Annotated in this window: 40 protein-coding genes and 5 pseudogenes; 21 read left to right on the top strand and 24 right to left on the bottom strand. The window is 56.5% G+C overall.

Annotated features, from left to right (window positions below; translation table 11 throughout):
• Window positions 1-339 precede the first annotated feature (339 nt).
• Genes ABJO75_RS07930 through ABJO75_RS07915 form a run of 4 tightly spaced genes read right to left on the bottom strand, consistent with a single transcriptional unit; the run spans window position 340 to window position 3,804 of the window.
• The gene (locus ABJO75_RS07930) at window positions 340-1,275 is read right to left on the bottom strand and encodes a 3-keto-5-aminohexanoate cleavage protein (protein ID WP_348124519.1); all 936 of its coding nucleotides are present in this window, start codon (window positions 1,273-1,275) and stop codon (window positions 340-342) included.
• A 24-nt stretch (window positions 1,276-1,299) separates the two neighbouring features.
• Window positions 1,300-2,244, bottom strand: coding sequence for a 3-hydroxyacyl-CoA dehydrogenase (locus tag ABJO75_RS07925; protein WP_348124517.1), 945 nt, complete (start codon window positions 2,242-2,244; stop codon window positions 1,300-1,302).
• The gene (locus ABJO75_RS07920; protein WP_348124515.1) at window positions 2,244-3,023 is read right to left on the bottom strand and encodes an SDR family oxidoreductase; all 780 of its coding nucleotides are present in this window, start codon (window positions 3,021-3,023) and stop codon (window positions 2,244-2,246) included. Before ABJO75_RS07920 ends, ABJO75_RS07925 begins: the two co-directional genes overlap by 1 nt.
• Before the next feature lie 55 nt (window positions 3,024-3,078).
• The gene (locus tag ABJO75_RS07915; RefSeq protein ID WP_348124513.1) at window positions 3,079-3,804 is read right to left on the bottom strand and encodes a GntR family transcriptional regulator; all 726 of its coding nucleotides are present in this window, start codon (window positions 3,802-3,804) and stop codon (window positions 3,079-3,081) included.
• 169 nt (window positions 3,805-3,973) lie between these two features.
• Between ABJO75_RS07915 and ABJO75_RS07910 the strand changes: the two genes are divergently transcribed.
• The 5 genes from ABJO75_RS07910 (at window position 3,974) to ABJO75_RS07890 (ending at window position 8,257) form a co-directional block, all read left to right on the top strand.
• Entirely contained in the window at window positions 3,974-5,008 is a 1,035-nt protein-coding gene (locus tag ABJO75_RS07910) for a TRAP transporter substrate-binding protein (RefSeq protein ID WP_348124511.1), read from the top strand.
• A gap of 6 nt (window positions 5,009-5,014) precedes the next feature.
• A complete protein-coding gene (locus ABJO75_RS07905; protein ID WP_348124509.1) occupies window positions 5,015-5,617 on the top strand; it encodes a TRAP transporter small permease subunit in 603 nt (200 codons plus the stop codon).
• Window positions 5,610-6,953: a TRAP transporter large permease subunit gene (locus ABJO75_RS07900; RefSeq protein WP_348124507.1), complete on the top strand. Its 1,344-nt coding sequence runs from the start codon at window positions 5,610-5,612 to the stop codon at window positions 6,951-6,953. Before ABJO75_RS07905 ends, ABJO75_RS07900 begins: the two co-directional genes overlap by 8 nt.
• 7 nt (window positions 6,954-6,960) lie before the next feature.
• Complete coding sequence (locus ABJO75_RS07895; protein ID WP_348124505.1) at window positions 6,961-7,725, top strand: SDR family oxidoreductase; 765 nt, start codon at window positions 6,961-6,963, stop codon at window positions 7,723-7,725.
• Between the two features lie 184 nt (window positions 7,726-7,909).
• On the top strand, window positions 7,910-8,257 hold the full coding sequence (locus ABJO75_RS07890) for a transposase (RefSeq protein ID WP_348124503.1): 348 nt from the start codon (window positions 7,910-7,912) through the stop codon (window positions 8,255-8,257).
• Between the two features lie 124 nt (window positions 8,258-8,381).
• Here the strand turns inward: ABJO75_RS07890 and ABJO75_RS07885 are convergent.
• The 7 genes and pseudogenes from ABJO75_RS07885 to ABJO75_RS07855 all read right to left on the bottom strand — a co-directional run.
• Window positions 8,382-8,867 (bottom strand): annotated as a pseudogene (locus ABJO75_RS07885) (transposase); the annotation flags it as partial.
• A 99-nt stretch (window positions 8,868-8,966) separates the two neighbouring features.
• Window positions 8,967-10,211, bottom strand: a complete 1,245-nt coding sequence (locus ABJO75_RS07880) for a Zn-dependent hydrolase (protein WP_348124501.1) — start codon at window positions 10,209-10,211, stop codon at window positions 8,967-8,969.
• A complete protein-coding gene (locus tag ABJO75_RS07875) occupies window positions 10,208-11,170 on the bottom strand; it encodes an ABC transporter permease (RefSeq protein ID WP_348124499.1) in 963 nt (320 codons plus the stop codon). Before ABJO75_RS07875 ends, ABJO75_RS07880 begins: the two co-directional genes overlap by 4 nt.
• Window positions 11,157-12,710 (bottom strand): sugar ABC transporter ATP-binding protein, encoded by a 1,554-nt coding sequence (locus tag ABJO75_RS07870; protein ID WP_348124497.1) that lies wholly within the window; start codon window positions 12,708-12,710, stop codon window positions 11,157-11,159. Before ABJO75_RS07870 ends, ABJO75_RS07875 begins: the two co-directional genes overlap by 14 nt.
• A complete protein-coding gene (locus tag ABJO75_RS07865) occupies window positions 12,692-13,798 on the bottom strand; it encodes a sugar ABC transporter substrate-binding protein (protein ID WP_348124495.1) in 1,107 nt (368 codons plus the stop codon). The genes ABJO75_RS07870 and ABJO75_RS07865 overlap by 19 nt, the downstream gene beginning before the upstream one ends.
• 56 nt (window positions 13,799-13,854) lie before the next feature.
• Window positions 13,855-15,615, bottom strand: a complete 1,761-nt coding sequence (locus tag ABJO75_RS07860) for a hydantoinase B/oxoprolinase family protein (protein ID WP_348124493.1) — start codon at window positions 15,613-15,615, stop codon at window positions 13,855-13,857.
• A 1-nt stretch (window position 15,616) separates the two neighbouring features.
• Complete coding sequence (locus ABJO75_RS07855; protein WP_348124491.1) at window positions 15,617-17,686, bottom strand: hydantoinase/oxoprolinase family protein; 2,070 nt, start codon at window positions 17,684-17,686, stop codon at window positions 15,617-15,619.
• Between the two features lie 110 nt (window positions 17,687-17,796).
• On the opposite strand from ABJO75_RS07855, the gene ABJO75_RS07850 reads away from it, so the two are divergent.
• The 3 genes and pseudogenes from ABJO75_RS07850 to ABJO75_RS07840 all read left to right on the top strand — a co-directional run bounded on the left by ABJO75_RS07850 (window position 17,797) and on the right by ABJO75_RS07840 (window position 19,141).
• On the top strand, window positions 17,797-18,315 hold the full coding sequence (locus ABJO75_RS07850) for a MarR family winged helix-turn-helix transcriptional regulator (protein WP_348124489.1): 519 nt from the start codon (window positions 17,797-17,799) through the stop codon (window positions 18,313-18,315).
• Window positions 18,316-18,440: 125 nt separating this feature from the next.
• Window positions 18,441-18,623: pseudogene (locus tag ABJO75_RS07845) on the top strand (IS6 family transposase); the annotation flags it as partial.
• A 215-nt stretch (window positions 18,624-18,838) separates the two neighbouring features.
• Window positions 18,839-19,141, top strand: a complete 303-nt coding sequence (locus ABJO75_RS07840) for a metal-sensitive transcriptional regulator (protein WP_348124487.1) — start codon at window positions 18,839-18,841, stop codon at window positions 19,139-19,141.
• Between the two features lie 373 nt (window positions 19,142-19,514).
• Here ABJO75_RS07840 and ABJO75_RS07835 read toward each other — a convergent pair whose 3' ends face one another.
• A complete protein-coding gene (locus ABJO75_RS07835; protein WP_348124485.1) occupies window positions 19,515-19,826 on the bottom strand; it encodes a hypothetical protein in 312 nt (103 codons plus the stop codon).
• Window positions 19,827-19,894: 68 nt separating this feature from the next.
• On the bottom strand, window positions 19,895-20,482 hold the full coding sequence (locus ABJO75_RS07830) for a hypothetical protein (protein ID WP_348124483.1): 588 nt from the start codon (window positions 20,480-20,482) through the stop codon (window positions 19,895-19,897).
• Window positions 20,483-20,553: 71 nt separating this feature from the next.
• Between ABJO75_RS07830 and ABJO75_RS07825 the strand changes: the two genes are divergently transcribed.
• Window positions 20,554-20,904 carry a cyclic nucleotide-binding domain-containing protein gene (locus tag ABJO75_RS07825; RefSeq protein WP_348124522.1) on the top strand — a complete coding sequence of 117 codons (351 nt, stop codon included), beginning with the start codon at window positions 20,554-20,556 and terminating at the stop codon, window positions 20,902-20,904.
• Between the two features lie 210 nt (window positions 20,905-21,114).
• On the opposite strand, the gene ABJO75_RS07820 is transcribed toward ABJO75_RS07825, so the two are convergent.
• Entirely contained in the window at window positions 21,115-21,594 is a 480-nt protein-coding gene (locus ABJO75_RS07820; RefSeq protein WP_348124481.1) for a helix-turn-helix domain-containing protein, read from the bottom strand.
• Between the two features lie 75 nt (window positions 21,595-21,669).
• Here ABJO75_RS07820 and ABJO75_RS07815 point away from each other — a divergent pair, with 75 nt between their 5' ends.
• On the top strand, window positions 21,670-22,557 hold the full coding sequence (locus ABJO75_RS07815) for a cation diffusion facilitator family transporter (RefSeq protein WP_348124479.1): 888 nt from the start codon (window positions 21,670-21,672) through the stop codon (window positions 22,555-22,557).
• Window positions 22,558-23,297: 740 nt separating this feature from the next.
• On the opposite strand, the gene ABJO75_RS07810 is transcribed toward ABJO75_RS07815, so the two are convergent.
• From ABJO75_RS07810 to ABJO75_RS07775, 8 genes are all read right to left on the bottom strand, one after another.
• Window positions 23,298-24,206 (bottom strand): FAD:protein FMN transferase, encoded by a 909-nt coding sequence (locus tag ABJO75_RS07810; protein WP_348124477.1) that lies wholly within the window; start codon window positions 24,204-24,206, stop codon window positions 23,298-23,300.
• A gap of 4 nt (window positions 24,207-24,210) precedes the next feature.
• Entirely contained in the window at window positions 24,211-24,777 is a 567-nt protein-coding gene (locus ABJO75_RS07805; RefSeq protein WP_348124475.1) for a nitrous oxide reductase accessory protein NosL, read from the bottom strand.
• Window positions 24,774-25,598 (bottom strand): ABC transporter permease subunit, encoded by an 825-nt coding sequence (locus ABJO75_RS07800; RefSeq protein ID WP_348124473.1) that lies wholly within the window; start codon window positions 25,596-25,598, stop codon window positions 24,774-24,776. The genes ABJO75_RS07805 and ABJO75_RS07800 overlap by 4 nt, the downstream gene beginning before the upstream one ends.
• Entirely contained in the window at window positions 25,595-26,491 is an 897-nt protein-coding gene (locus ABJO75_RS07795) for an ABC transporter ATP-binding protein (protein ID WP_348124471.1), read from the bottom strand. The genes ABJO75_RS07800 and ABJO75_RS07795 overlap by 4 nt, the downstream gene beginning before the upstream one ends.
• Window positions 26,457-27,788, bottom strand: a complete 1,332-nt coding sequence (locus ABJO75_RS07790; protein WP_348124469.1) for a nitrous oxide reductase family maturation protein NosD — start codon at window positions 27,786-27,788, stop codon at window positions 26,457-26,459. The genes ABJO75_RS07795 and ABJO75_RS07790 overlap by 35 nt, the downstream gene beginning before the upstream one ends.
• 2 nt (window positions 27,789-27,790) lie before the next feature.
• Window positions 27,791-29,728, bottom strand: a complete 1,938-nt coding sequence (gene nosZ, locus ABJO75_RS07785) for a TAT-dependent nitrous-oxide reductase (protein ID WP_348124467.1) — start codon at window positions 29,726-29,728, stop codon at window positions 27,791-27,793.
• Between the two features lie 11 nt (window positions 29,729-29,739).
• Window positions 29,740-31,941 carry a 4Fe-4S binding protein gene (locus tag ABJO75_RS07780; RefSeq protein ID WP_348124465.1) on the bottom strand — a complete coding sequence of 734 codons (2,202 nt, stop codon included), beginning with the start codon at window positions 31,939-31,941 and terminating at the stop codon, window positions 29,740-29,742.
• A gap of 561 nt (window positions 31,942-32,502) precedes the next feature.
• A complete protein-coding gene (locus ABJO75_RS07775; RefSeq protein ID WP_348124463.1) occupies window positions 32,503-32,934 on the bottom strand; it encodes a pseudoazurin in 432 nt (143 codons plus the stop codon).
• Window positions 32,935-33,092: 158 nt separating this feature from the next.
• Between ABJO75_RS07775 and ABJO75_RS07770 the strand changes: the two genes are divergently transcribed.
• A complete protein-coding gene (locus ABJO75_RS07770) occupies window positions 33,093-33,809 on the top strand; it encodes a Crp/Fnr family transcriptional regulator (RefSeq protein WP_348124520.1) in 717 nt (238 codons plus the stop codon).
• A gap of 6 nt (window positions 33,810-33,815) precedes the next feature.
• On the opposite strand, the gene ABJO75_RS07765 is transcribed toward ABJO75_RS07770, so the two are convergent.
• The gene (locus ABJO75_RS07765) at window positions 33,816-34,025 is read right to left on the bottom strand and encodes a DUF1858 domain-containing protein (RefSeq protein ID WP_348124461.1); all 210 of its coding nucleotides are present in this window, start codon (window positions 34,023-34,025) and stop codon (window positions 33,816-33,818) included.
• A gap of 249 nt (window positions 34,026-34,274) precedes the next feature.
• On the opposite strand from ABJO75_RS07765, the pseudogene ABJO75_RS07760 reads away from it, so the two are divergent.
• The 3 genes and pseudogenes from ABJO75_RS07760 to ABJO75_RS07750 form a co-directional block, all read left to right on the top strand.
• A pseudogene (locus ABJO75_RS07760) lies at window positions 34,275-34,604 on the top strand (DDE-type integrase/transposase/recombinase); the annotation flags it as partial.
• Window positions 34,605-34,761: 157 nt separating this feature from the next.
• Window positions 34,762-35,922, top strand: a complete 1,161-nt coding sequence (locus ABJO75_RS07755; protein WP_348124459.1) for a TAXI family TRAP transporter solute-binding subunit — start codon at window positions 34,762-34,764, stop codon at window positions 35,920-35,922.
• Window positions 35,923-36,012: 90 nt separating this feature from the next.
• Window positions 36,013-38,004: a TRAP transporter fused permease subunit gene (locus ABJO75_RS07750; protein ID WP_348124457.1), complete on the top strand. Its 1,992-nt coding sequence runs from the start codon at window positions 36,013-36,015 to the stop codon at window positions 38,002-38,004.
• Between the two features lie 361 nt (window positions 38,005-38,365).
• Here the strand turns inward: ABJO75_RS07750 and ABJO75_RS07745 are convergent, their stop codons facing one another.
• A complete protein-coding gene (locus ABJO75_RS07745; protein ID WP_348124455.1) occupies window positions 38,366-41,023 on the bottom strand; it encodes a hypothetical protein in 2,658 nt (885 codons plus the stop codon).
• A gap of 795 nt (window positions 41,024-41,818) precedes the next feature.
• Between ABJO75_RS07745 and ABJO75_RS07740 the strand changes: the two genes are divergently transcribed.
• The 7 genes and pseudogenes from ABJO75_RS07740 to ABJO75_RS07710 form a co-directional block, all read left to right on the top strand.
• Window positions 41,819-42,829 (top strand): helix-turn-helix domain-containing protein, encoded by a 1,011-nt coding sequence (locus ABJO75_RS07740; RefSeq protein WP_348124453.1) that lies wholly within the window; start codon window positions 41,819-41,821, stop codon window positions 42,827-42,829.
• A 105-nt stretch (window positions 42,830-42,934) separates the two neighbouring features.
• A complete protein-coding gene (locus tag ABJO75_RS07735; RefSeq protein ID WP_348124451.1) occupies window positions 42,935-44,521 on the top strand; it encodes a hypothetical protein in 1,587 nt (528 codons plus the stop codon).
• 17 nt (window positions 44,522-44,538) lie between these two features.
• A complete protein-coding gene (locus ABJO75_RS07730) occupies window positions 44,539-45,123 on the top strand; it encodes a hypothetical protein (protein ID WP_348124449.1) in 585 nt (194 codons plus the stop codon).
• Between the two features lie 41 nt (window positions 45,124-45,164).
• Window positions 45,165-45,857: a hypothetical protein gene (locus ABJO75_RS07725; protein WP_348124447.1), complete on the top strand. Its 693-nt coding sequence runs from the start codon at window positions 45,165-45,167 to the stop codon at window positions 45,855-45,857.
• Window positions 45,854-47,176: a carbohydrate porin gene (locus ABJO75_RS07720; RefSeq protein ID WP_348124445.1), complete on the top strand. Its 1,323-nt coding sequence runs from the start codon at window positions 45,854-45,856 to the stop codon at window positions 47,174-47,176. The genes ABJO75_RS07725 and ABJO75_RS07720 overlap by 4 nt, the downstream gene beginning before the upstream one ends.
• A 96-nt stretch (window positions 47,177-47,272) precedes the next feature.
• Window positions 47,273-47,916 (top strand): annotated as a pseudogene (locus tag ABJO75_RS07715) (IS6 family transposase).
• Window positions 47,917-48,169: 253 nt separating this feature from the next.
• Window positions 48,170-49,570: pseudogene (locus ABJO75_RS07710) on the top strand (hypothetical protein); the annotation flags it as partial.

Here is a 49,570-nt window from a genome sequence, read left to right as displayed (position 1 = left end):
AAGCAAGCGGAAATCCATCGGGGCTCGCGGCTACGATATATCGGGCCGCCCTTAGAAGCCGGATATACATCAGCAATCGCGACCTCGAAACCAGAACCAAGCAGACCGTTGCAATTAGGCGGGGTCCATATATATCCACACAAGCAACAACGCCAGAGCCAACGATCATCGGTGCCGTGCAAACAGGCAGGACGCATGACCGCAACCCGCGACGATTACGGCGTCGAAAACCCACGCCAAACAGGGACCGTCCAACATGGCAATGCCTCCACACACGCGCACTTTTGCGAAGGTCGCGCCAAACCCCGGTTGCCGTCGGTGACAACAACCGGGAAAGCCCTAAAATGCGACGTTATTCGCACCTTTCAGGGCCAGCATCTGCCGCGCCTCGTCCGGCGAAGCGACCGATAGGCTCAATCCCTCCAGCAATTTGCGTACCTTGACCACCTGCGCGGCGTTGCTCTCTGCCAACTTACCCGGCGCAATCCATAGCGAATCCTCGAGCCCAACGCGGACGTTGCCACCCTGCGATGCTGCCTGTGCCGCGATGTTCATCTGGTTGCGTCCCGCCCCAAGTACTGACCAAATGTAGCTGTCGCCGAACAAGCGGTCTGCGGTGCGTTTCATGTGCGCCACGTCATCCGGGTGTCCGCCGATGCCGCCCAACAGGCCGAACACGGTCTGGACGAGGAACGGCGCCTTGACCAACCCGCGATCAACAAAATGTGCAAGGCTATAGAGGTGCGAAGTGTCATAGCATTCAAATTCAAATTTGGTGCCATTGGCGTTACCCACCTCTAGAATGTGCTGAATATCCGCAAAGGTGTTTTTGAACACCAGATCGCGGGAATTCTCGAGGTGCTCACGCTCCCAAGAATGCTTGAACTCCTTGAAGCGGTCCAGCATCGGATAGAGGCCGAAGTTCATTGAACCCATGTTGAGGCTGGCCACCTCGGGCTGCAATTCAGCCGCCGGGCGCATGCGCTCCGCCACTGTCATATGGGGAGAACCGCCGGTGGTCAGATTCAGCACCGCTCCAGTGGCCTGCTTCAGTTGCGGCAGGAACGCGCGGAACGCCTCGGGGTCCTGCGTGGGTTTTCCGGTCTCCGGGTCGCGCGCATGCAAGTGCAGTATTGTGGCACCGGCCTCGGCGGCCGCAAGGCTGTCTGAAATGATTTCCTGCGGTGTCACCGGCAGATGCGGCGACATAGAAGGTGTGTGAATGGCACCGGTGACGGCACAACTTATGATAACCTTGCGGCTGGACTTTGCCATGGGTTGGGTCTCCTAGATTGGGAATTATGCGCGGACTTTGCCGCGCAGAAATTGCATGAGCGCCATCAGGCGGCTGTCGCGCCGGGCCTGTGCGCGCGGGATTTCATCCAGCGGCAGGGCGGCGCGGCGTTCGGTTTCGATCTGCTCAAGCGCGGGTCCAGACCAATCGGCGATATCGCGCTGGCTGGGGGCCATGTTGACATACATTCCCTGGTACCTTGCCACATAATCGCGTACCCCACCCGGCGCGTTCAGGTCGATGGTTTCGAACGGACCCATCAACGCCCAACGCGGGGCCAGCCCGTCACGGATCCCGATATCCACGTCCTCAGGCGACGCGATACCCTGATCAACCAGTCGGAACGCCTCTTGCAGCAGCGCGCCTTGCAGACGGTTCATCAGGAAGCCGTCAATCTCGCGCTTCATGCGGATCGGAGTCTGGCCTATGCGCTCCATTAAATGTGCGGTGCGTTCTACAATTTCAGGATCGGTCCACGGGGCTGGTACTACTTCGACCGCCGGGATCAAGCTAGGCGGGTTGATCGGATGCGCAACCAAACAACGGTGCCGCCCCTTGAGCGATTCCGAAAAAGCTGAAGGCAGCAGTGCCGAGGTTGAAGACGCCAGGACCGCCCTCTCTGGGGCCAGCCGGTCCAGGTCCGCCCAAATCTCCTTTTTGATCTCAAGCTTTTCTGGGGCATTTTCCTGTACGTGATCCACACCCGTCAGGGCATCTTCGAGCCCTTTTGCAACCCTGATACGGGCAGCGATCTGGTCTGGCGTTTGTCCCATCAGCAGATCAACCGCCGCCATGTCCCGCGCCATTTCGTGAATGCGGGCGGGCGCGGCATTGGCCGCCAAAGCGGATTGGTCATACATGGCAACATCGCAGCCACCACGAGCAAAGCTGACCGCCCAGGCGCAACCGATCAAACCGCTGCCGATTATGGCAATCTTGGGGGCGCTCATCACAAGGTCTCCACGCCACCGCAAACACTGATCGCCTGACCCGATACGTTTGATCCGCCCGGGCTAGACAGGAACAGGCACATGGCCGCGATGTCCTCGGCCGTCACCATCCGGCGCAACGACACTTTGGACAGATATTCTTCGCGCATCTTTTCAAACGAGACGCCGACCTGATCGGCGCGGGCCTGGATTACCTTGTCAATGCGCGGGCCTTTGACGATACCCGGCAGGATAGCGTTTGATCGCACACCATCCGGGCCCAACTCGGCGGCCAAACTCTTGGCCAGCCCGACCACACCCCATTTCGACGCCGCATACGGCGTCCGAAAAGCATAGGGCAATCGTCCCGCAACCGAGGCCATAGCTATGAACAGACCCTTGTTCGCTTTCAGGTCACTTTCACCAAAGCGTGCGGCCAAATAGGCCCCACGCAGGTTGATTTCAAGACACTGATCCCACTCTGCCTGTGAAATGTCGCGAACGCTTCCGGTCGGGCCCGCGACACCAGCATTTGCGATGACGACATCCAACCCGCCCATACGGTCGCGCGCTTCATCGAACAGCGCCTTGGTTTCAATTTCGTCCGCGGCATTGGCCACGCTTCCCGTGATCGCACCACCGGTCACGGCCTGTACAGCCGCCTTATCGATGTCTGAGATATGCACACGCGCCCCGGTTTCGGCATAGCCACGGGCGATGGCCTGTCCAATCCCCCCTGCCCCAGCGGTAATCAGGATGCGCAGGCCCTTTTGCGGCGTCAATGACGCAAGAACAGTCATAGTTTCGGGTTCCTCCCCTAAGTGATTGTTTGTCTGCGACACGATCCGACCCGCCTCAGCGGGCTGGTCGATTTACCGTGTCGCCTTCCCCCGCCTCTTCCGATAATGCGGCACGAATTCCTATGGCGGCGGTGCGGATATCCTCGACGATGGCTAGGCGCAGGCGCTCTGGATCCCGATCGATCAGGGCTGCCAGGGCCTCATCGTGAAAGCCCATCGAGGTCGCCATATGCTGAGAGCTCGGCACACTGACCCGGATCGACGGTCCGACAGTAAGCCACAATCGCCTGATAATATTAAGCAAAAGCGGCCATTTGGCAGCGCGGTAGATGCCGCCATGAAACGCGGCGTTGGCGGCAAGGTAATGGTCGGTTTCTTCGGCCGTGGCTGCACGGGCCAAAGCCGTGTGTAACCCACGGACTCGCTCGATGCCTTCATCCGTGATCAGGCGTCCGGCGCGCTCGGCCGCCATACCTTCGTTCACGATCCGAATGGATGTGATCTCGTCAAAATCATCCGGGGTCAGCTTGCGCACCTGTAAGGTGCGGCTACTGGTAAGCTCCAACGCGCCTTCGGCGGTTAGCCGGGTCAATGCCTCGCGGACCGGCATGGCGCTGACATTCAATTGCTGCGCCAACCCGCGCGAAGAAATCATATCACCCGGAAGATATACACCGGTCACAAGACTGGTGAACAGCCGATCGTAAATCTGCTGTTGCAGGCTATCTCGCCTCAGTGGGGCAACGCCTGCGTCGAGGCCGGTGGCAGAATCGCCTTGCATTGTGACGCCTTTTAGTTATCGTTGATCTGCGATCGCAGTGTGCCAATGCGCCCTGATAAAGTCAAGCGACACAGGCAAGCAATGCATCGCATCACGCCCCATCCGGGGACGAATCATACCTTACCGCCCGGGAAAGGAGACCCGCGCGGACCGTCTGGGAGGACGAACATTGAAAACCGTCACCACTCTTTCCGCAGCATTTATGCTTGCGACCACCAGCCTCGTGCAGGCTGATACGCTGGACGTTGCCAGCACATTCCCGAAAAATATGCCGTTCCTTGGCGAAGGCGCCGAAGTGCTTGGCAGGAACATTGAAATCGCTACCGGTGGCGAAGTCAAACTACGCGTTCACGGTGCAGGTGACCTTGTTCCCGCTCTGGAAGTGCTGAACCAGGTTAGCACCGGCGCGATCCCGGCGGGCTGGGATTTCATAGGCTACTGGGGCGGCACGATCCCCGTTGCAGCCCTTGCTGGCGCTATGCCTTTTGGCCCCGGCCCAGACTTGTTCGCCGGCTGGATGTGGGAAGGTGGCGGGCTGGAAATCATCCAGAAAGCCTATGACCCGCTGAACGTTAAACTTCTGCCTTGCCATATCACCGCACCGGAACCCGGCGGTTGGTTCAACAAGGAAATCAACTCGGTAGAGGATCTGCAGGGGTTACGCATGCGGATTTCCGGCATGGGCGGTCAGGTGCTGAACAAGCTTGGCGCCTCTACGCAGTTGATCCCAGGTGGCGAACTTTATGTTGCACTGGAACGTGGCCGCATCGACGCGACCGAATTCTCGCTGCCCGTGGTGGATAAATCACTGGGTTTCGCTGAAATTGCTAAATACTACTACTTTCCCGGCTGGCATCAGCCTGCAAGCTGGAATTCTCTGATCGTCAACATGGACGTCTGGAACGACTTTGGCGAAGAGATTCAAGAACAGGTTCTCGTCGCGTGTAAGGCAACCGTGACTTGGTCGCTGGCGGCTGCGCCCGAACCCCAAGGTGCAATCATCGAGGAATTCCGTTCCATGGGCGTGGAAACCAAGCGCTTCCCTGATGAAGTTCTGGCCGCCCTGCGCGAAGCGTCTGTCGAGGTGCTGGCAGATGCCGCCGCCTCCGATCCAATCGTGGCCGAGGCCTACCAGTCGATTCAGCAGTATATGGCAAAGGCACAAATCTGGGACGATCTTCAGCAGCTCCCGGCAGCGAACTGATCTGACATGACATCTTCGCGGTCCTCCCTGGAGCGCGTCGGCCATGCGCTCGTGCAAACGGGTGCATGGCCAGGGCGCGCTGCGGCCTGGCTGTTGCTGCCGATGATTGCACTTGTGCTGGCAGCCGTCATTGGCTCACTCATGAAGGTCGGTCAGATTGCCACTTGGCAGACTGACGTTCCAATCTTTGGCACAGGCCTGACCCTGAATGGTTTGGCCGAGCTGCAATGGCATATGCTGACTATTCTGGTGATGCTGGGCATGTCCTACGCATTGGCCGTTGATCAACACGTCCGTGTTGATCTTGTGTACGGCCAACTCAGTCCGCGCAAACAGGCGCTGCTTGACCTCATTGGCGACGTTCTGTTTCTGCTGCCTTTCTGTTTCATCATTGGATGGCTCAGCCTGTCATTTGTCGAGTTTTCCTACAATACCGGCGAAAAATCGGATTATGGCGGCCTGTCCGACCGCTACCTGATCAAGGCTTTTCTACCCATCGGCTTTGTGTTTCTCGGGATCACCGGCATTGGCCGCGTCCTTGTCCATCTTGGGCGGATCTTTGGTCCGGACCCCTCGCCCTCTGTTGTGAACGAGGACCTCAATGGCTGAATATTTCCTTCCTCTTTCGATGATCGTGGTTCTGATCGCCGGCATCTTTTCCGGGTATCCAGTGGCTTTTGTGCTGGCTGGAGTCGGCATCTTGTTCACCTTCATCGGGGATGTGCCTCTCGTTTTCCTGAACACTGTCTCGTCGAAGATTTTCTCGGGTACGTTGACAAACTGGCTGATGCTGGCCGTGCCACTGTTTGTGTTCATGGGGTTGATGCTGGAAAAATCCAACATCGCCAAAAACCTGTTGCTATCTCTGGAAAAAATGTTCGCACAACGTCCCGGCGGTCTGGCCTTGTCGGTGACGATTGTGGGCGTGGTCATGGCTGCGTCCACCGGTATTGTTGGCGCATCCGTCGTGATGCTGGGTCTGATGGCGTTGCCGGTCATGATCAAGCAGAACTATTCGCTGCCTTTAGCGGCGGGTACGATCTGCTCGGCGGGAACGCTGGGCATCCTGATCCCGCCATCGATCATGCTGGTATTGGTTGGCGACATCCTGTCGATTTCGATCGGGGACCTTTTCATGGGCGCGATTATCCCCGGAGTCATGCTGGGTGGCTTATACGCTGCCTATATCCTGGTCACCACATGGCTGGATCCATCCAAAGCACCCCCTGCCCCAAAGTCAGAATCCGCAACGACCGGCGATGCGCTGATGCTGATGCTCAAACACCTGGTCGCGCCGGTTCTGCTGATACTCGGCGTTCTGGGGTCAATTGTGGCCGGCGTCGCCACCCCGACAGAGGCCGCCGCCATCGGCGCATTGGGTGCCACGATCCTTGCCGCCGTCATGGGCCAATTGACCCGCAAGAATCTGATCGACTGCGTGCGTGAAACTACCCTGACCACAGCGATGATCCTGAGCGTTGCCATCGGCGCAACTGTGTTCAGCGCGATCTTCAAACGGGTTGGCGGAGACTACATGATCGAGGATGCGGTGCTGTCCATCGCGTCTGGCCCCTACCAGACACTGTTCCTGATCATGGCGCTTATCTTTGTACTAGGCTTCTTTCTGGAATGGATCGAGATCAGCTATGTGATCCTTCCGCTATTCGCACCGATCATCGCCGGGCTGGATTTTGGCTTTGGCAACTCCGGCATTACCCTGACATGGTTCGCTGTGTTGGTTGCGGTCAACCTGCAGACGTCGTTCCTGACGCCGCCCTTTGGCTATGCTCTGTTCTACCTGCGCGGCATCGCGCCGCCGGAATTGGGCATCAGTCAGATCTATCGCGGCATTATCCCATTCGTACTGATCCAAATCGTTGGGCTGGGGCTATGCATCGCGTTTCCGGCATTGGTGCTGTGGTTGCCCACAATCGTGTCAAACTGAGGACAATATGGAGAATTTCTTTGATCTGACCGGCCGCCGCGTTGTCGTGACCGGGGGAACCAGCGGGATCGGTCTCGCCATTGCGCAAGCGTTTCTACAGGCAGGTGCGCGGGTTGTCGTCACGGGTCGCTCTGCTACTCGCGGGGCGGAGGCACTCACGCATCTTCAACCCCACGGCGAGGTACATTTCGTCCAAGGCGATGCCGGATCAGAGGCAGACGCCGCGGTAATGGAACAATTCATCAGGCAAGAACTTGGCGGATTGGACACGCTGGTTTGCGCCGCCGGTACCAACCGCCGGATGGCGCCACAAGACCTGACGCTCGACGACTGGGAGGCCGTCCTAGACGCAAACCTCAAAAGTGTCTTTCTGACCTCACGCGCCCTGTATCCGATGCTGAAAGATTCCGGCGACGGTCGCATAATCACTGTGGGGTCAATGATGTCAGTGCTGGCGAACGAGGCAAGCAGCGCTTATGCCGCGGCCAAGGGCGGCGTGGTACAATTCACCCGCAGTCTTGCGGTGTCGTGGGCGCCGGACGGCATCCGCGCCAATGCGATCCTGCCGGGCTGGATCGACACCCCCCTGACCCGTCAGGCACGGAAGGACATCCCCGACCTCGACGAACGCGTCACCAGCCGTACCCCACTGGGTCGATGGGGAAAGCCAGAGGAAATGGCCGGCACCGTGCTATTTCTCGCCTCACCCGCCGCGCGCTTTGTCACCGGGACAGCGATCCCCGTCGATGGCGGCTACGTGATACGGGGTTAGTCGTTTTCACCTAGGACGTCGATACTGCAGCCTTGTTGCTTGAGGCTTCGCTCAGCCGATATCGAGTGCGGTCTTCTCCGTTCAGGATGCTGTATATACCGCACAGGCTCAACGCTGATCGCCGTGACAAGATCGCCAAGCAGAAGCATCGAGTGACGGACTGAGCCGAATACAACGAAGGCTTATGGCGGCGAAGAGACCTGACGGGTTGGATTTGCGACGAGACACCGCTTTGTGGTCGGCACCGCGCAGGACGAAGCCGGGTGGACAGCCTGTCTATTCAGCTCTGGCGATTGAGACCTGCTTGACCCTGGGCATGGTGTTCCGGCAGCCGTTGCGCCAGACTCAAGGCTTGATATGTTCGATTGCCAAGCGACTGGGGGTCGAAATCGCGGTGTCCAGTTTCTCCATCTTGTCGCGCCATGGCAACGGCCTGACATCGTGCGTTCAGGCGCATGCCAACGGCCAAGCGGAAATCCAGTTGGCCTCACCCTCTCAGCGATGCCAGCATCGCTTGCCCGGTAACAAATAGCACCGGATTGAAGATCCACGGTGCGGGCGAAATGCTAGAGGAAAAACATGAGACCAAGCGCAAACGGCATTACTGGCGCAAGCTACACCGCAGTCTCGATCATGTCAGCGGCAAGTTCGCCTGCTCCGATGTGGATCTTGCGCCATTGACAGCGTTTGCGGCCACCATGCTTACGGTCGCCCCATTCACCTTCGCCGTCATCCTTGATGCCGATGCTGTCCACTGCCCGGCAGTGCTTTGCGAAGCAATGTCACGAGAGGGGATCAGCAGGTTTAGCGGTCCCTGCGAACCCATGTAGGGAATATTCGCGGCCAAGGTTTTCTGGCGCCGGTTCAGCGTGCTGAAATTCGGCACCGCCAAGCCGAGGCCGATCAGGCTCCCTACGAACACTATTGTCAGCCTGAGGGCCATGCCTAAGAGCCCCTTCATCTTGAGGCAAGTCTATCGCGGAATAACTATGCTGTGGTTGCCGCACTCGTTTGCAAGTCGATGGCGGCACTCAAGCCATTTCCGGATCGAACCAAATGTTCAGGGAGCCGCGTTGCTTCAGCGTCTCGTTGTAGGTCGGCCAATTGTTGTTCTTGTATCTTGGATGGATAGGGCTGCTCATGCAGAGCAGCTACCATGCTGGATTCACGAGATGAACCCCTCCTTAGCCCTTACGCAGAAAAGCCTACAGCCTGTACAAGTTGGCGAGGGCTCACTTGATCTACACCCGCCCGGCCCGAGCCAACATCGCGTGCAACAGCACATCGCATCCTGCCGCCAAATCCTCAGGCGCCGCATACTCCGTGACGTTGTGGCTAATCCCGTCGCGGCAGGGCACAAAAATCATAGTTGTTGGCACCCGAACCGCAATATTCGACGCATCATGCAACGCGCCACTGGCAATCTTCTGGTTGGAGTAACCCAGATCGTCAGCAGCACTCTGCACTGCCGCGATGCACTCTGCATCGAACTTGCGCGGCGGCAAAGCGAGCCGGCGCGTAACTTTGATCTTGCAGCTATAACGTTGAGCGATGTCGATACAGAGTTCAGCACAGCGATTTTCCAATCGAAGCAGTGTCGTCTCGTCCGGATGACGAATGTCGATCACGAAATCCAGCGCGCCAACGATCGTGCTTGGCCCATCCGTGGCAGGGATGAACCGACCGACGCTGACCCGCGCGTCCTCACCTTCGTCGCGTCCTGCTTCGTTGATCCTGACTAGCATCGCAGCCGCCGCCAGAAGTGCGTCCTGACGAGCATCCAGCGGTGTCGTACCCGCATGTCCATCCATGCCCGTCACCGTTACGTCCAGCCAGCACAGACCTTGCACGGATGTCACGACGCCAACTTGCACCTCCGCCGCTTCAAGGATCGGACCTTGTTCAATGTGTAGTTCGAAAAACGAGTCCAGCGGCAAATCTTCGGGTCGCGTTTCGCCACGCCAACCAATCCGTTCGACCTCGTCCGCAAAGCGTGCCCCGTCTGATGAGCGGATGCCGTCCAACGCAGCATCGTCAATGGCGCCCATGTACCAATTTGAGCCGAGCAAGCCCGGCGCAAAACGCACTCCCTCCTCGTTCGTCCAGTTCACCACGGCCAGAGAGGCCTCGGTTTCCACCCCAGCATCGTTAAGTGCCTCGACCACCTCAAGTGCGGCCAGCACGCCCGATATCCCGTCAAACCGTCCGCCATGTGGTTGTGTATCTAAATGACTGCCTGCCGCCACGATTGGGCGTGCCGAGTCGCGTCCCCGCCGAACTGCGAACATGTTACCCGCCCGGTCGCTATGCAGGGTCATTCCAGCGGCCCGGCACCATCCTGCAAACAGATCTCGCGCCTCTGCGTCCTCATCTGACAAGGACAGTCGACAATTGCCGGTTTCTTCGATGGCACCAATGCGTGCAAGTTCCATGTGCCGTGACCACAAGCGGTCGGCATCAATACCGATGGCGTTCTGACGGTTCATAGCCCGCGCTCCTTACGACCCGACACCAGTTGTGACACCATAACCGCAAGTACCAATGCACCCCCATAAAACAAATCCTGCACGAATGTGCGAAAGCCCAGCACTGACAGACCGTTGATGCCAGTTACCAAGAAATAAACGGCAATGACCGATCCCCATGGATTGAACCGACCAGGTTTGATGCAGGTCGCCCCAAGAAAAGCCGCCGCAAAAGCCGGAAGCAAAAGAGATGTGCCAGAGCTTGGGTTCGCCGATCCGGTTGTCCCGGTATAGAGAACGCCGGCAATCGCCCCCATGCCCCCCGACAGCACGAAGGCCGTCAGCCGCACACGCCCAACGGCGATACCAGTCAGCCGACCCACTTCACGGCCACGCCCTGTGAACAGCAAATGTTGGCCAAAGGCTGTGTAGCTAAGCATATACCAGATCAGAACCGCCAAAATCATGGCATAATAAAATGCGATGGGGATGCCCCATATCCTCTGGATAATGACCCATTCCATCAGCATCGGAGACACGCCAGATATTGTCTGAGAATTGCCAATCCAGAGCGTGATCCCATGCAAAAACGTTCCAACCCCCAGCGTGACAATCAGAGAATGCACGCGAAAGAATAATGTGATCGCTCCGTTGATCAATCCGATCAGCGCACCGAGAGCTACCGCGATGGGGATCACCAACAGTAGCGGCACATCCAGCCTTGCGTCCAGAATAGCGGTGGTCATCGATACCAGCGTCAGAACTTGCGCGATGGAAAGATCGAAATCGCCTGCTGTCAGCGGGATGATCAATCCCAGCGTCACGATCACCAGCACGGCCTCTGACCCGAAAATGGTTGAGAAGTTCGACCAGGTCAGAAAAGTGTCAGGCCTCAGGACGCCGAACAAGGCGATAAACGCCAGCCAAACAATCAGCAGTCCAAACCGTTCCAGCTGATATGTGAAATTACTCTGCCGCATAAGTCTGCGCTCCTTCATAGCAAGCCTGTGCGATCGATGCCTTTGTCACGTCGTCACCCTTTAATTCGGCCTTGATCCGGCCACGGTCAAACACCAGAACCCGGTGCGCGATGCTCTCCAATTGTTCAAATTCCGACGTGGCGCAAATCACAGCGCCACCACGTGAGCAGACTTCGGCGAGGCGATTATAAATTTCCTGCCGCGCACCTACATCGATGCCTTGTGTCGGCTCATCGAGCAGAACCAGCAACGGACCGAGTTGTAACCATTTGCCCAAGACCAGTTTTTGTTGGTTCCCTCCCGACAGCTCGGAAGCGGCTTGATCGGGTTTATCGGCCTTCACAGTGAACCGTTTCATGAGAGCAGCGGTGGTGCGGCGAAGCTCTGCGTGGTTCAACCACACGCCGTGCCCTAGCACTGGCAGCATGGCGTTTTCCGTAAGCGTAAGGTCGGGCGCGATACCTAACCGCTGTCGGTCGGCCGGAATGAAAACGACCCGCGCTGCGATTGCATCCACCGGACGCCAATCACTCGGATCAAGGGGGCGGCCATCCAGCATCAAATTACCCGACACTGCCTGCCCGGCGCCCGACAGCAGCGTCGGGACTTCGTCATGCCCTGAACCAATCAACCCCGTCAGGCCCAGTATTTCGCCGGGGCGCACTGAAAGCGCAACATCTTTGAGGATCTTGCCGGTCAGTCCCTTGATCGTCGCGATAGGCTGCGCGTCAGGTAATGCAGAGACCCTTCGATCACCCGACACGACCCTGCCAACGATGGCTTGCACAAGTGTTTCGCGATCCATACCTGCCGTGGCATAGGTACCGATCACCTTTCCATCGCGCAGAACGGTTGACCGATCGGTCACCTCCAGCACCTCGTCGATGTCGTGGCTGACAAAGATGATCGCCACGCCGCTGTCCCTTAGCTGCCGCATGATCGCAAACAGCTTGGCAACATCTTCTTGCGGCAGAAATGGGGTCGGCTCGTCCAACACCAGAATGCCCGGCGCCCCGTAATACCGATGCTCGCGTACCCGGTCGGCAGCGCGAACAATGGCAAGCAGCGCACGTTGAACCGGCGAAAGGTCCGCGACGATCTGGTCTGGCTTCAGATCAAGTTGATATTCGTCGAGCAGCACGCGGGCGCGCTCGGCTTCTGCACGCCAATTGATCCGCCAAGGGTTCAGTCGCTCGTGATCCCCCGCGATCAGGTTTTCAAGAACGCTCGCTTCATACAGCAGTCCAAGGTTCTGATGTACGAACGCAAGGCCATGTGCCTCACTCTGCCCTAATGGCATCGGCAAGGCGACGGGTCGCCCGTCAATTTCGAGCGATCCGGCATCGGGCGCGTGAAAGCCCGAGAGAACCTTTATTAGTGTAGATTTCCCGGACCCATTCGCACCGAGCAACCCGAGGACCTCACCCGGCTGGATCGAAAGGGCCACGTCATTTAGCGCGTGGACGCCTTCGAACGACTTGGTCACGCCCCGAAGTTCAAGGCGTGGGGCGTGCGCCAGCGTCACTTGTTCATCATCCACAGGTCACGATAGCCTTGGACATAGGCGTCACCGTACCCCATTGCAGAATCTGCCGGGTTGCCGACCTCATCAATGTTGTCCGCAGTAAAGACCCGCAGCGGCACCTTGCTGTCGGTGATCGGGTCTTGATCGCATAGAAGCCGCATTTCGGCGTCTAGCATCGCATGTGCTATCCAATCCAGATTTTCACCGATGTCCATTTCGACCATGCCATCACGGATCAGGTCCAGCACGAAAGGTGTACCGTTGAATGTGGCGACCTTGACGCTGTCGCGCTTGCCCGCAATGGCGATGGCGGGCGTTACAAAGGTAGACATGCTGTCGTAGATCGGAATCACATAGTTGAGATCTGCATTTGCCTGCAATTTCCCCTGCACCGTCGGCTGAATCTTGGTCGCCCAATCAACAATCGGGACGTTGACGATTTCGTACTGGCAATCCGGGCAATTCGCCTCAAACGCTTCGGTCAGACCATCGGTCAGGCTGTTGGTCGAAAGCGCCTCGTTCGACACAAGGATCAGCGCGTTCGTCTTGCCACCCGTCTGCGCGATGGTCCAGTCCGCCATGAGCTTGCCTGCCTGTTTGTAATCGATGGCGGTATTGGAATCCACGCCGGCAGGTGCGTCCAGTTCAAGTCCCGTCAGGTGCGATGTCACAACCTTGACACCCTTTTCCTGAGCCGCCTTGACCTGAGGTTCAAAGAACCGCGGGTCTGCTCCTGCCAAAAGCGAAATCACTTCGAACCCGTTGTTGGCGGCGTATTCCATGCCCTGGATCCACTGCGTGGGGTTACCCTGGTTTTCCCACTGCGCATGTTTGAACCCCAATTCCTCGGCCAGCTTGTCCTTGTGATCGGCGATGACTTTGATGAAAGGAATGGCGCTAGACGCCGGGATCGTCAGAATCGATTTGTCCGCCATGCACGCCTGGGCATCAAACGGCACGCCCGGAGCCACAAATTCAGGGATACCAGAATAGGCTGCTATATTGGCTTCTGCATTGGCGACGCCATCCTGCGCCAAGGCTGGCAAGCTCGACGCCAGTAGCAGCGCCGGAATCACGGCGGCATTCTTGAATGTCAGTGTCATTCTCTTGTTTCCCTCTCGTTGGTTTAGTTTTTTGTGTTTCGGCTTAACGCCCGCTCTTATCCGGCGGTGCGCAGTTTTTCGGTCGCGGAAACATCCACCTCGTCGCCATTGCGGATCACAACGCCATATTTCTCCCTTGCGGCCTGATCGTCGATCAGCTCGTCCAGCACATCCTCCAGAACATCCTGGGGTTCCCGTTTCATCGGGTTGCCATAACCGCCACCGCAGGGGCCGTAGGCGGTAATGCGATCGCCCTTGTTCAGTTGGCGATAGGGTATCTTTGATGGCAGCGCCTCGATCTGCCCGGTGGCACGGATCAGGTCGACGTTGGCGGGTGAGCCGTCCGCTCCCCCGGCAAATCCCCACGGGCTAAAACGCTGGCCATCACCTTCGACGGACACCGCCCCATCTTCCAATAACTCAAATGAACGAATAGACCCGATCCCGCCACGCCATTGGCCCGGCCCCGCAACGTCTTCACGCAACTCGTAGTTCAGTACGCGAAGCGGCAAATGACTTTCGATATCCTCAACGGGGTTGTTGCGCGTATTTGCGTAAAGCGTATCCACCGCATCCATCCCGTCCTTGCCATACCGACCGCCATAGGCGCCTTCCATGATCTCCATATGCACCCATGGACCCGCATCATTCGCTCCGGAAAACGCCATGACACGAAGGTTTCCGATACCTGCACTGATCTGTTGCGGCACAGCGGGCGCGATGGCTTTCATCACCGTATCTGCAACGGCGTTACCCGGACAGAACCGTGCGATTACCGGGGCCGGAAAGATCGGATTAGCGAGGCACCCTTTGGGTGCAAAGATCGTGATGGGCCGTGTCAGCCCGGAATTTTGCGGGATCGCCCCGAATTTGTCACTGTCCAACAAGATCGACCGAAGCGTCAGCCAAACAGCACAATCCACCGTCCCGACCAACGGCATGTTGATGGGTTTGTTCGGCGTCTGCGGCGCGGTGCCAGTTAGGTCGACGTGAATATCTGACCCCGTGATCGTGAGCTTGACCGCGATCGGCAATTCCTTAAGCGCAGGATCGTCACTATCGAGATAACCGTCGATGTGAGTGAGCGCCTGATACTCCCCGTCAGGGATCGCCGCGATTGCATCGCGCATCATCTTTTCGGAATAATCCAAGAGGTCTTCGTAGGCGCCCGTCACTGTGTCCAGTCCGTACTGGTCCAACAACACAGCAAACCGGTCGGCTCCGATCCGCGCGGCCGCGACCTGCGCTTCCATGTCGCCAACGACCAGATCCGCGATGCGGATATTGCTGCGCAGGATTTGCCAGACCGGCTCGACCTTCTTGCCTTCGTCATAGACGCGCACTGCCTTAAATTGCAGGCCTTCGGCATAGGCATCAACGGCATCAACGATCCCACAACTGCCGGGCGTCAACGCCCCAATGTCGAGATGGTGTGCTGTTGTCACCGAAAAGCCCGCCAGCACGTCCTGATGAAAGATCGGGACAACAAAGCCAACATCTGGCCCGTGCGACGCACCCGCATAGGCATCATTGTGCATGAACACATCGCCCGGCTTGATGGTGTCTCCGCGCCGTTCCAACTCGTGCAGGATACCGTCGATGTAGCCGGGGATCGGCCCCGATTGCAGCGGCGTGGACATGGTGCATTCACACAATTGTCGTCCCATGGCGTCGGTCAGCGCCGCGCCAAAATCCTCACTTTCGCGGATGATGCTCGAATAGCTCATGCGCATTAATTTGTGGCCCATTTCGATGGCGATATTTTCAAGCGCACCGTGGATCACGGCAGCGAGAAACGGATCAACTCTGGTCTGCATCTCAAACCTCCTCGCGGGTCATCAGAACGTTTGCAAACTTGTCCACCACATAGCTCCATCCCGGTGGAACCACGGTGGTGCTGTCAGTCTGAAGCAAGATTGCCGGACCGGTCATCGTCTGACCTGTTGGTAGGGATGCGCGGTCGAAATAGGGGGTCTCGTAGGTCTCAAGCGTATCGTCTACGCGGAACACGCAACTGCCCTCCCCGACAGGCTCCGCCCTGCCCGTACCCGATGCCAGCGGGGGTGCGCCGAGTTTGTCCACTTCGCCCAACCCACGGACCTTGACGGTCACGATCTCGATTGGGGACGCCTCGAATGCATGGCCATACTCTGCACGGTGGCGATCATGAAAGTCTTGCCAGACCTTTTCCAGCGCTGACTCGTCCAACCGACCATCAGGGAAGTCGATCTTCAATTCATAGCCTTGCCCGACATAGCGCAGATCCCCCTCGCGCAGCATCCGCCGTTTGGGCGTGGGTACCCCATCGCGCTCAAAAATATCGTTCAACTCGGCTTCCATTCCATCAAACAGCCCCGTCAGACGGGCGTGGTCCACGCTTCCCTTCACAGAGAAGGCCGTGCGGAGCGCATGATACTCAAGGTCCGCCGTCAGCAACCCGAGCGCAGAGGTGATGCCGGGATGTGGCGGGATCAGCACGCGGCGTACGCCAAGCATCCCGGCCACTTCAGCCGCATGCAGTGGTCCCGCCCCGCCAAAACCGCTCAGCGTGAATTCGCGTGGGTCGATGCCCTTTTGCACAGTCCGCGAGCGGATCGCGTTCGCCATGTTTGAATTCAGCACGGTTAGCGCCCCTTCGGCGGTCTCTTCCGGTGTGCGGCCCAATTCATCAGCCAGTCCCGTGATGACCTGGCGCGCGGCGTCGGCATCAAGCGTCATGTCGCCGCCAAGAAAATTCTGTGGTGCAAGACGGCCGAGGACGAGGTTCGCATCCGTCACCGTTGGGCGGTCACCGCCTCGACCATATGCGGCCGGGCCCGGATCGGCACCGGCGCTTTCGGGACCCACGTGGAACGCACCGCCACGGTCGATATAGGCGATCGAACCGCCACCTGCCCCGATCGTGTGAATATCAATCATCGGCAGCATAACTGGGAAACCCGCAATCGATGCAGAGCGCGCATCTGCTTCCGTCAGTCGACCATCAAGCACGATACCTATATCCGCACTCGTGCCGCCGATATCGAGAGTGATCAGGCGATCGGCACCGATATGGCTGCCTATCCAGGCACCGCCCCGTACGCCCGCTACCAAACCTGACAAAAGCGTGGATGCCGGTTTTTCTGCAATCATCTTAGGGGTCGCGACGCCGCCTGATGATGTCATGACATGTAGCTCACCCTTTAGCCCCTGAACGCTCAATTCGTCCTGAAGTTGGGTGATATAGCGGCGGACCTTGGGGCCGATAAACGCCGACATGGCGCCCGTCGTAAAGCGTTCGAATTCGCGGAACTGCGGGGCAACGTCCGAGGACGTCGTCACAAAGACATCGGGCATTTCATCACGTAGAATTTCCGCAGCACGTCGTTCATGCATTGGATTCACATAGGAAAACAGAAACCCAACCAGCACCGCTTCTACCTTCTCAGCGGCCAGCGTGCGAGCAGCCTGGCGCAGGGCATCTTCGTCCAGTGGGGTCAGTTCCTGACCCGTGGCATCCAACCGCCCCGCAACGGTATGCCGGTACCGACGCTTGATAAGTGGACGGTTCTGCCATGGCAGGTCCTGCATGATCGAATAATGCTGCGGGCGCTGATGACGGCCGATGTGCAGAACATCGCGGAAGCCTTCGTTGGTGATCATGCCGGTGACCGCGCCGTCATGCTCAAGCATGGCATTTGTTCCAACAGTTGTGCCATGAAACAGGGAATTGATATCGGATGCCCTGATGCCCGCCTTTTCGCAGATCGCCTTCAACCCGTTGACCACCCCGATTGCCGGATTTGCCGGAGTCGAAGACGTCTTGTGGACCGTCAGTTCCTGCTTTTCCAAATCAGCAAGGATCAGGTCGGTAAAGGTGCCGCCAACATCAACGCCCAGTACGATCATCCTAACTCTCTCCTTCGTTGTTACGAAAATATTGATCCAAATGGATGTATATGGCAAGAATTTTCTGTCGCGTCATCGCGCGCCAGCCAAACTATGCGAGGAAACGATTAATGAATGAGCAAGAAAAGCTGGATGTAATTTTTGAGTCGGACCTGCGGTATCTCATGCTGATCAGCTACATCGTGCTGGGCAACAACGCGGTCACGAACAAATTTATCGAACGAACGTACGAGATGCCTGTTCAGGCGTGGTCGGCCTTATTCGCCATCGTCATGTTCCCTGGCATTCGGGCAAAGGAAATCAGGCACTTGTTTCCACGCCCCCAGAACTCGATCAGTCGCGCAGCATCCTTGCTCGAAGCGCGCGGACTCATTGAGCAAAAGACATCGGCGGCGGATGGCCGGGAGAAAAAGCTGTTTGCGACGGAAACTGGCAAGGAACTGCTTACCGAAATTCGGGCGGTATCCGTCCTGCGGCAAGAAGAGTTGTTCGCACCCCTGAACGATGAGGAACGCGAGACATTTTTCCAACTCGCCCGCAAGATCGCAGCAGGCTCAAAACTCCTGCAGACCAAAACGATGGAAGATACGCTGCAGCACCGAAAAAGGAGCGAAAATAGAACTACCTGAGAAGCTGTTCACCAGCCCCGATTGATCCGACATCCCATCAGTGGAGTATCCCGGTACAACCGTCATTCGGACGGAGACGTCGTCCCGATCAACGGCCGAAAATACTGGCTCTGGCGGGCAGCGGGCGCGAGAAAGTGATGAGCCGGTTGAAATCGCCCCGACAGGAACAGAGATTTCTCGCCGCTCACAATCGGGCAAACACGATCTTCCGCCCCCGAAGCTATCAGATCTCAACAATCTCTTACCGCCACGCCAGGGCCCATGCCTTCGAACTCTGGAATATCCACGCAGCGGAAATGGCCACTTGAGAAGCCTAGGGTCGCTCTTCTCAATCACGCGAGGACAAGTTGGCAATGCCCGATCGTCGAGGTGCCGGTCATCGCAAGAACTGGGCATAGCCCCTGGAGTTTGTCACCTGACGACCTTGATGCGCCCAGCGCGCATACCTTGTAGTATCCCCGGAGTCTGCCATTGTCTGTTTCTCCTTTATACCCGTGTGGGGTATAAAGGAGAAAGTCATCCTTTGGATCCGAACAAATACGGAGAGCTGCCCTTGAAAGCGGATAAAGAGAAAACACTAGACCGCCTTTCACGGCTGGAAGGGCAAGTGCGCGGCGTTGCGGGCATGGTTGCGTCTGACCGGTATTGTATGGATATTCTGACTCAAACAGCGGCGATCCGGTCCGCGATTCTGGGTGTTGAAAAGCTCATTTTGGAGAATCACGCCGCGCATTGTGTCGAGACGGCGATCCAGAGCGGTGATCCAGTGGAACAGCGGGCAAAGTTCGTTGAGCTGATCCGGCTTTTGCAAAAAGCATCAAAATAACAGCGTAAATGGCGAGACAGAACGGCCTCCACAATCCCGGCGCGGGATTTGCCAGCATCCAGCCGACTGATATGTCGAATATCCCATGTCTCTCGGGCCATCGCGACCCATGCGCCGCAGCAACCACAAGTCGGGCTTTTAGTGACATACATGTTGCCGTGATCAGCCATGGGTGAATTGGTTGTCAGCATGGGCTATGCCAGCCCATCCAAAAGATGCCATGCCAAGGGCCAAGGTGACAGCGGGTGTGGAGGCCATCAGGATTTTGATTGGTTTCATTGAGGTTTCCTCTCAATAGATAAGCGCACGGGCAATGCCCGCTTTCATGTGATTGCAGATCTGATTGCTGCACCGATTAGAGGCACAGCAGGCATCACATTGCGCGGGGAGGATCGAGAAGTCCGGACGGTTCAAAACCGTTCAGAAGAAGACCGGATACACGGAGCACCTCCTCGCCCGGTGCAGGCGCATTGTCACCTGATGCTGCTGGAAGGAGAGCGGGAAAGGCATGGCAGGAGTGAGTGCGTTCGGTGCTGTCCTGACAACAGATAGGTTGGTCATCAACTATCGTTTCAGTCGGCGCATGACCGTGAGCCGATGCTGGCATGTGACCAGCTTCCATCGCCCCGGAGAACGATGCGGTAAAAGTCAAAACGACGACCAGTAGAAAACGAACCAAAGGCATGCGTTATACCTATATGGGGTATACATGGGTTTTCAAGTCGCAGGTTTGTTACTTGCTGGCGCTGTCGATCAGTGACCGTGCGCATCCTGACCAAGCGCCATCATCAAATGATGTGCGCGGTGATGATCCTGGCTCGCCATCAATCCATAGAATCCAAGTCCTTTGATACGTGCGACAACGGCAGGGGTGTCGCTGGTCAAACGCAAAGCGACACCTTCTTCTGTCTCTGACGCCGTAACCGTCCAGCGAACATCGCGGGCGAGCTGTGCTGCATGGGCAGGCACCATCCGCCGGAGTGTGGCGATGATTTCTGCATCACCGGTGGCTGTGGCTAAGACGCCACTCGGCCGGCTCGTTTCTTTGGCGACCGCGTCCGAGATCAGCCGATCCATGTCAACCAAATGCGCCCGGAGACCAGTCAGATCGACTGGGGACCAATCCGTTTCGGGGTCGGCCCCCAATACGCGCACGACTTCCGAGAGAGCGGCAAAAGCGCCTTGGCCGGGTTCCATCAGTTCGTTTCCAATCGTTGCCTGAACCTGCCCATGCGCTGAATGGTCCCAACCGCTGCTGTGTCCGGTATGGCTTGTCTGCGCAACGGCGAGTGTAGCGCCACCAATCAAAGCCGTTGCGCTGAGTAATATCCTGGTTCGCATCTTTGACAGCCCTTCAAAGTTACACCCTCAACCTATCGGACGCACATCTATTGACGTATGATCTCTCTTATGTGTGGCTGGATATATTTTTAAAAGACGCACCCATCCGCAAGATTGCAAAAGATACAGCGGTGTTCCGGCAAGAGAATCGCGTTCAATTCATCTATCTGGTCCGATCCGGTGTCGTCGCGCTGGCACACCCTATGACAGATGGTGTGCCACTGACACTGCATACGGCAACCGCCAACATGGGTTTGGCCGAAGCGTCGTTGTTTGCCCCGACCTATCAATGTGACGCAGTTGCGCGTACAGACGCCGAAGTTGCCACCCTACCCCGCACAGTATTCTTGAACGCCATTCGGATCTGCCCTGATATTGCGCTGAGTCTGATAGAGAGCCACGCAAAGGACGTGCAGACGTAGCGGGCGCGAGTTAACATCCTGCGACTGCGCCGGGTCGCAGAACGGTCGGACGCATGGCTGGATTTTCCTGGTGAGCCGTCCAAGGGCGATTGGATCAGTGTGGCGGAACAGATCGGCGTATCGCCACCTGCGCTTTACCGCGAGCTTGCACGGAGGCGGGGCTGAACGACCTGTTGCCGCCAGCAGCAAAAACGGCTGATTTATGGCACATTACTTAATCATCGGCCCCTTGATGTACTGATCAAGAGCGTCTGCGCCGTTTCCAGACGCATTATGCGCACCGATGCAAAGACGATGATCCCCAAGAACCTGAATGACTCGGCACTCTCCAGCTTTCCCGGGATCATCTGCATCAGTCAGCCGCGCCAGCTCTTCCCGAAGTCGTGAGAGGATGGCCATACGTCTGTCTACCGCAGCAAGCTGCTTTCGCGCAATCTCATGCGCAGGGGCACAGTCCTTCGCTGGGGCCTCCGCCAAAACCATCAGGTCGCCAATGTCATCCAGTCCGAAGCCAAGTTCCCGCGCGTGACGAAGGAAGGCCAGCCGTTCGAGGGCGGCTTCGTTGTAACGTCGCTGGCCCCCGGCGGTCCGAGCAGGTTGCGGGATCAAATCACGACTTTCGTAATAGCGGATCGTCGTCACCTTCACGCCTGTCCGGCGCGACATCTGCCCGATGGAGTATTCTTTCATGCTTGCCTCTTGAACCTACAGTCGCTGTAGATCGTATGTATCTGAAAAAGACTCGAATCGAAAGGAGCCGCACGTTTGGGCAAAGGCCATCATCACGTCGATCCGGACGCAGGGGATCGACGTGTCGTCGCTGCCGTTGCAGTAAATATGGGTCTGACGGTCGCGCAGATTGTAGGAGGCATTATCTCCGGCTCTCTCGCTCTGATCGCGGACGCACTGCACAACTTCTCGGACGCGATATCGCTGATCATCGCTTTCGGCGCCCGCAAGATCGCGCGGCGACCCCGTGATGCCGACATGACTTTCGGCTATGGCCGGGTCGAGGTCGTGGCCGCACTCATCAACTACACGACGCTGATCGTGATCGGCTTGTACCTGCTCTTCGAAGCCGCGATGCGCTTTGCCGACCCAAAGGATATCGAAGGATGGCTGGTCGTCATCATCGCGGCAATCGCGCTTATTGTTGATGCGGTGACGGCTGCGCTGACCTACACCATGTCCAAGTCCAGCGTGAACATCCGCGCGGCATTTCTTCATAATGTTGCTGACGCGCTTGGCTCAATCGCCGTGATCGTCGCGGGCACACTTATTCTGCTTTACGATTGGCGGCTGATCGACCCCATCGTCACCGTGATGATCGCAGGCTACATCCTGTGGCAATCGTTTCGTGAAATCGGACCCGTGATCCGCATTCTGATGCTCGGCTCTCCGCCCGAGATCGAAACGGGCGAGGTATTTGATGCCGTGCGCGGGGCAAAGGGTGTGACGGGCGTCCATCACGCGCATTTCTGGCAGATGGACGAAAATCGTGCGGCCCTCGATGCCCGTGTCGTCATTGCGGAAGGCCAATGGGCCAACGCCGACGCGATAAAGGACATGATCAAGACGATGCTCTCCGAACGCTTCGACATCGAACACACGACGCTGGAACTGGAATGCGCTCGCCACGCCTGTGATGAATAGTCTGACTTTGATGGCCGGGGGCATCAGGGAGAGCCAGGCAATTGACCAGTGTTGATCTTTCTGTCTTTGTTTGTGCTGCCCCGAACCGCCTCGCGCCAGATCGACCGTAAAAGTACGAAGCCGACATTGGTGCATCGCGCAGCATCGGCCAAAACTGAGTTCTGGCTAGGCCTTCGCCCCGCTGACAACGAACAGCTGGTGTCAAAAGACTGATCGCTCGCTGCGCCGCCCACGAACCGGTAAGATGCGGGCAAAGCCGACTTGTGCATATGCGGCTATTGCTGACGCAGCATTCTCTCTCATATGCAGCATTTTGTGTTCGGTAGTGCATTTCTTTCATCGAAGAAGTCATCAAGGAAGCCCGCTCCGGAGGAAATTGAAACCCAATTCATTGAATTTTCTAAGTTTCTTCGAGAGCTCAGCAAAGTGTGGCGCAGTTGCCAACTTCTTACACTGATGACATGTTAAATCACGCATGCGATCAATCGTGGTGTTTTGCTCTACGTTCTGTTGCCCGATTTTCTGCGATGATTTTGTTTATGATTTTTGTCTCGGAACCGACGATCTTGCGAGTGTTGTCCAGGCGCGCCCAGATCGCAAACGAATGGAAGAGCATTCAACCGTTCTTCTTCGGGACCGTCTTGCACTCTGGATCAAAGGCTGACGGCAGCCGTTTAGATGAGGATGTTACCCAGTCTGCATTTGCAGGCAAGGTGCTTGTCCACCTGAGGATGCAAGAGTTAAGCGGCAGTTGCATCTTCCACTTGCGCGCCCTGAAACTGCACAACGAACGTATCGATTTCGCCTCTGGTCTCGAGCAGACATGCTGCGGTCGAGAGCGCATCCGCAACAGCAGCTGAAGTAGCGGACACAGATATCTCGCGCCAATTGCTTTGCGTTGGTTGTCCGGTACGAGGATCAATAATATGCCCGACCCGCGCGTGTTCATCGAAGGTTGTGCCAAGAGGCGCGGAAGTGGCAAGTGCTCGTGCGTCAAGGGTGACTTCGCCGCCTGCGGCTAAGGTGACGGGCCAGGCACGTCCCGATGGATGAATCCCAAGTGCGCGAAATTCGCCTGTATCAATCAGAACGTTTGTTAGGCCTTCATCCATCAGCATTTCGGCCACACGATCCGCGATATAGCCCTGTGCGATCCCATTGAGGGTGAGTGCCATTTCTGGATCAAGTATGATAGCAGATGTACCGATGCGCACCCTCTCCCATCCGGTTTTCAGGTAGGCTCGGTTGATCTCACTTTTTTCGGGTAACATACCTAACGCGGAGGCCTCGGCGTAACAGGCCCAAAGTGGCTGGATCGTTGGGTCAAATCTCCCTTCGCTGACACGATGTACGGCCCCTGCGATTGAAAGACATTCGAGCAGTTCAAAAGGCGGAAAATCCAACCGGCCTGCGCCGTTCAATTGCATCAGACTGCTGTTGGGGCGGTACAGGCTAAAGATGTCTTCAAGCCGAGAAATCTCAACCGCAATTCTTTTGCTGATGGCTTTGGCGTCAGGGTGCGCCAATCTCAACGTTGCGCGCGCGCCCAGAGCGATGCCCCGCCAAGTATATAGAGGCTCAGCCACGCTCTCATACGGAAACGCGAGGGCAGCGGCACTGATGGTGAGAAAACGACGACGGTTTATCATGGGATCAATCTCCTGATGTGCGCGCCAGTTTGCGCAAGCGTTCTTCGAAATCTGCGTCATCGCTGTCGCCGTCAACAATAACAGGAGCCAGCACCGCCGCGTCGGGTATCTGCGCCAGTCGCATCACCTGCCCGCCATTCTTCACGGCAAACGAATTTGCCTTTGTGACATCCGCAAAGGGCACAATTTCAGGGGTGCCCATCCCGCCTAAGACGCGGCTACCCACAACAAAATGCGCGGCGTCGGCAGCGATCCAGTTTGTGGTGCCGGGGTCAGACCATGTGACCCCTTGCGCGCCCATATCATTGACCCAGATCGCCAGAACCTCATGGGTCTGTTCGGGCAACCGGGTGTAGGCAACAACGTCGCGCACCTGACTGAAAAACAGCGGCATTTGTGTAAGCCCGCCCAGGTGTGCTTGAGCTTTGGGGCCGTCATGCTCAAAGACGCTCATCTGACAGAAATGCCCGACCGCTTCGACGCTAAGCGGAAGAGGGGTCGTATCCTGAGCTAATTCCTCTTTGCAGCCGCTCAGCGTTAAAAGGGCGAGGATGCTCAACAAACGGATCATGGTTCAACCTTTCTGAACGCCAGCGTAGCAAGACCAAGAGCCACGATTGGCCAGACCAGAATTGACAAAAGCGATTGCCAAAGCGCGATAGACGCCGCAGCTCCCCCAATGCCCGACGACACCGCTGTGGCCTGTGAGGCAGTCAGGTTGAACAGACGGAAGGCATCCGCAGGATTGGCAAGTAGTGCGGCTGGGAACACTTGCGTCGTGAATGTGCCACCGTCATCGGCTACCACAGCAGCCAAAAGGGCCAGATCGTAAAGCACGACCAGGCCTAGCCAGAGCCCGATTGCCAGCCCCGCCGCACCAGACGTACGGCGCGACAGCGATGACAGCGCATAACCGATACCCAAAAAAGTGGCTCCCAAGAGGATCGAAGTCCATGTCAACCGCCACAACGCGCCGGCCCCCGAAATTGAAGTAGGATCGGTTGGGACCGCAACCAATGCCGCTGCGCCGTAACCTGCAACCAAAGCGATGACCAGAATGCCTGTGTGTGCAAGGAGCTTGCCCGCGATAATCTCCCAACGTGCGACGGGATAGGTAAGCAGCAAAGGCAATGTGCCGCGTTCAACCTCACCTGCGACGGCGTCGAAGGACATTAGCAATGCCACCAAGGGCACCAGATAAACCGAAAGCGAAGTGAGAGACGCCACCGTAATGGAAAGACGGTCCGCCCCTAGTCCCCCACTTGGGGCGGATCCAACCGCCGATAAGACCAACGAAAAAACCACCATCAGAACCACCGCGATCAGAACCCAGCGGTTGCGTCGCGCTATATGGGATTCGTAGACGGCAGCGGCAAAAATTCGGGCGATCATTGGCCGTCCCTCCGGCTGAAATGACTATAGATGTCCTCAAGGCTAGGCGGGATAACGTCGATATCTGCCACCTTGCCTTTCAGCCCCGCAACATGGGCGAGCGTTTGGAGTTTTTGATCCTGTGCGCAGGTGACATGAAGGTTGCCATCCACCTGAATGGCATTGGGTAAGGCCGCGAGGATCTCGGTATCGTAGCCATTGATCGCGGTGATGTGGATCGAAACGGGTAAGGCGGCCTTACGGCGCAGATCGTGCAGCGACCCTTCGGCAACAATTCTGCCACCTGACAAGATCAACAGTCGGTCGGTGCGTGCCTCGACCTCGGTTAGGGCGTGGCTGGACAGCAAGATCGCTGCGCCCTCAGCGGCCAGCCCGTCCAAAAGTTCGTAAAAGTCGCGCCGCGAAACGGGATCCAGACCGCTGGTGGGTTCGTCCAGCACCAAGAGGCTGGGATGCCCGATCAGCGCTTGCGCCAACCCGACCCGCTGCCGCATGCCTTTGGAATAGGTGCCGATCCGTCGCTTGGCCGCATCTGCCAAACCGACCCTGTCGAGCAGTGACATCGCCCCCGAAGTAAGCTGACCGCGCAAGCGCAGGTAAAAAGAGATGTGCTCCAATCCGGTCACGGCGGAATGGAAGGTGGCATTTTCCGGCAGATATGCGACCTTAGCGCGTGCCGCGGGATCCCCAGGGGCTGAGCCACAGACTGAAAGCGCGCCGCTATCGACTGCGACCAAGCCCAGAATAATCTTCATCAATGTCGACTTTCCTGCGCCATTATGGCCAAGCAGCGCCACCCTCTCACCGGGGGCCACATCCAAGGACACATCAGACAGGGCCTTAACCCCGCCAAACGCCTTAGTGAGACGAGAGATCGTTAAGGTCGAAGTCATCTGCTTCTCTTTCAATCCAACGCTTGGCCACGTCTGCCTCCATTGCGAGGTACTTCTTTGGGACTTCCACAGTGGGCGCGGTCATCAGCGGCGCACTGTCCAAGACGCCACCGGGCAGCGTGGCGGGAAAACTGGATTGTCCCCATCGGATCATCTGCACCACAGGCGCTCCGGTCAAAAGGGCGGCTGCCGGCTGGGACCAAAGGATGTGATCCATCAGGTCGTTGGGGCGAAACGGGCTGTCGGCGATGCCGTCACCATCCAGATCAAAACTTGCATGATCAGACCAGTAATTGCCCCGACCTTCAAAGCTCCATTCAACGTCGCGCGTGCCTACATATTTTACCTGCGTCCGGTTTCCCAGAAACGCGTTTCCTGTCAGCACATTGCGCTCAGAACCCGCAGTGAAATGAATGCCGATATTGCAACCTTCAAAGCGGTTGCCATAAATCAAGTTCTTGTGCGCATTATAGATGAACGTACACCGATCCGCTCCGCCGCGCACCAGATTACCCGAAACATCTGCGTTATTGGCAAAGTTCAGCATGACACCGTGACTGCGGTCGGAAAGGCTCAGGTTATCTTTGATGACGACCTTGTTGGAGAACATAATGGCGTAACCAAGATGGTTTCCAATCGACACATTGCCGGAAACTTCGGAGTCGTTCGTATACATGTAGTGCACGGCAAAACGCAGGTCGCGGAACACGTTATTGCGGTAAATCCCTTTGCGAGATGTATTGGAGAATATACCATCACGACCCCAACGGACCGTGTTGCCTTCGACGATAGTGCCGGGTGAATTCCAAACATAAATCCCGTTGCCCCGGTCATTCATCCGTGGCTGCTGTGTGCCTTTGATCGTATTGTTGCGCACTTGGGCATCATGGCCTCCGTGAACATCCACGCCATGCAAGTTGCCCAACACTTGGTTATTGTTGATAACCGCGCGGTCAGCATTTCTGAGGATCTTAACTCCAGCATCCGTATCTTGGCTGTTTAGGCCTGATCCGGTCACGGTGAGGTTTGATATCGTGACATCTGGGGCGTCAATGCTAATGACTGTGCCAACGCCCTGCCCGTCGATCACGGCTTCATGGCTGCCAGTCAATGTTAGTGGACGGTCAATGACAACCGAGCCTGCGTGCAGACCCGGTTGCAGAACAAGCACATCGCCGGGATTGGCATCGGCGATGGCTGTGGCAAGCGCGCCCTGCCCAGCTGCCACCTGCCGCTCGGCTGCCCAAAGGGGCAGTGCAACCAGAATCGACAGCATGACGGTCAGGACGCGCATCATCGTCAGCTCGCCCTTGGCTCGACAAACATCCGGCCGCGCATCTCCATGTGGAGCGCATGGCAGAACCATTGACAATAGTACCAGTAGACACCCGGCTGCGCTGCCACGAAGGTGACAGACGATGTCGCCTGTGGCCCGACCTCCATTGCGACACCGTGGTTGCCCATGGTGAAACCGTGGGTCAGATCGTCAATGTCATCAAGGTTGGTTACATAAACTGTCACCTCGTCATCTTGCTGCACTGTGAATGTCTCAAGCGAGAAACTTGGTGCGTTGCTGGACATATAGACACGCACTTTGTTGCCGTCGCGAATGACGGTGTCCTGCCAATCGTCCAGATCAATACCGTCTGCTTCAGCCTGCGTGCGGGCATCCGCCCACATCGGATCATTGCGATCCCAGACTGATTTAGGATTTAGCTTCGAAGGGGCGACGATGATTGAATCGTGCGGTTCCGCAAACGTCGGGCCGTCGTGGATCAACGTCATCTCGTCACCATCAATCGCGAACAGCTGCTCGTTTTCAGGTTTGAGAGGACCAACATTAAGGAACCGGTCTTTTGAAAACTTGTTCATCGTCAGATAATATTTGTCCGATGCGTCCAGTGTTTCGCCCATAACAGTCGAGTTGTGTCCGGGCTGGTAATGCACGTCTTTTTTGGTCCGGATAGGATCGACCTCTTCGCCATTATAAAGCTTGATCGCGTCCTCAATGTTCCATTTGACCACCTGACTATCGAGGAACAGTGTTGTGTAGGCGTCGCCCTTACCATCAAAACAAGTGTGAAGCGGCCCAAGTCCCAATTCGGGTTCTGCAACCACAACACTGCGCGGATCGGCATCGTCGTTGAACACCGCGTCCAGTTTGCGCACGTCGATGACCGATACGGTCGGCGACAATTTACCTGCAATGCACAGATGAATCTTGTCTGGTGCCATGTTGCAACCGTGCGGGTTGTTCGGGATCGGGATATAGCGGGTATACTTGTTTGTTGTCCCCTTGCGTCCGTCCAGAACCTTGACGCCGTTCAACTCGATGAAATCACCCGCGGCGATGCCAGCTTCGATCTCTTTGATGTTGAACACGACAACGTGGTCCATGTCGGCTTCGGTCATGTCGGCAAGGGTCATCCCCATTTCCGAATTATATGAGGTCGAGAAGGCGTATTTGCCCTCATAGTCACAGTCAGTGTTATCGAGGTTACCCGACACCATCACCTGCCATGCCACTGTCATCTCGTCGGCATTCACAGCCGTGTAGAAGTTCACATACTTCTCCGGCTCATCCAGAATTTGACCATCGTTGACCATCGGCACTTCGTCTTCACCATTACAGAATACATAATCAGTGCGGGGCCACTTTTGCGGACGAAGGCCATGAATTGCTTTGGCGTTGGGAATCTCGATAATCTTGTCGCATTTCATCACATCACAGCGCACGCGCGCGACACGCGTGTTGGCCTTGTCGTTCATGAACATGAAGCGGCCATCATATTTGCCTTCTGTGAAGGACATATGAGGGTGGTGCAAATCGCCGTTCGGCGGGAATTCAAGACCGTTGGCGGCAAGGTAGGCTTTGGTCTTGGGCAACAGCCCCTCGGTCAAGATTTTCTTGGATTCATTTGTGATGCCCCACCCCGTTGCGGAACAGGTGTTGAAAACAGGAACGCGCATTAATTCACGCATGGACGGGACGCCAAGGATACGCATCTCGCCGCACTGGCCCGAAGACCAAAAGCCGTAGAATTCATCAAGCTGACCGGGGCCAACTTCAGCACCTGCGGCTGCCCTGGCGCTTGTGGTTGTTGCAAGTGTTGCCCCTGCCACCGCGCCACCAGTGAGCATGGCACGACCGCCCCATGTACCGGCAAGGGCGGCACCGCCTGCCGTGGCACCCAGAAGGGCCCTGCGAGAGATTGGTAGTTTGTTATCCTCTGACATGTCGTATCCTTTCATGTTGTTGGGATTTTGAGCTTTTGATTGGGGTGCCCGACAAACCGCTCAAGGTCTGGACCAGCACTGTCTTTTGCTCGCCGCTTCATTTTTTTGATGACGACGGGACAGGTTGTTTCTGATTGGTAGAGCACCTGACAATGCAGACAGTTGATGCATTCGTTCGGGTTGATCTCACCCGTCGGATGAATTGCTTGGACGGGGCATTGATGGGCGCAGGTCTGGCACGGGCTGCCACATTCCTTGTACCGCTTGAGCCAGTCGAACATCCGCAAGCGTGCCGGGATGGCGAGTGCCGCGCCCAAGGGGCATAGATAGCGGCAAAAGAACCGCTCGACGAATAGCCCAGCGATCAGCAGAGCAGCAAGATAAGCCACGAATGGCCATGCGCGTACAAAGTTCAGGATGATCGCCGTCTTGAACGGTTCAACCTCCGCCAACCGTTCGGCCTGTTCGATGCTGGTCAACGAGACACCAAATAGACCAAGGAAAATCATATACTTGAGGGGCCACAGACGTTCGTGCAGGCCCCACGGCAAGGTCCATTGTGGAATGCGCAATTTGCGCGCCACCTGGTTGAGCAATTCTTGAAGCGCACCGAAAGGGCAAAGCCAACCGCAATAAGCGCCCCGACCCCAGAACAACAGCGCAGCCGCCACCGAGAACCACAGGATAAAGGTCAGCGGATCCAGTAGAAATGCCTGCCAGCTGAAGCCGGAAACAAGCGAGCCAAAGAGGGCCATCAGGTTCACCACCGACAGCTGCGCATTGGAAATCCAACCCAGATAAACAAGCGTTACCGTCAAGAACCCGATGCGGAACCAGTAGAATGCGCGCTCGTTACGGACCGCAAAAGTCTGGAAAAAGAACACTCCTGTGAGGACAGTCAGCATGACGCCCAGGACAAGAATCTCGATCTTCTTGTCCAGCCAAATCCGTTTCCATAGTGCCTGCTGTGCATCCAGCTCGGTCTGAGATGTAACAACCACGACGCTGTCTGGAATCTCCGGCGCGGGCAGCGGTGCGATGGAGCGGATGTACTTTTGCGGCAATTGGTAGCCCAGATCGAAAGTCGTAAAAACCTTCTCGATCGCCCCGACTTCGCGCTGCACCAAGAGTTGTATGCGGAACGGTTTGGTTGGGTCAAAACCGCTGTCAGCTGGAATTTTGAACAGATCCGCTTCTGCAAACACGGGCGCGCCATCGGCGGCAATAGTGTTTATACGTTTGTGCATCCGATCTCGGAAGCGGACCGATACATCATCCTGAATTAGGAATATTCGATCAAAAATACCGCCGCGCACATAACCAGAGCCCTTAAAAGAATAGAGGCCGCGGCCCATAATCGCGACCGCATGATCGCCCTCTTCCAGCCAATCTTGCACATTTGCCGCAACCTCATCCCCCAAAATTGTGCGCCCAATCGCGGGCTGCGAAACGAGTGCTACTTGCATCTCAATGAATGTTGTTTCGGGTGCTTCGGTCAGGACGCGTTTGCCTGCACGTTCGTCTTCCATTGCGGCGAATGCGGCATTGATCTGACCCACATCCAGCGAGAGACGGCGCAACGTGCCATTGCCTTCCAACGTCATCCAGTCCGGCGCTGCTTCTGCGTCAGGGTTAATCTCGAATTGCGGACCTGCGCTTGGTTCGTCAACCACGAGGCCCCCCAATCCAAGTTGGCGGGCAACTTTAAGACCGGCGCGCACAATTGAATCATCGATCACCATGATCGTCACGGTCGCGCCTGAAATGATATCAAGCTGGTGGGCCGTGCCGCCCGACTCCGCTTCCGCCACCAGATCAAGACCACGGTAATTCGCCACCAAAGCCTTTACCTTGGAGTCTGGAATGCCAATCAACACAATCGGTTCGGAGTGCTTGACGAGTTCCACGCCAATGACTTGAGCGGCGTCATCAATTGCCACCATTGTGTGGATCGGTTTGCCGGAATACCCGGTGGTCGAAACAAAGTCCGACGTGACGTAAGCCCAGCCTATCCCATTTCCGGCCTTTAGAACCTGAACAACGGGAATATCGGGATGAATATCACCAAAGGAGTCGGCCCCGTCGCCCAGTTCGGAAGCAGTGAGATCCGGCAACAGTTTTGAAAGTACTGTATCGGCTGCAACAGGAAGCCCGGACAAGAGCAGCGCCGCAAGCATCGCCATAAATTTAAGGAGGGATAGTAGGATCTTCATGCGTTGGCGTCCTTAAGCAAAGATCGCCCATCGCTGCGCATCATTCGGCCGCCTGCTGAACAATCAAATGTGATCAGCCGAGGCGTAGAAGACTGCACAACCGGAGGGCCACGCGGCGCGGGGTAGTGGTTTCGTTTGTTGATGATCGGGTTTTGAGCAACGGAGTGCACCACCTCCATGTCCAAACGGACCAAGGACGGAAAGGACGACCACGTTGGAGGGCTTGAAGCACCGACGCTTTGACAGCATCTCAGGCAATCGGGGCAGTTTTGCGCTGGCTCAACAGGGTTCCCATCGGCATCGAACGACAGGGTCGCTTCAACACCATCCGCGCAAATTTTCATGGAGAAGACTGCGCCACCTCCGACCTGTGCCATACTGACAGTGCCGTACATTGCCACCGACAGCGACAAAAAAAGGCTGAGAACAATGGTGAATGCGTTTCTCATGGAGACGCTACTAACGCAGAACCAATCGAAGCGACTTGACCAAACACAAGAACGAAGCGAAAGATTTTGTTTTTCAAAGGTGAGTATTGCCCAGTAATCCACTCCTTCGCGCTCATAGACCGCTCAAACTCTCTTCAAATCGAGCTTTGGCTTTTTTGGGCATCTTTCCCGCGAGGAAACTGTCAGCGTCGGCAGCTTCATCACCGACCGCGATGACCATCACCATGCCCATGCCCCAGTGCGGCTTGCATTTGACGCCATAGAGTCCGGGCTCTGTTAATGTAATGTCGAACTCTTCGTTGATCTTTCCTGCAAAGGATGTCGCTCCGCTCGGGATCATGCCCTTGACAGACTCAGCGTTATGACCTTTGTCAGCCGGAATAAATTTGACGAGGTCACCCGCTGCGATGCGCAGCGAGGCTGGCTCAAAAACCATTGTGCCGCTCTCACCCTTGTTCAGCATTTTTACTTCGAACGTTTCGGCAAGAACTGCGCCACCCATGAGAGCTGCGAGCGCGAAACCAGTCACCACAGTGCGAATCATGATATTTCCTTTCAAATCGTGTGGTTCGTTGACCTAGACCTAGCGAAATGGCGCTATGGAACGTTGTGCTAGGACAAACTCCCTTGCGGTTCTTGCATGTCGACGGAAGACTGAAAATCGGTGGCGTTTACTCCAGTTATCGTGGCACAACGCTTGGTATGAACGAGATATCGCCACGCAAAACGCTACCGCGGCTGGACGAGAGCCTGTTGACGCATTTGCCGCCGTTGTCCAAACTGGACCGGCGCGACATCCGCAAAATTCTCGACCAGGCAACGTCGCGCCGCTTCGAGGAAGGCGTTGCGATCTTCGATGAAGGTGCCCCTGCGGAACGCTTTTTCATGTTGCTTGATGGATATGTCCGGGCGGTCCGCATTACTGCCACCGGTGAACAGGTTACGGCGCTTCATATTCCCGCCGGGCAACTCTTGGGCATCGCCAGGGCCTTCGGCCGTGATACCTACCCCGCTACAGCCCTGACCGCGACAGAGTCCATCGTCCTGAGTTGGCCCACGCACCTTTGGGATACGTTCTCGTCGGACTATGAGGGCTTTGCAACTGAAACCTACAAAACCGTCGGCACCCGGATGGGTGAAATGCACAATCGGATTGTCGAGATGGCGACCCAGCACGTTGAACAACGCGTGGCGAATGCGCTTTTGCACTTGGTCAATCAGACGGGACGAAAGGCACCGGATGGGATTGAAATCAATTTCCCGATCACGCGACAAGACCTATCCGAACTGACCGGGACTACACTGCATACTGTAAGCCGCTTGCTCAGTTCTTGGGAAAATCGCGGCTTGGTTCAGAGCAAACGCAAGCGCATAAAAGTAACCGACCCGCACGCGTTGGTGGAGATTAGTCAAGCATAGCGCGCTTCAGGCGCTTGTAGCTTCTCGCAGTTCTGCAAAAAAATCGCTTTCGCTAAGATTGTATTCCGCACAGGCGTCCACAATCGTATGGAACGGGCTGATCAAGCAGCCGACGCAGAGCATCTTATGACGTAGAAACACCGGTACCGTATCCGGCCAACGCTCTATCAGCTCAGCGAACGGCAAATCGGGGTCGTCCAGTCCGGGGTGTCGCATGGGCCTCTCCTGATGCGTTGAGCTTAGACCGGAATGTCGCCCAAACGTTGCGTTGGCACAAACTCGAACGCAGCTTTTATCAGTAATGTAGTTTCAAGCGTTCGCTCCTCGCGAAGGACTGTCTGAAGCATGTCAATCAAGAGGGGAGCGACCTCCTCAATGCCTCAGTCAGATACGTTCAAAGGACATTGCCAAGTTGTTTCGCTGGTATGATCAGACCATTTCGCCATCAGGAACAACCAACCCAGTATGTTGCGCCTGCAAGGCTTCTGGCTCCCTCGCGAAATCCTCGTGTACGCTGTTTGGGCTTACTACCACTTCGCTATGAGCAGCGCCGACGTCGAAGACTTGCTGGTTGAACGGGGCGTGATTGTCAGCCGGGAAGCGATCCGGTTGTGGGACAAATAACTTGGCCCGCATTTCGCAGATTACATCCGGCGCGATCGCCTTCGTCCCAACAACAAATGGGACCTTGACGAGGTCGTTTTCCCAATTCGAGGCAAGAAACACTGAGTTTGGCGCACCATCGACGCGAATGGGGACGTCCTCGATCTTCTCGCGCTAACGCGACGAAACGCCGAGCAGCGGAGGGGTTTTACCAAAGGTTTTCCGCAAAACACAACGTGCACACACAACTGCCCTGAATTGACACACCTTGCTGGCTACTGTTCACTTTCAACCTGATGTCGGCTTTGCTCAAACAGCAAATCCTTCGATCACCTAGGGAGGAAATTTGATGCGTACATTATCAATGGCGATAACTGTCTGTCTCGCCGCGGGCCCGTTGATCGCCCAGGACGTTGAGCTGCCCAAGCAGCTGACTTGGACGGCCTACGGCACCGGATCGGCGGGATACAACCAATCAGTCGCTATCGGTGCGGCTTTGCAGGAAGCAAACGGCGTTAACCTGCGCGTTTTGCCCGGCAAGAACGACATCGCCCGCACCGAACCCGTGCGCCAAGGCAAAGTGCAGTTCTCGGCCAACGGTGTTGGCGGGTCTTTCATGGCCCAAGAAGGCGTGTTTCAGTTCGGAGCGGAAAATTGGGGTCCACAGCCTGTACGTGTGCTAGCAGCCAACAATGGCGGCGCTGTCGGGCTGACACTGGCTGTCGCGGCTGAAGCCTGTGAAAAGGCCGGCAAGTCAGGTTGCGATGGCTTCACCTATGCTGACCTCAAGGGCATGCGTGTCGCTTGGGTAAAGGGTGCGCCGGCGCTCAACGTGAACAACGGCGCCTATCTCGCTTATGGTGGCCTAACATGGGACGATGTTGAAAAAGTCGAATTCGGCGGCTTTGGTGACAGCTGGGCTGGCATGATCGACGGCAGTGTTGATGCGGCGTTTGCCTCGACCAACTCTGGCCGCGCTTATGAAGCGGCCTCTGGCCCACGCGGTGTTTACTGGCCACCGGTTGATGCAGATGACGCCGAAGGCGTGGCACGGATGCAAGCGATCGCGCCATTCTTTGTGCCAATGACAGCCACAGTCGGCGCCAACATCGACGACACAGACGGCGTCGCGACTGCGGGCTACGCCTATCCGGTCCTGATGACCTATGCTGTGCAAGACGCCGACCTGACGTACAACATGACCAAGGCAATGGACGTGTTTTTTGACAGCTACAAGGGCAACGCCCCGGGCATCAATGGGTGGGCGCGTGACAAGCAGAACTTCATGTGGGTGGCCCCATACCACGAAGGCGCGATCCGGTATTACAAGGAAGCCGGTGTATGGAGCGACGAAGCACAGGCGCACAATGACAATCTGATCGCACGCCAGGCAGCACTGATGGCCGCTTGGGACGAGCTAAAGGCCGAAGCGCCCGACAATTGGGAAGAGGCATGGGATGCCAAGCGCCGCGAAGCTCTTGAAGCTGGTGGTTTTGCCGTCGTTTTCTGATCCGGTTCACACCTACTGATCGGCGGGTCTTCGGGCCCGCCTGAGACCTATTGCCCGAGTTGGTTTCGGGCCAACCTCAACGAGACAGCAATGACAGAGAAAAGTGGCGCGACCGATCGTGGCAGTTCAGCAATCGAAGCTGAACGCGTCGTAGAGCGGATGACTTTTTCTGGCCCAGCACGTTGGGTGATCATTCTGTTCACTTTGTTCGCTATCGCCATTGCCGTTAACCAGCTCTTTAATTTGCGGATTGGCGGGTACTCTCTGCTGGAAGGCATGTATCTTTATGTTCTCGCGGGACTTTTCCTAAGCCTCACCTTCGTGACTTTCCGCGCTTGGGGTCCGCCATCATCGCTTGTGCCGTGGTATGACTGGCTGCTGGCCGTGGCGACAATTCTGATCACCGGTTTCTTTGTGGTCACCGCCGGAGACAGCCTTGATGGCGGGTGGGAATACGCAGCACCCCCTAAGGCCGTTTGGGCCTCAATAGCCCTCTATGTACTGATCCTCGAAGGAACGCGTCGCGCGGGTGGTCTCGTGCTGTTCAGCATTGTGTTTGTGTTTTCGCTCTACCCGACGTTTGCCGAACATGTGCCTGATCCCCTCAACGGCTTCACCCAACCCTTCACCGACGTGATCCCCTACTTCATGATCTCGTCAGAGGCGTCGTTCGGTATCCCGATGCGGGCGTTCGGCAACCTTGTGATCGGCTTTATCCTTTTTGGTGCGGTCCTGCAGTTCACCGGTGGGGGCAGGTTTTTCAACAACCTCGCGATGGCCCTTGTCGGCGGCTATCGTGGTGGGGCCGCCAAGGTTTCGATCTTTGCATCGGGCTTTATGGGATCGATGTCGGGTTCCGTTATATCCAACGTGCTGACAACCGGCGCAGTCTCCATTCCCGCGATGAAAAAGACAGGTTTCTCGGCCCGTTATGCTGCGGCAACTGAGGCCTGCGCCTCGACGGGTGGGGTCTTGATGCCGCCGATCATGGGGGCCACGGCCTTTGTCATCGCCTCATGGCTCAGTCGCCCATACGTCGAGATCATGCTGGCGGCTGCGATCCCGTCGCTGCTCTATTTCTTCGGCCTGTTCGTGCAGATCGACGCCTATTCCGCGCGGCGTGGCCTCAAGGGGCTGCCTAAAGTCGACAGGCCTGCCATCCTGCAGACGCTGCGCCAGGGCTGGCTCTATATCGCCGTTTTTGCGCTGTTGATTTTCCTGATGGTGGTCTTTCGTTGGGAGAAAACCGCACCGTTTTATGCTGTCACCCTGTTGCTTCTGGTCAATCAGTTCAACAAGAAGGACCGCGTTTCTTGGCAGGGGTTCTTAAACATCATTGTCTCTGTCGGGCGCACATTGTCCGAGCTTGTCGCGGTCTTGCTCGGCATCGGTATGATCGTAGGTGCGTTTCAAGCGACAGGTCTGACGGGGCCGCTGGCCAATGAGTTGGTGCATATGGCTGGCAACTCACTACCGATGCTCCTGATCATGGGCGCTGTAACCTCCTTTATCTTCGGCATGGGAATGACGGTGACGGCCTGTTACATCTTCCTGGCTGTCGTCCTTGCGCCGGCGCTTGTGCAGGCGGGCCTGAACGAGCTCGCTGTGCATCTCTTCATCCTTTATTGGGGCATGGTAAGCTTTATTACGCCACCCGTTGCCTTGGGCGCGTTCGCCGCCGCCTCTATGGCTGGTGCCAATGCGTTCAGGACCGGGTTTGAAGCGATGAAACTGGGTGGTGTGATCTATGTGATCCCGTTCTTCTTCGTTCTCAATCCGGCGTTGATCGGCCAGGGCCCACCGATGCAGGTCGCGATTGTATTGGTTTGCGCGCTGATCGGTGTTTGGTTCCTTTCGGCCGCGTTGCAGGGGTATGTCAGCTTCGTCGGCCCCCTGAACTCAAGTAGCTTCAGCACGTTGATGCGGCTGACGTTGTTCTTTGCCGGCTTGCTCGTTGCCGCACCAATTGGTGGGATTCTCGGGCTTGGCCACGCTGCGTTGACCTTTGTGGGTCTTGCAATCGCGTTGCCACCGCTCGTAGTTGCTTGGCACGCGGGACAAATGCCAAGGGGAGTGCAGTGAAACCAACGGCTTCGGCAGCGTCGTAACGGGTACCGCAAGGTTAGTGCACGGGCAATTCTATCGTAGGTTTGTTTGAGTGTGGGTCTGTTTGCCAAGCGAATTTAGGCGTTGTCCTTAGGATTGGTGGATGGGTAGCAGGGTAGTTTCGCAGAGTCTTTGATTTCAGTTGCGTTACCAGGTGTGCCGAGCCACATTCCGCACTTCCCCGAGTCCAAGCCAGGATTGAAGCGTTGGTAAGGTGCAAGGGCGCGCAGCACCCGAAATCCGTGGTTCTATACGCCGCGTGTTTCTACGTTCGCCTTTGAGACACTTCCCCGACCATTCGGCGATAAAGCGACAACCCGCTACTTTGACATTTCCGTCATGTACCGCCGGAGCGTTTCGGCACCGGTTCGAAAAACGCCGCACTGCCGGATTTCAGCATCTTCATTTCCTCGGCGACGGCTTTGCGCAACTGGGCGTTGACCTGAACGCCGTAGGATTTGAACAGCGCCGAAAGCTGGGCCAGCGAGGAAACACCGAACATGTCCCGAACTTCCTTGATCGCAAAGGCCTGCATCTGTTTGGCTTGAAGCCTTGCCGTTTTTGCGGGGTCACCCTGATCTTCTACATTGATCTTGATCGCACCCTTACGCAACGCCAGAAGCCCGTCCGCTGTTTCGCTTTTCAAAGAGGAAACCGACGTCGAAATGCCAGGTACCTTGGCGTCAAAGGCTATTGCGGTTGGCGTCGCCTCTTTTGATTTCTGGTCCAGCAGAATCGCCGCATCGAACAGCCGATCCATGTATTTCGAACATCTATAAAACCCCGATCCGGGCAGATCCTCGTCGGCATAATGTTTGAGATCCTTGATCAGATCGCCAAGCTGTTCATTGTAGGACTGAAGGCAGGAATGCAGGCTCAACCCGTCGCGACGTTTCTTGCGTTCTTCTTTGACGATTTTGTCGAATTCGCCCTCTGGCATTTCATTCCAATTCGGATGTTTTTTCTTCATCTCGCTTTCCACCGCCTGAGTGGCCTCCACGATGTGCTTGAATGGCCCTTCGGCGTGGTAGGCCTCGTTGGCAAAGAATACCGCGTCAGCAAACAGGTCCTTTGCCCGGGCGATCTTGCCGTTCAGTTCTTCCTGAACCTTGGGATCGGGCGGTTCGCCCAGTGCGGCCCGCAACTCGTCGATTTCCGACTGCAGCATTCGAACTTCTTCTGTCGCGTTGACGTAGATTTCGTTGTTCACTTCCAGAAGGACTTTTTCGAACATGTGCCCTTCCAAGGCGTGGGCGGCATTCAGGAGTTTCTTCATAGACGCGGCATCAATACCCTGATCGGCCGCCCGGAGCGCGTCATTGACCATCGTCAGCGCTGCCTCTTCATCCTCGCCCCGGGTCTTCTTTTCGGTCAGCATGTCGCGGGTTTTAATCAGAATGTCGTGCTGCGCCATCTGATAGCGCGCATCCGCTTCTTCCAACTGGTTTCGCGTGGCCGCGATATCTTCGGAGGATGCTCCGTCCTTTTTCATCTGGGCCAGGATGTGCTGGGTAAACGTTTCGTATTCTTGCCAGGTCATGAAACGGCGCTGCTTCATCAGGGCACCCACGTCCTGGCCTGACCGTCCCATCGCGGCCATCGCCTTGTCGCCGGGATCCGTAGGGAATTCCGGCAAGCTGTGCCGGGCCGGGGCCGAGGCGTAAAGGTTGGTGTCAAACAGCATGCCAGGTTGCGTCTTGAAATCGGATTGAAAGGTCGCGTTGAAATCTTTGACGATCACGTGGTCGTCGGCCTTGTCGCCATGTTGCATGACCGAGATGTCATAATCCGATTCCAGATTGGTCGATCCGACGGCGACCCACCCGGTGCCTTCGCCTTTGAGTTCGTATTTTTTCTCTAACTTACGCATCAGCCCGTCCACGGTGCGTTTGCGGAACATCCAGAGTTGCCACATGGCATTGGTGCCGTCGGTTTCCTTTTCTCCGAAAATCTTCGATATCGTCTCGAGAAATTCCGTGGTCTTGTACACCTTCTTCAGTTCGAACCAGTTGTTGTGATATGTTTCGAATATCTTTCTGCAAACCTCGTCATTGTAGCGAATTTCAGGGAGTTCCTGTTTCTTGACTGGGACTTTCTCGATCTTTCCGGAGAATTGCGGTATGGACCTATCATAAGCATCGCGCAGATCCTGAAAGGAGAATTCCCGTACCGCATCGGGTGAGAGGCCAACGGCATTCATGTCGGCTGCCAGCATGGCCCGGTCATGTTCGAGATTCTCAAGTTTTTCCAGCAGCGCCTTGCCGGTCAGTGCGCTGGCCCGCTTTATCGCGTCGGGCCAGTCACGGGTTATCTGGATCTCGGCCTCTTTGGTCAGTTCGCTTTGCAGATCTTTGACCCCGTTACTCACGGCTTCTTTCATGCGGCCCAGCCTGCGATCGGCGGTCGACAACAGGCCACCGGGCATGTTGGCGCGATCCCGATCAACCATGTTCTGATAAATCCCCAGGTCGCGTTCCAACCATTTAAGGTTGAGATAACGATCGCGCGGTTCCATGGTTTCAAGCTTTTTCAACCGCTCCTGCCATTTGCTGTAGGCTTTCGCAAAGACGACTGCGGTATCGACAGAAGAGGCATTGATATCGAATTCGTTGGTTTCGCTCTGAATGCGCTGGACTTCGTCTTCTATCGTTTGGCGTATGGATTGAAGTTTCCGGTTCGAGGACGACAGCATTCCCGGCGGGATAAGATCCCGGTCTCGATCGACCAAAGCCGCCATTGAAGTGATCTGGCGGCCCATACGTTCGAGGGCGCGAAACTGGTCATTGGGCTTTTTCGGTGGCAATTTCGACAGTTGCTCCTTCCACTGAGAAAAGGATGCTGCCAAGGCTTCTACGGTCGCCAATGCGGCACGGTTGACACCAAATTCGGTTGATCCGGTATCCGGACGATCAGGCACATCTTTGTCGTTGACCGGGTTCAGGACATAGGTTTCCACAAATTCTTTCTGGGTTGCATTCAGCACTGTCTGATTCATCGAGAAATACCTTTGCTCTGGTTGCTGTATTGAGTACCCGGCAGATCAGGGAGCTTTCCGATTCTTCCCGGATAGAAACGCTTCATCTTAGGCCGCTTTGCCATTCCACCCACACTTGAGCATTCTGGTCTGGATTGACGTTGAATATGTACCAGCTCCCGATGGCATCACTGGGCCGAGGAGGTGCGTCGACACAACTTGGAAAGCGGTAATACCAAAGCCTACCAGATTCCGGGTCATATGACGAAAAAAGTCTTTTCGGTATTCTCGTTCGCGCGGTTCGCAGCGTGACTGCTCTAACTCGGCAAACTGACCTTTCCGGATCATATGCGAGACTTCAATCCCCGCGTGGGGCTCGCCAAGTTGTGCTGCCGATATGACGAAGCTATTGCGATGCGATGAAAAGCCCAACCAGTACGTCGCGCCTCGAGGGCTTTCGCTATCCTCGCAAGATCATCGCTTATGGCATTGCCAACTGGTTCTCGCCTGATCGAAAAGAACGAACCGCCGGGTTCTCAAGCAGCCATTTCCACTGCATAGGTATTCCAGAGGTCGATAGCATAGGCGACGTTCTCGCGTGGGCAGCAGTAACCTTTTAGGCGGGGCATGGTGGATGGAGTGCTTATGGAAAAAGTTTGGACAGCCACGAGGCCCCAACCAAGCTGGCGATGCCATTAACAGACGTCAGCCAAATTCCCGTTGACGACCCAGGTTAGTTAGCTTGGCAAAACCCTTTCAAGGCGTCCGCGACAGGTGTAGGTTAGGAGCCCGCGCAAGTCGTTAGGCAGAGAAGACATGACCAAGACTATACCGCTGATCCGCGCGGCGAACATACTACCGCTGGTCCGATGGATGGAGATGAACCGCTTTGATCCGAACACACTTCTCGAGGAAGTGGATCTTGGATACTGGTATGCTTTGTCACCGCTGGATCCAGTGCCCGCGCTCAATGCAATCCGTTTGTTGGGTGCTCTGGCCCGGGATCAGGGTCCACAGATTGGTACCAGCATCGTCACCGAAGCCAGTATCGCCGAACTTGGATTCATCGGGAAAGCGGCCTTGGGCGCGCGTACCCCGGCCGAAGCACTGTTCCGAATTTGCCACTCGATTCCGCTTCATTCCAGCCACGAAACCATGTTGATAGAAGAGGGTGAGGCACAGGTTACGATTACTGAAATACTGCACATGAAAATCGATGTTGATGACCGACATGCAGTCCAGGTTTTGCTGTGCGCGTTCCTCCAGCAACTGTGCAAGTTTACCGGAATGCAGCCGCCGTTACTGTCGCAGATAAACATGGTCGGTCATTCACAGCTTGGCACCCGATATCTGGAAGAGTTTTTCGGCTGCCCAGTTCACGAAGCCAATACCCCTGCGGTTTCAGTGGCGATCAACACAAGTGTGGCGCATAATCCGTTTCGCAAAGTGGCCCGAGACCGTCTTGCGCAAATGGCATCGCAACAGGTACCTCCACTGGCCGAGAACCAGAGCCTGAAGGCCTCGGTCCGAGCAGTTATTGCCGCGATGCTGCATGGCGGTGAACCAACGATCGAACGCCTGTCCCGAGCTGCCGGAACCAGCACGCGAACGTTGCAGCGGCGGCTTGCCCAGGAAGGGACCAGTTTCAGTGAGGAATTGGATCGGGTGCGACGACAACTGGCGTTGGAACACATCGGAGCGGAAGACGTTTCATTGCCGGATCTGGCCGATCGGCTCGGTTACACGGCCCAGTCGGCTCTGAGCCGGGCGGTCCTACGGTTGACCGGACAGACCCCGACGCAATTGATCCGCGAAGGAACGCACTGATGTAACGCCGGTTGGGTGCGTCAAGTATTGGCGCGCAAAGTACAAAGATCGCGTTGAACCGCATTTATGATCTCACTCCAGTCTTAGAACCGGAGTAAATTCACCATGTTCATGTGCTACTTTGCCGACTGGCGGTATCGTGCATTTCTGGCGGCGTTGGCCTTTTCGGCGACGCTGGCAGAGGCTGAAGGTAATGGCTTGGCCAACCTTGCAGCGGCCAACGGCCCCTTGCCGGGCGATCTGTCGCGTATTCAGGCGGAATGGGACTGCGCACAGCAACGCGCTACTCCGGGTTACTTCAAGTCCATCAATGGTGCCGAGGTCAGCGACGCGCGGCGCAGCCAGCAATATACCTGTGCCAGCTTCCTTGGAGCGATGGATGGTCCCAACGATGTTTATGCCTATCGACTGGATGGTGAATATCAGGGGGTCTTGTTCGCGAACAACAGATATCCGGGCGAATTGTACATCACCGGCGGCAACAACCCACCGGCCAAAGGGGTGGTCCCGCCGGGTCCCTACGTAGCGAAGCTGGATGCGACAACCGGGACGCAGATCTGGCGTACCTATCTGGAAAACGGCAACGTGTCGGGTGCCTGGGTGGGGGCGGCGAACCTCAATATCCTGCCGGACGGCAACATTCCCATCGCCTTTGGCAATCATCTGGTCAAGCTGGACGGCGACACCGGGCGTATTCTGAAACACATCGATCTGCCTGCTGACGCGCCTGCCGAGGGCAGCAATTTCAAGCATCTGACCATCGCGCCCGATGGAACGCTGATCATCAAGAACCAGACCCGTGCAACGCCCTGCGATATCCAAGGTACGCTGGCGGCATTTCAATGCCCCGGCGGTGCTGCGGCGTCTCCGGGATCGACGATCCATGCGATTAATCCGGACAGCTTTGAAATCTACGATAGCGTCAGCCTGCCTGAAAATGCAGTCACGCCGCATTCAATCGCGGAATTTGATGACACGATCATGATCTATGCCCCGGCAATAAAAACGTTCTTCCGCGTGATCTGGGACCCTGTGTCGAAAACGCTCAAGCGGGATGAAAACTGGCTGACCGACAGCTATCTTGAACCGGGGCAAACTTCGGGTGACGCGCCGGGCATTCTTGGCGACTGGATTGTTGTGCAGGTGAACGGTTTGCCGACGACCAAGACCGCGTCTTCGATCGTGGCGATCAGCCAGCACGATTCATCGACAATCACTCGCGTTTACCCCTTTGGCACCGACCTTCCGACGGGCATGAGCTGGGCACCGCCAAAGGCGGCGGTCGACAGCGACAACAGCATGCTTTTCTCGGCGGATCAAAACATGATGAAGATTGGCGCCGTAAAACTGGACCAGGCGACGGGCGCATTCTCGACGGTCTGGGCGATTGATGGTGCGACCACCGCGCTTCAGGCGTTGTATGGACCGCCCGAGGCGCGGGTTCTAGGGACTGCTCGGGCCGAACCGGGCACGACCGTACAGCAGCTGAACCAGACCGCGAACCCGCAGTACAAACAGCAGGCCTTGTGGCTTGAAGCCGCGACCGGGCGGGTGCTGGCGGAATCCGACTTTTTCGAAGCAATGAACTTCAACACGCTACTGTCGCCCGGCTATGGCGGGCGGTTCTACTACATGTGGGACAAGGGATTGATCGCTCTGCAACCCATGCCCCAAAGGGACAAGCCTCAATGAACTGGAAAGGTTTCTTCATGACTATCAATAAGCGTTCGGTCCTCGGCTGTCTTGGCGCTGCCGCGTTGGCCGTCTGCGTCGGAGTGGTCGCGCCGCCGATTGCAGCAGACGAGCAGGATGTTCACTTGCTTTTCGTGCAGGGTGCCAGCGAGATGCGGGCAGATCCCGATACGAAAAGCCTTCGCCTGATCGGCATCACGGATCAGACGGTCTATTTCAGTGACCGTCCTGTCCGGCTGGCGGGGCACGTGGGCACGTCGAAATTTGTTGAGCACTGGGCCTCTGGCGACGACAGTTTCGCGAGCAACCCGCCCAATGCCACCCTGTCGGTCTATGACGAGGCCGACCAAAAGAACCACGCCAGTGTCTTGGTTCTGCGCGATCCCGTGCTGGAAGGGGATGATCTGGTCTATGGCTACGAACTTCTTGGCGGCGGGGTTCCGGAAACCGGAGGTGCGGTGGCTCTGTTCATTGACACGTTCGGTCCCGGTGGTGGCGTCGGTGCCGGGTTTCACGGAGTCGGCGTCGGCGCGCGCGGACCCGGTGTCGTCGGTTGGCGTGGGGCAGTCGTTGAATCAAACTGTGCGGATGGCAAATGCTGAACCTGAGGACCCGCGATGATGCAATGAGAGGAGAAAACGTGATGAAACACGCTCTGGCAATCGCGGCCACGGCCGTTGCTCTATCGGCAGTGGCGGCCAATGTACTTGTTGCAGAGGAGAAAACCGAACCGGTCACGTTGACTGACGCACGCGGGATGCGGTTTTGCGAGTTCTTGTTGATTAGCGAGACCGAAGTGGTCATCTATAATACCTCGGGATCACCTGCAGGCTGTCCGGCAGACCTGTTCGACAGCCTTCAGACCGACACCATCGCAAAAGACCATGGCGTTCGGGCGGCGCAACTGAACGGTCCGAAATTCTGGGCCATGGATGAGCAGACTCTCGGACTGGGAGAAACCAAGAGCTTTGGTGGTATTGATGCACGCTATGCGGCGACCCTGCCGATAGCCTCGCTTGGGTCCGGTGACGGCGCCGATCCCTACGCGCCATATATCACTGAAAAGAAACAAAAGTTGACGTTTCGGGCCGGACAACCGATCTTTGAACTGGTTGATGCGGACGGTAATATCTATGTTCTCAACGCCTATGGCGCCAAGGTCAAAGATCACGATCCGGCAAATCTCGCAGATCAACTCGCCCCTGTCGATGGTTGGGCCTTTCGGACACGAACACCCGAAAAGGATCTGGTCATTATTCAAAAGGGTGATACCCCCTCAAAAATGGTCGGGGATGAGTTTCACCAGTATTATTCGTTTGAGGCGTCCGGCGGATGATGAAGCGCTCAGTGCAAGTCTGCTGCCGCTCGCAACCGGGTCGGTCTCTCGTGCTTGTCGGACTATTGGCGACTGCACTGACCTTGCCAGTCATGGCCCAAGCACAACAGTCATCCAATCAACCTAGCACCTATGCGGGCTACAAAACGAACACCGGCGGGCTGGAAGGCCCCGAGGGCGTTACAGAACAGCTGTCAGTTGACGACATCGCAGTGCCGGGTGTGCTCAGTTTCCCCAAGATTGACGGCTTTTTCAAACCGTGGTTCGACTGGAAGAAGCGCCTGAACGAGAGGACTGGTCTCAAGCTCCAACTCAGCTATCAAACTCTCTTTCAACGCACCAATCAGGACGTTCCGTATCAGGATGCCTTTGGCGGTCGCTGGCAGATTCAAGGCTCGTGGGAACTGCTCAACCGAGGTGGACGAAACCCTGGCAAGCTGACGTTTCGAATCGAAAACCGCTATCTGCTCCAGAACGGTATTCCGCCAAGCCAGCTCGGCTATCAATTTGGCAGCGTGGCGCCGACCGGAACGGGGTTCAGCGATTTCGGGACGGCACTGACGGAACTGGCGTGGCGACAGGAGTTAATGGGCGGAAAACTGAAATTCATCGTCGGCAAGATCAGCGCGATTTCGTGGTATAACGTTCTCGCGCTATCGTCCTCGATGCGCGGGTTTCAGAACACCGCCATGCAAAGCAGCCTGTCCAAACCTGCGCCAGGGCGCGGGATCGGTTTTGGCTTTGGATATGAATTCAATCCACATTTCGTGATGGTGGCGGGGATCCATGATGCCAACGCCAAGACCGCTGAAAACCCGTTTGATACGATTGGCGAAAAGGAATTCTACAAGTCGGTCGAGCTCCGGTACTATCCGACAACACCGGATCGCTGGCGGTGGGATCAGGTGCGGCTACAGGTTTGGCATCAGGATGCGCTCGTAGCGAAAGGCACGCCCGCCAGTAAGGGAGTGACCTTTGCGGCAAGTCGGCTTTTTGACGAGAAATGGTATCCTTTCGTTCTGGCAGGGCTCTCAGACGGGAACGCATCGGTTTTCAAGAAAGATATAGTTGCCGGGCTCGGGATGGGCTTGAACACGCGCCATCGCGCTGCCCAAGACGTTCTGGGATTGGCTGTTGGGTGGGGGGACCCGTCCAGTGATCTGCTGCAAGAGCAAACAACCGCGGAGTTGTTTTATCGGTTCCAACTCGTTGAACATTTAGCGATCACGCCCTCGGTTCAATATGTCCGCAACCCGGCGGGCAATCCGAATCGGGACAGCGCTCTGGTATTCGGCTTGCGTGCGCGTATCACATACTGAGAAAGGTAGTGTCGCAAACTTTTGGAGCCCTGTTGCATTTCTCGACAGTGGCGTACTTTGGGCAGCAATTCGACATCACATTCAAGATTCAGGCGTTTGATCAGTTTTAAAGGCGCGCATTACCCGAAATTTGTGATCCTATACGCCGTCTACTTCTATGTCCGCTTTGGTGTCTCGTACCGCGATCTCGGAGAGATCATGGCCTAGCGAGGTGTCGTAGTTAATCATGCAACACTCAATCGATGGGTCGAGAAATACTCTTTCACCGTTGTCAGCGAGGCTCGTGCTCGGAAGTCGGCGACCGGACGATCCTGGCGGATGGATGAGACCTGCGTGAAGGTTAAAGGTCGCTGAGCATATTTCTATCGGGCGAAAGACAAGTGCGGCAGAACGCTTGATTTCATGCTGTCTGAACGACGTGATGAGCCGGCAGCCACCGGATACTTCCTAAGGTGATCGCCAGCAACGGCTGGCCGAACAAGGTTGTCATCGACAAGAGCGACTCAAACCCGGTTGGTCTGTTCAACATGAATTGCCTGCTGGTGATGCACAACTGGTGTAAGTTGATCGAGGCCCTGCAGTTGAAATATCTCAATCATATTATTGAGCAGGATCACCGTATCATAAAGACGATTACCCGGCTCATACAGACCTTCAAATCGTTCCATTCAGCCTCAGCCACTCCGGCAGGCATCGAAATCGCTCACATGATGCGCAAAGGACAATTCGACCGATCTTAGAAGTCCGGCTTCGAGTAGCTCGCAGAGTACGCGGGATAATTGTGTCGGACTGAAGCCCCATCTCGCCTTTCGGCCGAGTTTGCGACACAACCGTCAAGACGCGACATCGCACAGCTGTCTGTTTGATGCGCAAGACCATTCCTGACAATCTTGCATGCATGAATTTGCACCAACAAATGCTGAACGGGCAAAAGCCCCTTTTTCTCCTTACGGTAGCGCGTTAGCGTTGCTTAAGCACGTTAGGAGATACCCCTTGGCCACAGATCAGACACCGCTCGAGCCATCGAAAGCGATCGCAATCCCTTCTGCAGACGAGATGCGGCAGAGGATTCAGGCCGAGCTGTCAGGCCAGGACGTGCCTGATCTGACGATTTTCACGGCCCCCGACAACGGACCTTTGATTCTCGATGGCCAAGCCATTGACGACACAGTCATGTTTCTCGACGGCATGCTGATCGTGCAACTCGAAGACGGGGCCATCATTGTCATCACCGATATTGGCGGCCGGACCTACGAGATTGAACCTGTTCCGGGCGAACCCTCGCGCGAACAAATCCAGTTTATTGATTCCGACACGCCACAATCTTCTATCGAACCGGCGGGCGGTGGTGGGTCCGGCGAACAGACAGCAATTCTGGATGTCGATCCACTGATCGGACTGCCGTTCAACCCGCTCCTGCCGCCCACAAATTATCCGTTTGTGGTCCCCAGAGAATTGGAATGGGCAGGAGCGGAAGGCTCGGAATCAAGGCTTGCGGTTGTCCAGATCGCGCCGGCCATCGCATTCGAAACCGATGGTCCGGTCACCATTCAACTCGCCGATTTTGCACGGGTTCAGGTTTACGAAGACGGTGGAGAAACAATCGAATCGGTTTCGGTCACGATCGAACAGCTACCCGTCGGCACCACTGTGACGCATGGCACGCTCGCGACGGCGGCTGATGGCACCCTGATGCTCACCTTCACTGGGGACGACGCCACCTACAACGCCCTTCAGATCACGTTTCCCACCGATTTCTCAACAGCAAGCCGTTCGGACATCAACAGCGGACCACTTAGCGGATCAGTCTCCGCAGTCTCGAACTTTGGTTCCACCGCAAGTTTGACATTGCCAATACGCTTGGTGTTCGAAGGTGACGTTACAATGGATGGGCCGGGTACGCTTGCCTTGGTGGAAACCGACGGTGTCGTCGATTTTCGGCCCGCAGACGCCCTCACCCCCCGCGCGACCGACTTGGACGGCTCCGAAGAGGTCACCTCCGTCACGCTGACAATGCCGGGACAGATCGGGCTGCCTTCAGGTACGCTCGTCTCATATGATGGCGGGACGAGTTTTGGGGCCGTCAGCAGTCAATTCACCTTCAGCGGCACGTCGGCGGAATACGAAGAGCTGATCATCCGCTTGCCTGCGGATTTTTCAACCGAGAACCCCGCCACGTCATTGAGGGCCCTGTTGACGGCACGCACCAACGAAGGCGGCGTTACTGCGGGCGAGATCGACATTGCGGTTGGCTTTGAGCTTGACGTTGATCTGTCCGCGCCTGCGGATGTTTCGGGTGTTGAGGATGGCAATGGCGACGACGGGTCCGGGGTGACTGTGGATCTGGGGATCGTGGTTGCGGCCACTGATCTGGATGGCTCAGAAGACAGCACC

The sequence above is a fragment of the Sedimentitalea sp. genome (assembly GCF_039973035.1).
Taxonomy (GTDB): Bacteria; Pseudomonadota; Alphaproteobacteria; order Rhodobacterales; family Rhodobacteraceae; genus Sedimentitalea.
The sequence above is the reverse complement of the archived record's forward strand: the minus strand, read 5'-3'. Positions and strand labels throughout refer to the sequence as shown.

Coding starts and splice junctions, on each gene's coding strand:
- ABJO75_RS07780 (WP_348124465.1), bottom strand. CDS start 31,941: ATGAAGATCCTACTATCCCTCCTTAAATTTATGGCGATGCTTGCGGCG.
- ABJO75_RS07720 (WP_348124445.1), top strand. CDS start 45,854: ATGATGAAGCGCTCAGTGCAAGTCTGCTGCCGCTCGCAACCGGGTCGG.
- ABJO75_RS07865 (WP_348124495.1), bottom strand. CDS start 13,798: ATGACACTGACATTCAAGAATGCCGCCGTGATTCCGGCGCTGCTACTG.
- ABJO75_RS07735 (WP_348124451.1), top strand. CDS start 42,935: ATGTTCATGTGCTACTTTGCCGACTGGCGGTATCGTGCATTTCTGGCG.
- ABJO75_RS07930 (WP_348124519.1), bottom strand. CDS start 1,275: ATGGCAAAGTCCAGCCGCAAGGTTATCATAAGTTGTGCCGTCACCGGT.
- ABJO75_RS07905 (WP_348124509.1), top strand. CDS start 5,015: ATGACATCTTCGCGGTCCTCCCTGGAGCGCGTCGGCCATGCGCTCGTG.
- ABJO75_RS07850 (WP_348124489.1), top strand. CDS start 17,797: ATGAATGAGCAAGAAAAGCTGGATGTAATTTTTGAGTCGGACCTGCGG.
- ABJO75_RS07915 (WP_348124513.1), bottom strand. CDS start 3,804: ATGCAAGGCGATTCTGCCACCGGCCTCGACGCAGGCGTTGCCCCACTG.
- ABJO75_RS07875 (WP_348124499.1), bottom strand. CDS start 11,170: ATGCGGCAGAGTAATTTCACATATCAGCTGGAACGGTTTGGACTGCTG.
- ABJO75_RS07830 (WP_348124483.1), bottom strand. CDS start 20,482: ATGCGAACCAGGATATTACTCAGCGCAACGGCTTTGATTGGTGGCGCT.
- ABJO75_RS07820 (WP_348124481.1), bottom strand. CDS start 21,594: ATGAAAGAATACTCCATCGGGCAGATGTCGCGCCGGACAGGCGTGAAG.
- ABJO75_RS07775 (WP_348124463.1), bottom strand. CDS start 32,934: ATGATTCGCACTGTGGTGACTGGTTTCGCGCTCGCAGCTCTCATGGGT.
- ABJO75_RS07755 (WP_348124459.1), top strand. CDS start 34,762: ATGCGTACATTATCAATGGCGATAACTGTCTGTCTCGCCGCGGGCCCG.
- ABJO75_RS07920 (WP_348124515.1), bottom strand. CDS start 3,023: ATGACTGTTCTTGCGTCATTGACGCCGCAAAAGGGCCTGCGCATCCTG.
- ABJO75_RS07730 (WP_348124449.1), top strand. CDS start 44,539: ATGACTATCAATAAGCGTTCGGTCCTCGGCTGTCTTGGCGCTGCCGCG.
- ABJO75_RS07805 (WP_348124475.1), bottom strand. CDS start 24,777: ATGATCCGTTTGTTGAGCATCCTCGCCCTTTTAACGCTGAGCGGCTGC.
- ABJO75_RS07800 (WP_348124473.1), bottom strand. CDS start 25,598: ATGATCGCCCGAATTTTTGCCGCTGCCGTCTACGAATCCCATATAGCG.
- ABJO75_RS07890 (WP_348124503.1), top strand. CDS start 7,910: ATGGCGGCGAAGAGACCTGACGGGTTGGATTTGCGACGAGACACCGCT.
- ABJO75_RS07860 (WP_348124493.1), bottom strand. CDS start 15,615: ATGCAGACCAGAGTTGATCCGTTTCTCGCTGCCGTGATCCACGGTGCG.
- ABJO75_RS07810 (WP_348124477.1), bottom strand. CDS start 24,206: ATGATAAACCGTCGTCGTTTTCTCACCATCAGTGCCGCTGCCCTCGCG.
- ABJO75_RS07900 (WP_348124507.1), top strand. CDS start 5,610: ATGGCTGAATATTTCCTTCCTCTTTCGATGATCGTGGTTCTGATCGCC.
- ABJO75_RS07725 (WP_348124447.1), top strand. CDS start 45,165: ATGAAACACGCTCTGGCAATCGCGGCCACGGCCGTTGCTCTATCGGCA.
- ABJO75_RS07765 (WP_348124461.1), bottom strand. CDS start 34,025: ATGCGACACCCCGGACTGGACGACCCCGATTTGCCGTTCGCTGAGCTG.
- ABJO75_RS07740 (WP_348124453.1), top strand. CDS start 41,819: ATGACCAAGACTATACCGCTGATCCGCGCGGCGAACATACTACCGCTG.
- ABJO75_RS07835 (WP_348124485.1), bottom strand. CDS start 19,826: ATGCCTTTGGTTCGTTTTCTACTGGTCGTCGTTTTGACTTTTACCGCA.
- ABJO75_RS07795 (WP_348124471.1), bottom strand. CDS start 26,491: ATGACTTCGACCTTAACGATCTCTCGTCTCACTAAGGCGTTTGGCGGG.
- nosZ (WP_348124467.1), bottom strand. CDS start 29,728: ATGTCAGAGGATAACAAACTACCAATCTCTCGCAGGGCCCTTCTGGGT.
- ABJO75_RS07745 (WP_348124455.1), bottom strand. CDS start 41,023: ATGAATCAGACAGTGCTGAATGCAACCCAGAAAGAATTTGTGGAAACC.
- ABJO75_RS07790 (WP_348124469.1), bottom strand. CDS start 27,788: ATGATGCGCGTCCTGACCGTCATGCTGTCGATTCTGGTTGCACTGCCC.
- ABJO75_RS07770 (WP_348124520.1), top strand. CDS start 33,093: ATGAACGAGATATCGCCACGCAAAACGCTACCGCGGCTGGACGAGAGC.
- ABJO75_RS07880 (WP_348124501.1), bottom strand. CDS start 10,211: ATGAACCGTCAGAACGCCATCGGTATTGATGCCGACCGCTTGTGGTCA.
- ABJO75_RS07750 (WP_348124457.1), top strand. CDS start 36,013: ATGACAGAGAAAAGTGGCGCGACCGATCGTGGCAGTTCAGCAATCGAA.
- ABJO75_RS07925 (WP_348124517.1), bottom strand. CDS start 2,244: ATGAGCGCCCCCAAGATTGCCATAATCGGCAGCGGTTTGATCGGTTGC.
- ABJO75_RS07895 (WP_348124505.1), top strand. CDS start 6,961: ATGGAGAATTTCTTTGATCTGACCGGCCGCCGCGTTGTCGTGACCGGG.
- ABJO75_RS07855 (WP_348124491.1), bottom strand. CDS start 17,686: ATGATCGTACTGGGCGTTGATGTTGGCGGCACCTTTACCGACCTGATC.